This is a genomic window from Zobellella maritima, assembly GCF_003075035.1.
Classification (GTDB): Bacteria; Pseudomonadota; Gammaproteobacteria; order Enterobacterales; family Aeromonadaceae; genus Oceanimonas; species Oceanimonas maritima.
The window spans coordinates 114193-165333 of record NZ_QCZE01000004.1 but is presented as its reverse complement, the minus strand read 5'-3'; the positions used below and the strand labels follow the sequence as shown (position 1 = coordinate 165333).

The 51141-nt window shown below is 56.0% G+C and carries 49 protein-coding genes, 1 rRNA gene and 1 pseudogene (1 of these 51 only partly in view); 35 read left to right on the top strand and 16 right to left on the bottom strand.

Annotated elements, in window-relative coordinates:
* Window positions 1-10: 10 nt before the first annotated feature.
* The 10 genes from rrf (at window position 11) to hemB (ending at window position 7068) form a co-directional block, all read left to right on the top strand.
* A 5S ribosomal RNA gene (rrf, locus tag DCS96_RS16075) occupies window positions 11-125 on the top strand.
* A 238-nt stretch (window positions 126-363) separates the two neighbouring features.
* Window positions 364-750: a fluoride efflux transporter CrcB gene (gene crcB / locus DCS96_RS16070; protein ID WP_116475414.1), complete on the top strand. Its 387-nt coding sequence runs from the start codon at window positions 364-366 to the stop codon at window positions 748-750.
* Between the two features lie 56 nt (window positions 751-806).
* Window positions 807-1559 carry a bifunctional demethylmenaquinone methyltransferase/2-methoxy-6-polyprenyl-1,4-benzoquinol methylase UbiE gene (gene ubiE / locus DCS96_RS16065; protein WP_116475413.1) on the top strand — a complete coding sequence of 251 codons (753 nt, stop codon included), beginning with the start codon at window positions 807-809 and terminating at the stop codon, window positions 1557-1559.
* Window positions 1559-2176 carry a ubiquinone biosynthesis accessory factor UbiJ gene (locus DCS96_RS16060; RefSeq protein ID WP_116475412.1) on the top strand — a complete coding sequence of 206 codons (618 nt, stop codon included), beginning with the start codon at window positions 1559-1561 and terminating at the stop codon, window positions 2174-2176. The genes ubiE and DCS96_RS16060 overlap by 1 nt, the downstream gene beginning before the upstream one ends.
* Window positions 2176-3816: a ubiquinone biosynthesis regulatory protein kinase UbiB gene (gene ubiB, locus DCS96_RS16055; RefSeq protein WP_116475411.1), complete on the top strand. Its 1641-nt coding sequence runs from the start codon at window positions 2176-2178 to the stop codon at window positions 3814-3816. Before DCS96_RS16060 ends, ubiB begins: the two co-directional genes overlap by 1 nt.
* Before the next feature lie 81 nt (window positions 3817-3897).
* The gene (tatA, locus tag DCS96_RS16050; RefSeq protein ID WP_116475410.1) at window positions 3898-4152 is read left to right on the top strand and encodes a Sec-independent protein translocase subunit TatA; all 255 of its coding nucleotides are present in this window, start codon (window positions 3898-3900) and stop codon (window positions 4150-4152) included.
* 2 nt (window positions 4153-4154) lie between these two features.
* Window positions 4155-4517, top strand: coding sequence for a Sec-independent protein translocase protein TatB (gene tatB, locus DCS96_RS16045; protein WP_116475409.1), 363 nt, complete (start codon window positions 4155-4157; stop codon window positions 4515-4517).
* On the top strand, window positions 4518-5267 hold the full coding sequence (gene tatC, locus DCS96_RS16040) for a twin-arginine translocase subunit TatC (RefSeq protein ID WP_116475408.1): 750 nt from the start codon (window positions 4518-4520) through the stop codon (window positions 5265-5267).
* Window positions 5264-6043 (top strand): TatD family hydrolase, encoded by a 780-nt coding sequence (locus DCS96_RS16035; RefSeq protein WP_116475407.1) that lies wholly within the window; start codon window positions 5264-5266, stop codon window positions 6041-6043. Before tatC ends, DCS96_RS16035 begins: the two co-directional genes overlap by 4 nt.
* A gap of 8 nt (window positions 6044-6051) precedes the next feature.
* Window positions 6052-7068 (top strand): porphobilinogen synthase, encoded by a 1017-nt coding sequence (gene hemB / locus DCS96_RS16030; protein WP_116475406.1) that lies wholly within the window; start codon window positions 6052-6054, stop codon window positions 7066-7068.
* Between the two features lie 22 nt (window positions 7069-7090).
* Here the strand turns inward: hemB and gppA are convergent, their stop codons facing one another.
* Both gppA and rhlB read right to left on the bottom strand, forming a co-directional pair.
* On the bottom strand, window positions 7091-8584 hold the full coding sequence (gene gppA, locus DCS96_RS16025) for a guanosine-5'-triphosphate,3'-diphosphate diphosphatase (RefSeq protein WP_116475405.1): 1494 nt from the start codon (window positions 8582-8584) through the stop codon (window positions 7091-7093).
* Window positions 8585-8589: 5 nt separating this feature from the next.
* A complete protein-coding gene (rhlB, locus tag DCS96_RS16020) occupies window positions 8590-9897 on the bottom strand; it encodes an ATP-dependent RNA helicase RhlB (RefSeq protein ID WP_116475404.1) in 1308 nt (435 codons plus the stop codon).
* A 114-nt stretch (window positions 9898-10011) separates the two neighbouring features.
* On the opposite strand from rhlB, the gene trxA reads away from it, so the two are divergent.
* The 4 genes from trxA to fre all read left to right on the top strand — a co-directional run bounded on the left by trxA (window position 10012) and on the right by fre (window position 14110).
* On the top strand, window positions 10012-10338 hold the full coding sequence (gene trxA / locus DCS96_RS16015; protein WP_116475403.1) for a thioredoxin TrxA: 327 nt from the start codon (window positions 10012-10014) through the stop codon (window positions 10336-10338).
* Window positions 10339-10532: 194 nt separating this feature from the next.
* On the top strand, window positions 10533-11798 hold the full coding sequence (gene rho / locus DCS96_RS16010; RefSeq protein ID WP_116475402.1) for a transcription termination factor Rho: 1266 nt from the start codon (window positions 10533-10535) through the stop codon (window positions 11796-11798).
* 111 nt (window positions 11799-11909) lie between these two features.
* Window positions 11910-13409 carry a 4-hydroxy-3-polyprenylbenzoate decarboxylase gene (gene ubiD / locus DCS96_RS16005; RefSeq protein WP_116475401.1) on the top strand — a complete coding sequence of 500 codons (1500 nt, stop codon included), beginning with the start codon at window positions 11910-11912 and terminating at the stop codon, window positions 13407-13409.
* Between the two features lie 2 nt (window positions 13410-13411).
* A complete protein-coding gene (gene fre / locus DCS96_RS16000; protein WP_116475400.1) occupies window positions 13412-14110 on the top strand; it encodes an NAD(P)H-flavin reductase in 699 nt (232 codons plus the stop codon).
* Window positions 14111-14140: 30 nt separating this feature from the next.
* Here fre and DCS96_RS15995 read toward each other — a convergent pair whose 3' ends face one another.
* A complete protein-coding gene (locus DCS96_RS15995) occupies window positions 14141-14320 on the bottom strand; it encodes an acetyltransferase (protein ID WP_116475399.1) in 180 nt (59 codons plus the stop codon).
* Entirely contained in the window at window positions 14307-14573 is a 267-nt protein-coding gene (gene ubiK, locus DCS96_RS15990) for a ubiquinone biosynthesis accessory factor UbiK (RefSeq protein WP_116475398.1), read from the bottom strand. The genes DCS96_RS15995 and ubiK overlap by 14 nt, the downstream gene beginning before the upstream one ends.
* A gap of 120 nt (window positions 14574-14693) precedes the next feature.
* Between ubiK and DCS96_RS15985 the strand changes: the two genes are divergently transcribed.
* Entirely contained in the window at window positions 14694-15740 is a 1047-nt protein-coding gene (locus DCS96_RS15985; protein WP_116475397.1) for a potassium channel family protein, read from the top strand.
* Window positions 15741-15895: 155 nt separating this feature from the next.
* Here the strand turns inward: DCS96_RS15985 and DCS96_RS15980 are convergent, their stop codons facing one another.
* Complete coding sequence (locus DCS96_RS15980; RefSeq protein WP_116475396.1) at window positions 15896-16828, bottom strand: LysR substrate-binding domain-containing protein; 933 nt, start codon at window positions 16826-16828, stop codon at window positions 15896-15898.
* Window positions 16829-16938: 110 nt separating this feature from the next.
* Between DCS96_RS15980 and DCS96_RS15975 the strand changes: the two genes are divergently transcribed.
* The 6 genes from DCS96_RS15975 to DCS96_RS15950 all read left to right on the top strand — a co-directional run bounded on the left by DCS96_RS15975 (window position 16939) and on the right by DCS96_RS15950 (window position 23714).
* Entirely contained in the window at window positions 16939-18270 is a 1332-nt protein-coding gene (locus DCS96_RS15975; protein ID WP_116475395.1) for an NAD(P)/FAD-dependent oxidoreductase, read from the top strand.
* A 12-nt stretch (window positions 18271-18282) separates the two neighbouring features.
* A complete protein-coding gene (locus tag DCS96_RS15970; RefSeq protein ID WP_116475394.1) occupies window positions 18283-19149 on the top strand; it encodes a dihydrodipicolinate synthase family protein in 867 nt (288 codons plus the stop codon).
* An 82-nt stretch (window positions 19150-19231) separates the two neighbouring features.
* On the top strand, window positions 19232-20263 hold the full coding sequence (dctP, locus tag DCS96_RS15965; RefSeq protein ID WP_198650109.1) for a TRAP transporter substrate-binding protein DctP: 1032 nt from the start codon (window positions 19232-19234) through the stop codon (window positions 20261-20263).
* A 69-nt stretch (window positions 20264-20332) separates the two neighbouring features.
* A complete protein-coding gene (locus DCS96_RS15960; RefSeq protein ID WP_116475392.1) occupies window positions 20333-20875 on the top strand; it encodes a TRAP transporter small permease in 543 nt (180 codons plus the stop codon).
* A gap of 17 nt (window positions 20876-20892) precedes the next feature.
* Window positions 20893-22191 (top strand): TRAP transporter large permease, encoded by a 1299-nt coding sequence (locus DCS96_RS15955; protein ID WP_116475391.1) that lies wholly within the window; start codon window positions 20893-20895, stop codon window positions 22189-22191.
* Window positions 22192-22211: 20 nt separating this feature from the next.
* Window positions 22212-23714 carry an aldehyde dehydrogenase gene (locus tag DCS96_RS15950; RefSeq protein WP_116475390.1) on the top strand — a complete coding sequence of 501 codons (1503 nt, stop codon included), beginning with the start codon at window positions 22212-22214 and terminating at the stop codon, window positions 23712-23714.
* Window positions 23715-23768: 54 nt separating this feature from the next.
* Here DCS96_RS15950 and ilvY read toward each other — a convergent pair whose 3' ends face one another.
* The gene (ilvY, locus tag DCS96_RS15945) at window positions 23769-24653 is read right to left on the bottom strand and encodes an HTH-type transcriptional activator IlvY (protein ID WP_116475389.1); all 885 of its coding nucleotides are present in this window, start codon (window positions 24651-24653) and stop codon (window positions 23769-23771) included.
* A gap of 136 nt (window positions 24654-24789) precedes the next feature.
* Between ilvY and ilvC the strand changes: the two genes are divergently transcribed.
* Together ilvC and tcdA are read left to right on the top strand one after the other, a co-directional pair.
* On the top strand, window positions 24790-26277 hold the full coding sequence (gene ilvC, locus DCS96_RS15940) for a ketol-acid reductoisomerase (RefSeq protein WP_116475388.1): 1488 nt from the start codon (window positions 24790-24792) through the stop codon (window positions 26275-26277).
* 1116 nt (window positions 26278-27393) lie between these two features.
* Window positions 27394-28170, top strand: a complete 777-nt coding sequence (gene tcdA / locus DCS96_RS15920; protein ID WP_116475385.1) for a tRNA cyclic N6-threonylcarbamoyladenosine(37) synthase TcdA — start codon at window positions 27394-27396, stop codon at window positions 28168-28170.
* A gap of 405 nt (window positions 28171-28575) precedes the next feature.
* Here the strand turns inward: tcdA and ribBA are convergent, their stop codons facing one another.
* From ribBA to DCS96_RS15895, 5 genes are all read right to left on the bottom strand, one after another.
* Window positions 28576-29685 carry a bifunctional 3,4-dihydroxy-2-butanone-4-phosphate synthase/GTP cyclohydrolase II gene (ribBA, locus tag DCS96_RS15915; RefSeq protein WP_116475384.1) on the bottom strand — a complete coding sequence of 370 codons (1110 nt, stop codon included), beginning with the start codon at window positions 29683-29685 and terminating at the stop codon, window positions 28576-28578.
* A 175-nt stretch (window positions 29686-29860) separates the two neighbouring features.
* Window positions 29861-30589 carry a GntR family transcriptional regulator gene (locus DCS96_RS15910; RefSeq protein ID WP_116475383.1) on the bottom strand — a complete coding sequence of 243 codons (729 nt, stop codon included), beginning with the start codon at window positions 30587-30589 and terminating at the stop codon, window positions 29861-29863.
* A gap of 77 nt (window positions 30590-30666) precedes the next feature.
* The gene (locus tag DCS96_RS15905; protein ID WP_116475382.1) at window positions 30667-30954 is read right to left on the bottom strand and encodes a DUF1330 domain-containing protein; all 288 of its coding nucleotides are present in this window, start codon (window positions 30952-30954) and stop codon (window positions 30667-30669) included.
* A gap of 52 nt (window positions 30955-31006) precedes the next feature.
* Window positions 31007-32041 carry an LLM class flavin-dependent oxidoreductase gene (locus DCS96_RS15900; RefSeq protein WP_116475381.1) on the bottom strand — a complete coding sequence of 345 codons (1035 nt, stop codon included), beginning with the start codon at window positions 32039-32041 and terminating at the stop codon, window positions 31007-31009.
* 68 nt (window positions 32042-32109) lie between these two features.
* Window positions 32110-33723, bottom strand: coding sequence for a BCCT family transporter (locus DCS96_RS15895; RefSeq protein WP_116475380.1), 1614 nt, complete (start codon window positions 33721-33723; stop codon window positions 32110-32112).
* 386 nt (window positions 33724-34109) lie between these two features.
* Between DCS96_RS15895 and DCS96_RS15890 the strand changes: the two genes are divergently transcribed.
* Genes DCS96_RS15890 through DCS96_RS15860 form a run of 7 tightly spaced genes read left to right on the top strand, consistent with a single transcriptional unit; the run spans window position 34110 to window position 40077 of the window.
* Entirely contained in the window at window positions 34110-34787 is a 678-nt protein-coding gene (locus DCS96_RS15890) for an amino acid synthesis family protein (protein WP_232818300.1), read from the top strand.
* Window positions 34788-34796: 9 nt separating this feature from the next.
* On the top strand, window positions 34797-35627 hold the full coding sequence (locus DCS96_RS15885) for an alpha/beta fold hydrolase (RefSeq protein ID WP_198650108.1): 831 nt from the start codon (window positions 34797-34799) through the stop codon (window positions 35625-35627).
* Window positions 35617-37095, top strand: coding sequence for an aldehyde dehydrogenase (locus DCS96_RS15880; RefSeq protein ID WP_116475378.1), 1479 nt, complete (start codon window positions 35617-35619; stop codon window positions 37093-37095). Before DCS96_RS15885 ends, DCS96_RS15880 begins: the two co-directional genes overlap by 11 nt.
* A 12-nt stretch (window positions 37096-37107) precedes the next feature.
* A complete protein-coding gene (locus DCS96_RS15875) occupies window positions 37108-37596 on the top strand; it encodes a flavin reductase family protein (RefSeq protein WP_116475377.1) in 489 nt (162 codons plus the stop codon).
* A gap of 23 nt (window positions 37597-37619) precedes the next feature.
* A complete protein-coding gene (locus DCS96_RS15870; protein WP_116475376.1) occupies window positions 37620-39071 on the top strand; it encodes an NAD-dependent succinate-semialdehyde dehydrogenase in 1452 nt (483 codons plus the stop codon).
* A gap of 31 nt (window positions 39072-39102) precedes the next feature.
* Window positions 39103-39480, top strand: coding sequence for a carboxymuconolactone decarboxylase family protein (locus DCS96_RS15865; protein ID WP_116475375.1), 378 nt, complete (start codon window positions 39103-39105; stop codon window positions 39478-39480).
* A gap of 30 nt (window positions 39481-39510) precedes the next feature.
* Window positions 39511-40077, top strand: a complete 567-nt coding sequence (locus tag DCS96_RS15860) for an NUDIX hydrolase (protein ID WP_116475374.1) — start codon at window positions 39511-39513, stop codon at window positions 40075-40077.
* Window positions 40078-40186: 109 nt separating this feature from the next.
* Here the strand turns inward: DCS96_RS15860 and DCS96_RS15855 are convergent.
* The 3 genes and pseudogenes from DCS96_RS15855 to DCS96_RS15845 all read right to left on the bottom strand — a co-directional run.
* Window positions 40187-40428: pseudogene (locus tag DCS96_RS15855) on the bottom strand (integrase core domain-containing protein); the annotation flags it as partial.
* A gap of 223 nt (window positions 40429-40651) precedes the next feature.
* Window positions 40652-41071 (bottom strand): SufE family protein, encoded by a 420-nt coding sequence (locus DCS96_RS15850; RefSeq protein ID WP_116475373.1) that lies wholly within the window; start codon window positions 41069-41071, stop codon window positions 40652-40654.
* A complete protein-coding gene (locus DCS96_RS15845) occupies window positions 41071-42291 on the bottom strand; it encodes an aminotransferase class V-fold PLP-dependent enzyme (protein WP_116475372.1) in 1221 nt (406 codons plus the stop codon). The genes DCS96_RS15850 and DCS96_RS15845 overlap by 1 nt, the downstream gene beginning before the upstream one ends.
* A gap of 126 nt (window positions 42292-42417) precedes the next feature.
* Here DCS96_RS15845 and rep point away from each other — a divergent pair, with 126 nt between their 5' ends.
* On the top strand, window positions 42418-44433 hold the full coding sequence (rep, locus tag DCS96_RS15840) for a DNA helicase Rep (protein ID WP_116475371.1): 2016 nt from the start codon (window positions 42418-42420) through the stop codon (window positions 44431-44433).
* Between the two features lie 214 nt (window positions 44434-44647).
* On the opposite strand, the gene DCS96_RS15835 is transcribed toward rep, so the two are convergent.
* Complete coding sequence (locus DCS96_RS15835) at window positions 44648-45025, bottom strand: c-type cytochrome (RefSeq protein ID WP_408646015.1); 378 nt, start codon at window positions 45023-45025, stop codon at window positions 44648-44650.
* A gap of 285 nt (window positions 45026-45310) precedes the next feature.
* Between DCS96_RS15835 and DCS96_RS15830 the strand changes: the two genes are divergently transcribed.
* On the top strand, window positions 45311-45847 hold the full coding sequence (locus tag DCS96_RS15830) for a MarR family winged helix-turn-helix transcriptional regulator (protein WP_232818299.1): 537 nt from the start codon (window positions 45311-45313) through the stop codon (window positions 45845-45847).
* A 122-nt stretch (window positions 45848-45969) separates the two neighbouring features.
* Window positions 45970-46590, top strand: coding sequence for a glutathione S-transferase family protein (locus DCS96_RS15825; protein WP_116475370.1), 621 nt, complete (start codon window positions 45970-45972; stop codon window positions 46588-46590).
* 16 nt (window positions 46591-46606) lie between these two features.
* On the opposite strand, the gene DCS96_RS15820 is transcribed toward DCS96_RS15825, so the two are convergent.
* Window positions 46607-47506 carry a DMT family transporter gene (locus tag DCS96_RS15820; protein ID WP_116475369.1) on the bottom strand — a complete coding sequence of 300 codons (900 nt, stop codon included), beginning with the start codon at window positions 47504-47506 and terminating at the stop codon, window positions 46607-46609.
* Between the two features lie 125 nt (window positions 47507-47631).
* On the opposite strand from DCS96_RS15820, the gene sbcD reads away from it, so the two are divergent.
* Together sbcD and DCS96_RS18995 are read left to right on the top strand one after the other, a co-directional pair.
* Window positions 47632-48843 carry an exonuclease subunit SbcD gene (sbcD, locus tag DCS96_RS15815; protein WP_116475368.1) on the top strand — a complete coding sequence of 404 codons (1212 nt, stop codon included), beginning with the start codon at window positions 47632-47634 and terminating at the stop codon, window positions 48841-48843.
* Window positions 48840-51141 carry the 5' portion of an AAA family ATPase gene (locus DCS96_RS18995; RefSeq protein WP_116475367.1) on the top strand. 1109 nt of this gene lie beyond the right edge of the window, so only the first 2302 of its 3411 coding nucleotides appear in the window; it begins with the start codon at window positions 48840-48842; its stop codon lies beyond the right edge, outside the window. Before sbcD ends, DCS96_RS18995 begins: the two co-directional genes overlap by 4 nt.

Here is a 51141-nt window from a genome sequence, read left to right as displayed (position 1 = left end):
CCAGTTTATGCCTGGCGGCGATAGCGTTGTGGTCCCACCTGATCCCATGCCGAACTCAGAAGTGAAACGCACCCGCGCCGATGATAGTGTGGCAGCTGCCATGTGAAAGTAGGTCACTGCCAGGCACCCAATAGAAAAGCCCGATACTGTTGTATCGGGCTTTTTTTCGTTTCGGCGGCCGGTATCTTGCACATGACAAAGGCCATGCCTTGAAAGCCGGCGAGCGAGCCGTTCCCGAGTCATGCCGGGCAGCCCATCGAACAGCCCTTCACCGATGTGAAGGGCTTTTTGCGTTTGGTACCTTTTTGACGCTTATCTGCCTACAATGGCGGCTCTTCTCTTTCTTTTCGTCGGGCGAACGGTATGCAAACCCTGCTATTTATTGGGATGGGCGGCGCCATGGGGGCCATCTTGCGTTTTAGTGTGACCGAGCTGATGGCCCGGCTGCTGGGGCGTGGGTTTCCGTATGGCACACTTACGGTCAATTTGACCGGATCACTGTTGATGGGAATCATGTTTGTGCTGGTACAGCACAGCATCGTCAGTCCTCACTCCTGGCGCCCCTTTGTGATGGTCGGCATGTTGGGGGCCCTGACCACTTTTTCTTCCTTCTCGATGGACACAGTATTGTTGCTGGAGCAGGGTAACCTGCTCAAGGCCCTGTTGAACGTTTCCCTTAATGTACTCTGTTGTATTATGTTTGCCTATTTGGGTATGCAGCTCACCAATAACATGCTGGCTTCCCGTTAGCCCCGCCTGGTGATTTGCAGTACACTAGCCCTTTCATTTTTCAGGTGTGGTAAGGCATGTCAGAGCAGCAAAAAGCGACCCACTTTGGCTATAAAACAGTGGATGCCGAGCAAAAAGAGCAGATGGTGGCCAGTGTATTTCATTCGGTGGCAGCCAAATACGATGTGATGAATGATCTGATGTCGTTCGGCATTCACCGGTTATGGAAACGCTTCACCATTGACTGCTCCGGTGTCCGCAAGGGCCAGAAGGTACTGGATCTGGCCGGCGGAACCGGTGATCTGACCGCCAAATTTTCCCGTATCGTGGGCGAGAGCGGGCAGGTGGTACTGGCCGATATTAATGATTCCATGCTTAAGGTCGGCCGGGACAAGCTGCGCAACAAGGGATTGGGCAACAATATCGCCTATGTACAGGCCAATGCCGAGCATCTGCCATTCCCCGACAACTACTTCGATGTGATCACCATTGCCTTTGGTCTGCGAAACGTAACCAACAAGGATCGGGCGCTGGCTTCCATGTTTCGGGTGCTGAAGCCTGGTGGGCGGCTGCTGGTGCTGGAGTTTTCCAAACCCCAGCACGAGGTGATGAGCAAGCTCTATGATTTCTACTCCTTCAACATATTGCCGAAGATGGGCTCCCTGGTTGTCAGCGACAGTGACAGCTATCAGTACCTGGCCGAATCCATCCGCATGCATCCGGATCAGGACACCCTGAAGGCCATGATGGAGGAGGTTGGTTTCGAGCAGACCGAATATTTCAACCTGACCGATGGTATAGTGGCACTGCATCGCGGGTTTAAATTCTGATGGCCAGCCTGCTGATTCCCGTGGTTACCGGAACCCTGGAAGCCGGTTTCAACCGCTTTTTGCAACTGGCTCCCGAGCGGCTGAAAAAAGTCCAGCCGTTGGCGGGCAAGGTGCTGCAATTGACGGTTACCAGTCTGGGTTCCTGTTACCTGCTGTTCTCCAAGGACAGGCTGGATGTCATGCAGAACTACGAAGGCCAGCCCGACAGCCACCTGACCTTGTCGCTCGACGCCCTGGGGCTACTCAAGGATAAGGGGTTATTGATGCAATACATCCGCGAGGGACGCATCGATTTGGAAGGCGACCCCCAGTTGTGGCAGGATTTTTCGACCTTGCTCAAGGATCCGCTACTCGATATGGAAGATATCCTGGCCGGCTATACCGGCGATGTGATGGCTCACTTGCTGTGCCGTCACGGGCGGGAGTTGTCTGTCGGTATGCACAACCGGTTGACGGCGGCGAGTCGGCATCTCGGTGACTATGTGCTGGAAGAAGCCAGGCTGGCGGTTGGCCCCCTGGAACTGGCCGACTTTTGTGATCAGGTGACCGAGCTGGATAAACAACTGTTGCGCCTGCAGGGACGCCTGGCGGCACTGACAGATAAGGTAGACCATTAATGAGAAAGCTGCGGGAGCTGCTGCGACTCTACAAGATCGGCAAAACCATCTTCACCTATGGCCTGGACGAGCTGATACCTACCCGGTTACAGGTATGGCCTGCCCGCTGGGCCCGTAAAAGTATCTTCTGGCTGAAAAACCAGCATCCTGACCTGTCCCGCGGTAAACGTATTCGGCTGGCGCTGGAGTCGTTGGGCCCGGTGTTTATCAAATTTGGCCAGATGCTGTCGACCCGCCGGGATCTGCTGCCGCCGGATATTGCCGAAGAACTGGCCCTGCTGCAGGACAGGGTGCCTTCGTTTGATGGCCGCCTGGCTCGCAAGCAGATCGAAAGCAGCCTGAACGCCAGGATAGAGACGCTATTCGATCAGTTTGACGAAGTGCCCCTGGCGTCGGCTTCCATTGCCCAGGTGCATACCGCCCGCCTCAAGACCGGTCAGGAAATCGTCATCAAGGTGATCCGACCGGGTATCGAGCGGGTGATCACGGCGGATGTCAGTCTGATGCATTCCATGGCCAGCCTGATTGCCCGGCTGGTGCCCGAGCGCAGCAGCCGCCTGCGGCCGGTGGAGGTGGTCGAGGAGTACCGCAAGACCTTGTTTGATGAGCTGAATCTGTTGCGGGAAGCGGCCAATGCCATTCAGCTCAGACGGAACTTCGAAGGGGCCCGGACCCTGTATGTGCCGGAAGTTTATCCCAGCTACTGTCATGAAAATGTACTGGTGATGGAGCGAATATATGGTATCCCGGTATCGGACATCGAGGCGCTTGAGGCCAACGGCACCGACATGAAGCTGCTGGCGGAGCGGGGGGTCGAGGTGTTCTTTACCCAGGTGTTCCGTGACAGTTTCTTCCACGCGGATATGCATCCGGGTAATATCTTTGTCTCCTATGAGCACCCGCAGGATCCCCAGTGGATTGGGATCGACTGCGGTATTGTCGGTACCCTCAACCGGGACGATAAACGCTATCTGGCGGAAAATTTCCTGGCTTTCTTCAACCGGGATTATCGCAAGGTGGCCGAGCTGCATGTGGAGTCGGGCTGGGTACCGGCGGATACCAAGGTGGAGGAATTCGAGTCGGCGATCCGCACCGTGCTGGAACCGATCTTTGAAAAGCCCTTGTCGGAAATTTCGTTCGGCCATGTATTGCTCAACCTGTTCAATACCGCCCGGCGATTCAATATGGCGGTGCAACCGCAGCTGGTGTTGCTGCAGAAGACGTTGCTCTATGTAGAGGGGGTCGGCCGCCAGCTGTATCCCCAGCTGGATTTGTGGAAAACCGCCAAGCCGTTCCTGGAAGACTGGATGCAGCAGCAGGTGGGCTACAAGGCAGTGATCAATGCGGTGCGGGGGAATGCGCCTTTCTGGGCCGAGAAGCTGCCGGATCTGCCGGAGCTGATATACGACTCCCTGCGTCAGGCGAAGCTGCATAATCGCCATCTGCAGGGTCTTTACGATCAGTTTTCCCGGCATAACAAGAACCAGGGGCAGGGCAACTTCCTGTTGGTGATGGGCGCCAGCCTGTTGCTTGGCAGCATACTGCTGCTGGGAATGGAGCAAACCTCCTGGGCGGTGACTGGTTTGGGGACCACTTTGGTAGTATGGTTGCTGGGATGGAGCCGGGTCAGCGCACGCTAGTTTGATCTGGTTCGGGGTTGTCTGTCGGCAGCCGGGTTAATGTATCTTGGTCATTCATTTTCTATATAGGATGAAGTTGTTATGGGTGGAATCAGTATTTGGCAATTGCTTATCGTCGTCCTGATCGTGGTGCTGCTGTTCGGTACCAAGAAGCTGCGGGGAATGGGAGCCGATCTGGGCTCGGCGGTAAAAGGCTTCAAGAAGGCGATGTCCGATGATGATCAGGGCAAGAAAGATGCTGATTTCGAGCAGCAACAGTTAGCCGATAAAAAAGAGCAGGGTGAGTCGCTGAATCAGAAAGAGCAGGATAAAGCCAAAGATAAAGATCAGGTGTAATCATGTTCGATATCGGTTTTTGGGAGCTGATCGTGATTGCCGTGATCGGGCTGCTGGTGCTTGGGCCCGAGCGTTTGCCGGTGGCCATCAGAACGGTATCTCGTTTGTTCAAAACGGTGCGTGATACCGCCAATGCGGTTAAAACCGAACTTGCCCAGGAACTAAAAGTGGAAGAGCTGCATCGGGACCTGAAAAAGGCCGAACAGCTGGGAATGAAGGATCTCAGCCCCGAGCTCCAGGAGTCCATCGATAAGCTGAAAGAAGCTGCCGAGTCGGTTAATCGGCCCTACGAAAAGCCAGCCGGCAGCGAACAGAGAATCAGTCCCCCTGCGAACGCATCGATCGAGCCTCAGGATAAGTCCTAAATGAGTCAAGCACAGCAACCCCTTATCAGCCATCTTGTCGAGCTGAGAAGCCGCCTATTACGTGCATTTGCCGCCATCCTGGCAGTGTTCCTGGCATTGGTTTATTTTGCCAATGACATCTATACCATACTGGCCGAACCGCTGCTGAGCCAGCTGCCGGAAGGGGCCAGCATGATCGCCACCGGGGTGGCGACCCCCTTCCTGACACCGCTCAAGCTGACGTTGATAGTGTCATTCTTCTTCGCGATTCCCTATGTCCTGTACCAGGTGTGGGCCTTTATTGCCCCGGGTCTCTATAAGCATGAAAAACGCCTGATCGCCCCTCTGGTATTTTCCAGTGCCCTGTTGTTTTATGCCGGGGCTGCATTTGCGTATTTCGTGGTGTTTCCGCTGGCCTTCGGATTTTTCACCAAGATGGCGCCGGAAGGAGTGACCATCGCCACGGATATTGCCAGCTACCTGGATTTTGTGTTGGGACTGTTCGTGGCCTTCGGCATCGCCTTTGAAATTCCCATTGCCACCATACTGCTGTGCTGGACAGGAGTGACGAGCCCCAAGGAGCTGTCCGGCAAACGCCCTTACGTGATCGTGGTGGTGTTTATTGTCGGCATGCTGCTGACGCCACCGGACGTGATTTCCCAGACCCTGCTGGCCATTCCCATGTGGTTGCTGTTCGAGGTAGGGGTGTTCTTTTCCCGCTTTTATGTACGCAAGGAAGACGCCGAAGCACAGCAGGATCAGGAGCCATGATCGATATCGGCGTCAACCTGACCAGCAGCCAGTTTGATAAAGACCGGGATGCGGTATTGGACCGTGCCAGGAATGCGGGGCTGGAGGCGCTGGTGCTGACCGGCACCAGCCTGCCTGAGAGCCGTGCGGTGGCGGAGCTGGCCGCGAAACAGCCGGGATTCTGCTACGCCACCGCCGGTATCCATCCCCATGATGCCAAACTATTTGATGAACACAGCCTGGCGGAGCTGACAGCCCTGGCCGGCCTGCCCCAGGTGGTGGCCATCGGTGAGTGCGGTCTCGACTACAACCGGGATTTTTCACCGCGCCCGCAGCAAGATGCGGTATTTGAGGCCCAGCTGGCATTGGCTGCCGAGCTTAATATGCCGGTGTTTATGCATTGCCGCGATGCCCACTCCCGCTTCCTTGAAATCCTGTCTCCCTGGCGAGACAAGTTGCCGGCTGCCGTACTGCACTGTTTCACCGGTACCGAGGCAGAGCTGGCCGACTGCCTGTCGCTGGATCTGCACATCGGCATTACCGGCTGGATTTGCGATGAGCGCCGTGGCCAGGATCTGCAGCGGCTGGTCGGGCGGATCCCCGCCGATCGGCTGATGATAGAAACAGACAGTCCGTACCTGATCCCCCGGGATCTCTCACCCAAGCCATCCTCACGGCGCAATGAGCCGGCCTATCTGGAGCATATCGCCCGGCGGGTGGCTGCCTGCCGTGGCGAGCAACCCGATGCCCTGATCGCCGCCGTGAGCGTGACCAGCCGCGCCTTTTTTGGACTTTAGGAGGAATAATGACCCAGCAAGTATTTGGTGGCTTTCCCGGACGTCGCCTGCGCCGTCTGCGCAGAGATGACTTCAGCCGTCGCCTGGTTCGGGAGAACAACCTGACCGTCGACGACTTGATTTATCCGGTGTTTGTGCTGCCGGGCAATCAGCGTCGCGAGGCGGTGCCGTCCATGCCGGGGGTCGAGCGACTGTCGATCGATCTGCTGCTGGAAGAGGCTGCCCAGCTGGTCAAGCTGGGTGTGCCTTTGCTCGCCCTGTTCCCCGTGGTGCCGTCCGAACAGAAATCACTGATGGCGGAAGAAGCCTACAATTCGGATGGTCTGGCCCAGGAAGCGGTGCGCGCCCTGAAAGAACAGTTTCCCGAACTGGGCGTGATGACCGATGTGGCGCTGGATCCCTTTACCACCCACGGCCAGGACGGCATTATCGACGAAGACGGCTATGTGCTGAACGACATTACCACAGAAGTGCTGGTCAAGCAGGCGCTCAGCCATGCGCAGGCAGGTGCCGATATAGTGGCCCCTTCGGACATGATGGATGGCCGCATCGGTGCCATTCGCCGGGCGCTGGAAGAGGCGGGCCATATCAACACCCAGATCATGGCCTATTCCGCCAAGTATGCCTCCAATTATTATGGGCCGTTCCGGGACGCGGTCGGTTCAGCCGGCAACCTGAAGGGTGGCAACAAGGCGACCTATCAGATGGATCCGGCCAACGGTGACGAGGCCCTTCAGGAAGTGGCGCTGGATATCCAGGAAGGAGCCGACAGTGTCATGGTCAAGCCGGGTATGCCTTATCTGGACGTGGTGCGCCGGGTCAAGCAACAGTTCGGAGTGCCGACCTTTGCCTATCAGGTGAGTGGTGAATACGCCATGCATATGGCGGCGATTCAGAACGGCTGGCTGAAAGAGCGGGAAACCGTGATGGAGTCCCTGTTGTGCTTCAAGCGCGCCGGTGCCGATGGCATCCTTACCTATTTCGCCAAGCAAGTCGCCATCTGGCTGAACGAAGACAAGAAGTAAAAAAGGCGCCGCGGCGCCTTTTTTATTGCTGTTCCCGGATAACCAGCGGCCAGCCCAGTTCGGTCTGGCGACGAGCTTCCTGAGCCAGCTCACTGGCCCGCAGGTGGTGATGCCGGTTCCAGCTGGCGGGCAGGCTGAGGGTCAGCGTCTTGCCGTTGGTGGTGAGCTGAAATGCGGGCACGGTGCCGCGGGTGCGGCGCAGGCAGAGGATAATGGCCAGCCGCAGCAGGCGGGCCAGCTGTAATGCCTGCTCAAACCCGAGGGCGCTTTGTTGTCGCAGCGGCTCCAGCTTGAACTCATCCCGTTGATTGAGCAGCAGGGCCGCCAGCAGCTGTTTCTGGGCATGGGTAAAACCGGGCAAGTCGATGTGACTTATGATATAGGCGGCATGGGCCGGTGCCTGTTTATATTCGATGCACAAGCCCAGCTCGTAGAGCATGGCTGCCCAGCGGAGTATGGGATTGGCAGTCACCGGATCCAGTGCCAGCGGTTGTGCTACCTGCTGCAACGCCCGTAGTGCCGTGTTTCTGACCCTTTCAGCCTGCTCCCGATCCAGTTGGTAGCGGGCGATCAGGCTGTCGGCGGTGCGTTCCTGGGCATCGCATTCCTGCCGCTTGCCCAACATGCCATAGATCAGGCCTTCCCGCAGGGCGCCACCGGCCAGCACCATGGATTCGATCGCCAGGGTATCAAACAGGGCGATTAAAATAGCCAGGCCGGAGGGAAATACCGGGATGCGCTCGGGCTGTAAGCCGGGCAGCTGCAGTCGTTCCATGCTGCCGCAGGCGATGGCCTGTCGTTGCAGATGTCGCAGCTTGTCGAGGGTGATACATTCATTCTCGCCCTGGCCGATCATGATTTCCTGAATCGCCTGCACGGTACCGGAAGCACCGATACAGCCCTGCCAGCCCAGCTTGAGATAGGCGGCGGCGACCGGGGCCAGTTCCCGCTGGGCGGCGCCGATCGCCTGATTAAAGTTGTGTTCGTTGAGCCTGTTATCGGAAAAATGCCGGTTCAGCCAGGTGACACAGCCCATATGCAGGCTGTTCAGCAGCTGAGGGCAGGCGTCCTGGCCAATAATCAGCTCGGTGCTGGCGCCGCCGATGTCGATTACCAGCCGTTTACCCAGGCCGGACGAGGTCCAGGCAACGCCCTCATAGATGGTGGCGGCTTCTTCTTCACCGGAAATGATCTGGATGGGATGGCCCAGGATGGCCTGAGCCCGCTCGAGAAAGATGTCTATGTTGGTGGCCAGGCGCAGGGTGGCGGTACCGACGATGCGGATATTGTTGGTCGGTACATCCTGTAGTTGCTCCGCGAACAGTCGCAGGCAGTCCCATCCTCGCTCCATGGCTGGCCGATCCAGGCTGCCATCCGGGTTCAGACCGGCAGCCAGGCGCACCTTGCGTTTGACCTTGGCCAGGGTGCGGCAGGCCCCCGCAACTTCCTGTACCACCAACATATGAAAGCTGTTCGAGCCCAGATCGATGGCCGCATACAGGGCGGAGGTCGTCACTTTGCTTAACCTCGGTTTTGCGGACGACGACGGCGATTGTTGCTGCCGCGACGGGGTGCACCGCCTTGTCCCTGTCGTTCACGGGAGCCCCGGTTCATCGCAGCCCTGTGATGATGAATGCGTTTGGGCGGGGTAACATCATCCAGTAGGGCATTGCTGTCATACTTGCTGACCGGTATCTCGTGCTCGATGTAGGCTTCGACGGCCGGCAGGTTGAACACATATTCCTCACAGGCGAAGCTGATGGAATGACCACTGGCACCGGCACGACCGGTTCGGCCGATACGGTGTACATAGTCTTCCGCGTCGTCGGGGAGATCGTAGTTGAAGACATGGGTGACATCGGGGATATGCAGGCCGCGGGCCGCCACATCGGTGGCCACCAGTATGTCGAGGGCGCCACTGGTGAAGTCTTCCAGGATCTTCAGCCGCTTCTTCTGGGGCACATCGCCGGTCAGCAGGCCGACCCTGTGATTGTCGTGGTGCAGCCAGGCGTAGACTTCTTCACAGCTGTGCTTGGTGTTGGCAAAAACAATGGCTTTATCGGGCCACTCTTCTTCCATCAGGGTCAGCAACAGCAGCATCTTGTCTTCTTGCGACGGATAGAACAGTTCTTCCTGGATGCGGATGCCGGTCTTGCGTTCCGGTTCTATCTGCACATGCTCGGGACTGTTCATATGCTCATAGGCCAGCTCCTGTACCCGCAGTGACAGGGTGGCGGAAAACAGCATGTTCTGGCGGTGTTCGGCACTTGGCATACGGCGGAACAGAAAGCGGATGTCCTTGATAAAGCCCAGATCGAACATGCGATCCGCTTCATCCAGCACCACCACCTGGATGGCATCCAGGCTGAACACCTTCTGCTTGAAGAAGTCGATGATGCGGCCCGTGGTGCCGATCAGGATATCCACCCCGGCTTCGAGTACCTGCACCTGTTTTTCGTAGCCTTCGCCACCGTAGGCCAGGCCCAGCTTCAGGCCTGTGCTGGCGCTGAGGGTGTCGGCATCGTTATAGATCTGCACCGCCAGCTCTCGGGTCGGCGCCATGATGATGGCCCTGGGTTGATTGATCTGGCGTTGTTCGGGAGCCGGGGTAAGCAACAGACGGTTAAAGGTGGCGGCGAGAAAGGCGATGGTTTTGCCTGTGCCGGTCTGGGCCTGCCCGGCAATGTCCTTGCCCGCGAGTAGATGAGGGAGTGCAAGCGCCTGAATAGGCGTGCAGTGATGAAATCCTTTTGCCTCCAGTCCGGCCTGAACACGCGGGTCCAGGTCAAGCTGGGCAAATTTTACGTCGGTTAGGTGTGTTTTGCTCATAGCGGTCAGAATATCAGGTTAGACTTGCAATAATAAACAGGATCATTTGAAATAGGGCAACTAAATTGCCCTGACGTTTTGTGTCCGGGGTCAAACTACTGACTGGAGTTGGAGATGAGTGACAAAATTGTTCAGCTGACCGATGCCAGCTTCGACGCTGATGTAGTCAAAGCAGATGGTCCGGTTCTGGTGGATTTCTGGGCTGAATGGTGTGGTCCTTGCAAGATGATCGCCCCTATCCTGGACGAAGTGGCTAATGAGTACCAAGGCAAGGTGACCGTAGCCAAGCTGAATATCGACCAGAATGCAGACACTCCGCCCAAATTCGGTATCCGTGGTATTCCCACCCTGTTGCTGTTTAAGAATGGTGAAGTGGCTGCTACCAAGGTTGGCGCCCTGTCCAAGACCCAACTGAAAGAGTTCCTGGACGCGAACCTGTAATACATACAAGGGGTGCGCAAAGCACCCCTTGTGGTTTTTTTTGCTAGACGCTCCTCTCTTTTGGTGCTAGCTTATTGGTCGTTTGCTAGCCTGTTTGTGCCCCAGGGCTCTCCTAATTCAAGAATCTATTTCAAGAATCAATCCAGCAGATTTTTCTGTCCGTTTAACATCCTGGTTGATAGAAACTCACCACTATGAATCTTACTGAACTCAAGAATACCCCCGTATCTGAGCTGATAAAGCTTGGGGAAAACATGGGCCTGGAAAACCTTGCCCGTCTGCGTAAGCAAGACATCATCTTTGCTATCCTCAAAGCCCATGCCAAAAGTGGTGAAGATATCTTCGGTGATGGCGTGCTGGAAATTTTGCAGGACGGCTTCGGCTTTCTGCGCAGCGCTGATTCATCTTATCTGGCCGGTCCCGACGATATCTATGTTTCTCCCAGCCAGATCCGCCGTTTCAACCTGCGCACCGGCGATACCATTTCCGGCAAGATCCGCCCGCCGAAAGAAGGTGAGCGTTATTTTGCCCTGCTGAAGATCAGCGAGGTGAATTACGATCGCCCGGAAAACTCCCGCAACAAGATACTGTTCGAAAACCTGACGCCGTTGCATGCCAACGAGCGGATGAAGATGGAGCGGGGTAACGGCTCTACCGAAGACATTACCGCCCGGGTGCTGGATCTGGCCTCGCCCATCGGCAAGGGCCAGCGGGGACTTATCGTGGCGCCGCCAAAGGCGGGTAAAACCATGCTGTTGCAGAACATCGCCCAGAGCATCGCCTATAACCACCCTGAATGTGTGCTGATCGTGCTGTTGATCGACGAGCGTCCGGAAGAAGTTACCGAGATGCAGCGTATGGTCAAGGGAGAAGTCATTGCCTCAACCTTCGACGAACCGGCCGCCCGCCACGTACAGGTCGCCGATATGGTCATCGAGAAGGCCAAGCGTCTGGTAGAACACAAGAAAGACGTGGTGATCCTGCTCGACTCCATCACCCGTCTGGCTCGCGCCTACAACACGGTAGTGCCGTCTTCCGGCAAGGTGCTGACCGGTGGTGTGGATGCCAACGCCCTGCACAGACCCAAGCGCTTCTTTGGTGCGGCCCGTAATGTAGAGGAAGGCGGCAGCCTGAGCATCATTGCCACCGCCCTGGTGGAAACCGGCTCCAAGATGGATGACGTTATCTACGAAGAGTTCAAGGGTACCGGCAACATGGAACTGCACCTGTCGCGCAAGATCGCCGAGAAGCGGGTCTATCCGGCCATCGATATCCCCCGTTCAGGCACCCGTCGGGAAGAGTTGCTCACCACCCCGGACGAACTGCAGAAAATGTGGATACTGCGCAAGATAGTGCACCCCATGGGTGAGATCGACGGCATCGAGTTCCTGATCGACAAGCTGGCGATGAGCAAGACCAATGACGAGTTCTTCGACGCCATGAAGCGGCAACAGAAGTAATCGTCAGCAACTGAAAAAACCGCGGCTCGTCCGCGGTTTTTTGTGGGCGATACAAGCCTTCCCGAACCGGGTATAATCTCCACGCCACTCGATACACCTCGGAACAACCCAATGAAATATAAGGATTTACGAGATTTTATCGCGCAACTGGAAGCCCAGGGCGAGTTAAAGCGCATCCGCCATGAAATCGATCCCTATCTGGAAATGACCGAGATCTGCGATCGGACCCTCAAGGCCGGCGGCCCTGCGCTGCTGTTTGAAAACCCCAAGGGATTCGACATGCCGGTGCTGGGCAACCTGTTTGGCACCCCCCGGCGAGTGGCCATGGGCATGGGCCAGCAGGATGTGGAGGCGTTGCGCGAAGTGGGTCGCTGGCTTTCCTACCTTAAAGAGCCGGAACCGCCCAAGGGCCTGAAAGAGTTGATGGAAAAACTGCCTATCTTCAAGCAGGTGCTCAATATGCCGGTCAAGCGGCTGAAGAAGGCGCCCTGTCAGGAGGTGATCCTGGAAGGCGAGCAGGTCGACCTGACTCGGATCCCGATCCAGCACTGTTGGCCCGGCGATGCGGCACCGCTGATCACCTGGGGTCTGACCATCACCCGCGGGCCTTACAAGAAGCGCCAGAACCTGGGCATCTACCGTCAGCAGCTGCTGGGCAGGAACAAGGTCATTATGCGCTGGCTCAGCCACAGGGGCGGCGCCCTCGACCTGCGCGAATGGCAGGAGGCCCACCCCGGTGAACCCTTCCCGGTGACGGTGGCGCTGGGCGCGGATCCGGCCACTATCCTGGGAGCGGTAACGCCGGTGCCGGACACCTTGTCTGAGTACGCCTTCGCCGGCCTGCTACGCGGCAGCCGCACCGAAGTGGTCAAGTGTATCGGCAACGAGCTTGAGGTGCCGGCCAGTGCCGAAATCGTGCTGGAAGGCCATATCTATCCCGGCGAGATGGCGCCGGAAGGTCCCTATGGCGATCATACCGGCTATTACAACGAGATCGATGAATTCCCGGTATTTACCGTGGAACGTATTACCCGTCGTCATGATGCCATCTATCATTCTACTTATACGGGCCGTCCGCCCGATGAGCCGGCGGTGCTGGGTGTGGCTCTGAACGAAGTGTTCGTGCCCATATTGCAGAAGCAGTTTCCCGAGATAGTCGACTTCTACCTGCCGCCCGAGGGATGCTCCTATCGGATGGCGGTGGTGACCATCAAAAAACGCTATCCGGGTCATGCCAAACGTGTCATGCTGGGCGTTTGGTCGTTTTTACGGCAGTTTATGTATACCAAGTTTGTCATTGTGTGTGACGATGATATCAATGCCAGAGACTGGAAAGATGTGATCTGGGCCATTACGACCCGAATGGACCCGGCACGCGATACCACATTGATCGAAAACACACCCATAGACTATCTGGATTTTGCCTCGCCGGTCTCCGGCCTGGGTTCCAAGATGGGACTGGACGCCACCAATAAATGGCCGGGAGAAACCGACCGGGAGTGGGGGCTGCCGATCACGATGACGGATGCGGTCAAACAAAGGGTCGATGCGCTCTGGGATAAACTGGATATCCTGAGCGACGGTGCTGAACAGAGTGAAATCAAAGGATAGTCATGCAGAAAGTGAATTGTAATCTGGAAGCCTTGGAAGAACTGGCGGATTCCATCTGGTATGTGCGCCTGAAACCGGCACAGCAGGTGGACTTTTATCCTGGACAGTATCTGCTGGTGGTAATGGCCGATGATGACAAGCGGCCGTTTTCCATCGCCAATATGCCTAATGGTGACGGCACCATAGAAATGCATATCGGTGCCACCCCCGATAACAGCTATGCCATGCAGGTACTCAACCGCATCCGGGACCAGGGCCATATCGATTTGCAGCTGCCCGCCGGCAAGGCCTATTTACGCGCCAAGTCCCGCCACCCGGTGATCCTGATGGCCGGCGGTACCGGCTACGCCTACACCCGTTCCATACTGCAGCAGATGCTGGCCGACGGCCTGCACAGGCCGGTGTTTCTATACTGGGGTGTGCGTTTTGAAGAGCAGTTGTATGCGGACAAGGAACTCCAGCACTGGGTGGCCGAGCATAAAGAACTGACCTATGTGCCCGTGGTGCAGAATGCCGGTGATCAATGGCAGGGACAGACCGGTCTGGTGCATGAGGCGATCATGGCCGATTTCCCCAGCCTGACCGGCTATGATATCTATGTGGCGGGTCGTTTTGAGATGGCCGGTGTGGCGCGGGAGGCCTTTAAAGAGAAAGGGGTCGAAGCCGACCACCTGTTTGGTGACGCCTACGAGTTTATTTAAACCAGGCCAGGAATAGGGCATGGGTGTTCCCTATTCCTGTTCTCCCGCCTGGTTGGGCAGCCGGTTCAGATCCAGGGTGCGGACGGCATCCATGGCCAGTTCGAAGCGGCCTTGTTGGCACAGGCCCAGCAGGCCTCCCTCTTCATAGGCGGTCAGGGCCGCATGCAGGCAGGCCTGACGTACCTGCTCGGCTAACTCAGAGTTGTTCATCCTGGCTGTCGGTCAACCTGCGCTCGAGCAGCGCCAGCTTGGCTTCCATTTCGTTCAGCTTTTCCCGGGTGCGCAGCAGCACCTTGGTCTGAACGTCGAATTCTTCCCGGGTCACCATATCCAGCTTGCCCAGCTGTGCCTGCAGCACGGTACGAATGCGCTTTTCCGCTTCTTCACCCATATTCTTCAGCCCGCTGGGCAGGCTATTTTGGATTTGTTTGGCGATGTCTTCCAGTTTCTTCGGGTCTAGCATGCTTGTCTCCTTGGCTATTGGTTGCATTTTACCCCTATTTGCCGGCTACGGGCAGGTCAGACTTTTCATTTTGGCACGAAACAAGTAGCTTTAGGTGACCAAGCTCCAAATGAGATAGCCATGTTTCATCTGCTCGCCCGTCTGCTTCGTCGCCTGACCCGTCGCCTCAGCTGGCAAAACCTGATGGTGCTGCTGCTGCTGCAGGGGGGAGGCAGCTGGCTGTTGCTTCACCTGGCTGGGGAGACGGAGCTGGCGGCGCCGTCGGTTTTTTTCTATTACAATGCCGTGGTGATCAGCACCGTCGGCTTTGGCGACTATTCGCCGGTGACCGACGCGGGCCGCTGGGCAGTGGCCCTGTACCAGATCCCCTTCGGCCTGCTGGTGTTCGGCAGTTTTATTGGTAAATTGACCCAGACACTGGTCACCTGGGTAAGGAGAGGTATGTCAGGCAAGGCGGACTATTCACATTTTTCCGGCCATACGCTGTTGTTCGGCTGGAACGGTATGCAGACCGAACGTATCGTCGATTTGCTGCTGGCCGACAGTGCCAGCCGCGAACAGGAAATACTGCTGTGCGTGACCCAGGATATGGAGCATCCCTTTCCCGAGCGTGACCAGGTCAAATTTGCCCACCTGCAGTCCTTTACCAATCCCGAGGAACTGGCGCGGGTGGGGCTGGCTCGGGCCGGCCGCATTTTGGTGGACGGGGAAGATGACGACCAGACCCTGACCACCTCGCTGGCGCTGTCGGCCAAGGCGGCCCCGGAGGCGCACTTGTGCGCCTGGTTTACCGAGGCCAGCAAGGCGGAATTGTTGCGCCTGCATTGCCCCAATGTGGAGGTGTCCAGCTCCAAGGAGGCGGAAATCCTGGTCCGCTCGCTGCAGGACCCGGGCGCCAGCCTGATCCAGGAGCAGATTTTCTCCACACTGCTGGGCCCGACTCTGTACCGCATCCAGGTGCCGCAGAGTGCGGGGGCGCTGACCTATGGCAACCTGCTGAGTCGTTTCAAGCAACAGCACAATGCCACCCTGCTGGGCACCTCCAGCCAGGCCAGCGGCCAGGATATCACCCTGAACCCGGCAGCGGAGGCCCCGGTTCATGGCGGCTGTTTCCTCTACTACATTTGTCCGGAGCGGTTGCAGAGTACGGATATCAGCTGGGAGTAGTGCCTGAGGCTGCGATGGTTGTCCCGAGACTATTAAATGTATTAGCTCTGATTTGATCTGATACTCATTCGGTAGAGCCGATCCTTTTGTTCTCCTTGTACTCCGGAAGCTGAAATGGACACCTCTTGTGTAACCGGCGTCGCGATGTGTAGTGGTCAACTAACCCTGGACAGTTTAATTTGTGAAATTAGCCAGCTTTTGAACTGCTTTACCTCGGAGGTGTCCTTGAGCTCCTCCCTCACGATGAGGTAGTGTTTACGATCCTTGAGGACATAACTGTCTGATATGGGACGTATTAAACGGTTTTGTTCAAGGTCATGACTCACTAGGTGCGCCCACCCTAAAGCAACTCCCATATGCTTCCGGGCTGCATCCATAACCAGCGGGAAGTGGTTAAAGCTCATAACAGTGTTATGTGCTCGGTTCTCTATACCATTCGCTTGAAACCAACGTTCCCAGTTAATAGGTGTCCACCTTTTATATTTCCAATGGTTCCGGTTCAGCTCCAACAAAGGGACCTGAAATAGGCCGTCGATGCTTTTTAGTTCGGGGTGCTGAGCGAGAAACTCAGGTGTACAAACTGGAAAAGTTTCTTCCTCAAACAATGGGGTCGCATCAAAGCCTGGCGTTTCTTCATGACCCAAGGTTATAGCAATATCAAAAGCATCGTGAAGTTTCGGGCTGGCCTCGCAGGTCATCAAGTGCAGCTGAATGTCAGGATAGCAGTCCCGCAAGTTCTGCATTCGCGGCATCAGCCATAGAGTCGAAAAAGTGATGGTGCTGGCAATTGTGAGATAACCACGCTTCTGTTTTACAAACACCTCATGGGAGGCGGCAGCAATGCAGTCCAGTGCCTGAGAGGTAGCCTGAAACAGGATCCTCCCCTCTGAAGTGAGCTCCACTTTTCGAGTTTTCCGAAGAAAAAGTGGCGTACCGTAATACTCCTCCAATACCTGAATCTGGCGACTTATGGCCGATTGGGTTACGAAGAGCTCCTCCGCTGCCTGTTTGAAACTGGAGTGCCGCGCTGCCGCTTCGAATACCCGCAATGCATTCAGAGGTGGAAGTGTTTTTTTGTTGCTATGCATCGCAAAATCTCAAGTGTTACTTTCAAATTGATCGTTTGTCCACATTTGTAAAAATTTGGATACTCCTCACCTCAAGACAATAACATCAGGCTTACGGAGCCAGCAACAGAATGGTCAACACCCAACGAGTCAGGCTTCTGCCTGCCGATGACAATCGATGCGCTTGGTACGAGAGTTTACCTAAACGCATGTCTGCAAAGCTGCTGAGAGGTATCGAGCAGTTTGATATCGCGGTGGTAGGGGCTGGCTATACCGGGCTGGCGGCAGCCCGCCGTCTGGGGGAGCTTCTTCCACATAAGCGAATTGCTCTGCTAGAGGCGCAAGAGGTCGGCATTGGTGCCGCCGGTCGCAGTTCCGGTTTTGCTATCGATCTGGCCCATGATATGCGGTCCAAAAGTTTTGTCGATGGCTTGGAGGAAACTAGCCGACAAACTCGCATTAACCGAGCCGGTCTGGCTTATTTGAAAGAAGGCGTTCTCAACTCAGATTACGACAGTAGTGATTGGGAAGAGCTCGGTAAGATCCACGCCGCAGCGACCTTAGCCGGAGAAGCGAAGCTGCAAGGCTTCTCTAAGGTGCTGGATAGTCTGAAGGAACCCTATCACTGGTTGTCCGCTGATGAGATGTGTTCAATTACCGGCTCTGATTACTACCGAAGAGGCATACATACACCAGGGGCGGTCTTGGTACAGCCAGCGGCCATGGTCCAACATCTCGCGGACAGCCTGCCGGACAATGTCACCCTGTATGAAAATAGCCCGGTGAAAGAGGTGCTGTACAACCAGCCGATCTGCCTGCGCAGTGACAAAGGTGAGGTAAGGGCAAGTCAGTTGATACTGGCCAACAACGGATATGCCCAGTACCTGGGGTTCTATCAGCACCATCTTATCCCTTTTATGACTTACGGCAGCATGACCCGGGTACTCACTGACGAAGAGCTAAAGCGGCTGGGTGGAGATAACAGCTGGGGGATCATACCGGCTGATGCCTTTGGCTCTTCGCTGCGAAAAACTCTCGATAATCGGTTGCTGGTGCGTCATACCTACAGCTATGCCGACCAATTCCGCGCCAGCCCTCGAATGCTGAAACGGATGCATGATGAGCATCGCCAGTCCTTCGAACGCCGTTTCCCTATGCTCTCCAATGTCGACTTTGAATACACCTGGGGTGGTGCTCTCTGCCTGTCACGTAATGGTGCGCCGGTGTTTGGCCAGCTGCAGGAGAATATCTACGGTGCTTTCTGCATGAATGGCGTCGGCATTACCAAAGGGACCATTATGGGCAAGCTAATCGCCGAACACCTGGCTGGTCAGCGCTCCGAACTGGGAGACCTGTTGCTGAGCTACCCAAGACCGAACCTTGTTCCGCCTGGCTTCATCCTGAAGCTAGGTGTCACCCTAGACCTTGCTAGACGATCTATTGGCGTCGGCCTGGAAAAATAAGAGGAGTAAATAATGGCTGACTTAAGTGGAATCTACATCGCGACCTGCACTCCCTTTGCAGCAGATGAAAATTTTGACGAGGGCGCATTTAAGGCACATTTGGACAGCCTGATTGAAGCCGGTGCGGACGGCATCGTGTTTTGCGGTGGCACCGGGGAATTTGCTTTCCTGAGCAACGAAGAACGCCGACATATTATCGAGGTGGGGACTCGTCATGTGCAGGGCCGTGCTGGAATAATCGTGAACACCTCCGCCATTCGAGAAAGTGACGGTATTAACTGGGCGCGGCATGCACAGGACTTGGGAGCCGATGCGGTAATGGTATTACCCCCTTACTTCGAAGGTCCCGGTGAGAGTGGTGTCATGCGTTTCTATGAAGCAATAAATAACGCCATCGAGACCGAGATAATGCTTTACAACATTCCCGTTCACAGTGGCTTTGACATTGATGCACAGCTCTATCGTCGCTTGCTGGAATTGGACAATGTCGGCTCTATCAAGGACAGCACTGGAGATCTGGTTCGTCAGCTGGAGCTGCTGGAAGTGGGTGGAAAGGTGTTTAACGGTTGCGATCCGCTGGCCTTCTACGCCATGTCGGCCGGCGTCACCGGTTGTATATGGGGTGGAGCCAATGCAATGGCGGCTGAGTGTGCCCGGTTGTGGAGCCTGGTTCAAGCAGGAGATCTGCATGAAGCCCGCGCGCTCTGGAAGAAGATGGAACCACTCAACCTCTACTTCTGGCTCAACGAATACAACTCTTCGGTAAAGCGGGCAACCAACCTGCGCAGCACCTCGGTAGGTGAGTGCCGTATGCCCGTGCTGCCGCCTACCGATGAAGCCGTTGACGAAATCCGCCAGCGTCTAGCACTGCTGGACTGAATGATCCGAACAGTCGGGCATTAGGCTGCTGACCCACATCTGTTCGGTTGATATAAAAGTAATGTAAAACAATGAGGTAGATATGGAAATCTTAAAGAAAATGAAGTTCGGCATTCGTGCAATAACTCTTGTGGTCTGCGCTGGTGCGGCAGTATTGTCAACTCAGACAATGGCCAGTAACGACTCCTTCAAGCTTCGCCTGGCGACCGTTGAAGGCGATAAGTCATCGCCGATCGGCAAATCGATGGAGCTGTGGGCCGATCTGATTAAGGAGAAGTCTGGTGGCCGCATCAAGACCAATATCTACTATCAGGGAGAGCTGGGGAGTCAGCAGGAGATGTTCGACCAGCTGGTGAAGGGTAACATCGATATGATGATCACCTGGCCGCAGACTTCCTACGACCAACGCCTGGGTATCAATAACCTGCCTTACCTGGTGCTGGACTGGGAAAATGCCCTGAAAGCTTACGGTAAGGATGGCTGGCTCCGGAAGGCAATTGATCCAATCTACAACGAAGTCGGTCTGAAGTACTTCGGCCCTTATCCGGAAGGTTTTGGCGGCATCGCCACCAAGGATGTGCAGGCCTCGACTATTGAGGAGGCCAGAGGCATCAAGATTCGCTCCCAAACCTTCTTCCCTCTGCCGCAAACTGTCAATGCTCTGGGTTACCAGGCAATTCCAATCGATTGGAACGAGGTCTACACCTCGCTGCAGACGGGGGTCGTTGATGGTGATGGCAGCAACGTCATCTACTGGGACTATGAGTACTTCGGTGATCTGTTGACCCACTATACCCATACCAAGCACAACTTCTCTGCTGCTGCTTTGATTATGAGCCAGGAGTCTTGGGGAAAATTGGATGAAGAGGATCGCCGAATCATTGAAAGCGCAGCGGAAGTGGTGATCACCAAACAGTTCGAGAATGGGCGAGCTGAGGAAGAAAAATGGATTGCCAAAGCACAGGAAGGAGGCATGAAATATATCGATTTACAGGGTACACAGCTGAATGATTTAGTCAGTCGAGTGCGTGAGGAAATCTGGCCCCAAGCGGAGAAAAGCTTCGGTCCTGAGGTCATGGAGACTATCCGCACCAACGCTCTTCTACCTCAGTAATCCCAAGCTTAACAGTGAGCGGTTACCCTACCGCCCGCTGTTTTATGATTCCTGTAACAGGAGAATCCTATGTCCAAGCTACTTGCTTTGATAGCGAGCATCGACGTTGTGTTGGTTTTCCTGATCAAGCCTGTTTTGGGGCTTATCAGTGCCGCTATCGCGTTTATGCTGGCGCTGGGTATCTTTACCCGTGCGGTGCTGGATGCGCCGCTGTTTGGCCTTGAAGAGCTGATTCTGATGATGGCCATGTGGATCTACATGTTGGGCGCAGTCCTTGCCTCCCGCGAACGCTCCCATCTGAGTGCTGATTTTGTTCAGGTTGTCTGCAGTCATCCGAAAACGATCCAGGTTATGCGTTTGCTAGCGACTCTTATCTCGTTGCTGATGGCTGTGATGTTTGTCACCTGGAGCTATGACCTGCTCCAGTGGGGAATTAATAAGGGCCAGACTACTCCTGTCTTTCAGCTGCCCTGGTATCTCTCCCAGAGTAGCCTGTTTGTTGCAGCACTGCTGTTCTGCTTCTACCTGATACGGGATCTCTTGGAGGACTTAAACGCCCTGCTGCATTCGGGTACGTTGCTACATCCCGTGATATCAGACGACAACTGTTAGATTTTCAGGGAATTATTATGGGCGCTTTATTCGCAATACTTGCGGTGGTGGCACTGATGATGATCGGTGTACCGGTTGTTTTCTCCTTCGCTGCCATGACCTTTATTCTCTCTATTGTCTATGACGTTGAGATATCGTCTCTAATGACCACCGGCTTCTGGTCGGTCAACTCTACGGTCCTGCTGGCGTTGCCACTGTTCGTAATGACCGGCTACCTGATGCAGGCGGGAGGCATGGCGGCCCGGCTGGTGCATTTTGTTGAAGCGCTGGTGGGGCGTTCCCGCAGCGGTATGGGGTCCTCAATGGTGGTGGCCTGTGGCATCTTTGGTGCCATCTCCGGCACTGCCTCCGCGGCAGTTGCCTCCATTGGCACTATCATGATCGACCCCATGGAAAAGCACGGCTATAAGCGCGAGTACACCAGCGCGCTGTTGGGAATCTCCTCTCTGCTAGGCCTCCTGATTCCGCCAAGTATCACCATGATCCTCTATGCCGTCGTGACCCGCCAGTCGGTAACGGCCTGCTTTCTGGCCACCATCGGTCCCGGAATACTGTTGATCCTGGTACTCTGCCTGATGAACTGGATCAAGATGCGCCTGCAGCCGGATCAACCCAACGAGGTACTGAGCTTCCGCCAACGTGTGGTGGAGGTGAATAACAATATCTGGAAAGCCTTCCCGGCCCTGATGCTTCCGGTGATCATCCTTGGGGGTATTTATGGCGGCATCTTTACCCCGACAGAAGCAGCTGCGGTGGCAGTGGCCTATGCCATCCCCGTAGGGCTGTTTGTCTATCGCGAACTGGACCTGAAAAAGACCATTCGTTGCCTGGTTGATGCAGCAACAACCACAGGCGTGATTATGGTGATTCTGGTCTTCTCTTTTGTGTCCAGCCGTATCTTCACTTTTGAGCGCGTGCCTCAGGAACTGACCGAACTGCTGATGAACATATTTCAAGACAAGCTGCTGATCCTACTGGTGGTAAATATCTTCCTCATACTGCTAGGCATGATTATGGATGACGTCAGCGTCGTGGCGATTATCAGTCCGTTACTACTACCAGTGATGGAAAGCATCGGTGTTGATCCGATTCATTTCGCGGCGATTGTGGGCACCAGCGTGGTGATCGGCTGCAATAGCCCGCCAATGGCTCCAATACTCTTCATGACTTGCCGTGTCGGAAAGGTGGGAATGTCGCAGGTTATGCGCCCAGCATTGGGCTTCATGGCCTTCGCAGCCTTGCCAGTGATGCTGGTTACTACCTATTGGTCGCCGCTGGCTCTCTACCTGCCGCGAGTGATGGGTTATCTCGACTAAAACAAAAGCAGGAATTTACTATGTCTGAAGCTATTACCCAACAGCAGTGCCAAAACATGTTGGCTAATCTGGAGTTACCAACCCGAGCCTTTATCAATGGCAGGTATGTGGATGCACTGTCAGGTAAAACCTTTACCACTCTAAACCCGGCCACCGGAAAGTCACTTGCACAGATCGCCAGCTGTGCAGCGGATGATATCGACAGTGCAGTGCAAGCTGGCCGAAGCGCTTTCGAAGCGGGTGTTTGGTCTAAGATGGCCCCGGCCGACCGTAAGAAAGTGATGTGCCGCTGGGCGGATCTCATTGAGGAAAATTTGATGGAGCTGGCCATCATCGAATCAATCGAGTCCGGAAAGCCGGTGGGCGAATGTTATGCCGTGGATCTGCCGGAGACCGCTAATGCCATCCGCTTTCACGCAGAATCTGCGGACAAGTTGTTTGATCAGGTAACTCCGACCGGCAGAAATACGCTGAGCCTAGTGACTCGCGAGCCAGCCGGAGTGGTTGGCGTAGTACTACCCTGGAACTTCCCTGTACTAATGGCGGGCTGGAAGCTGGGGCCAGCATTAATCACCGGTAATAGCGTGATAGCCAAACCGGCCAAACTGACATCGATGAGTACCTTGTTTATGGCTGAGTTAGCCCACCAGGCGGGGCTGCCTGCAGGTGTTCTTAACGTTGTTCCTGGTTCTGGTGCCAGTGCCGGTGGTGCTATTGGCCTACATCCGGATATCGACGTAGTAGCCTTTACCGGCTCGACAGAAGTTGGTCGTATGTTTCTGGAATATTCCGCTCGCAGCAACCTGAAAGAGGTGGTACTTGAGTGCGGCGGTAAAAACCCGCAGATTGTCATGCCGGATATAGCCGATCTGGATGCAGTCGCAGAGCAAATCGTAGCCTCTGCATTCTGGAATATGGGTGAAAACTGTTCCGCAGGTTCCCGGCTGCTCGTACACAGCTCAATTAAGGAGCAATTGCTGGAGAAAATGTTGCAACGGCTGGATCAATGGAAGACCGGAAATCCGCTCAACCCGGAAAATCAGCTTGGTGCGCTGATCGATGAAGGCCATATGAACAAGGTATTGAGCTATATCGACAAAGCGAAGCAGGAAGGTTGTCGCTTGGTGGCCGGTGGTGAGCGGCTGTTCCCGGAGAGCGGAGGTTACTTCGTTGCGCCGACCATCTTCGATAACGTGACTAACGATCAGACTATTGCTCAGGAGGAAGTTTTTGGTCCTGTCCTAGCCGTAATCACGTTCGACACCGAAGACGAAGCGGTGCAGATCGCCAATGATACCTGCTATGGACTAGCTGCATCGCTCTATAGCAACGATCTGAATGTCGCGCATAGGGTATCAGCGGCAATCCGGGCTGGCACAGTATCGGTGAACTGCTTCTCAGAAGGAGATATGACTACTCCATTTGGTGGCTACAAACTGTCAGGATTTGGTGGGCGGGACAAGTCCGTGTTTGCTCACGATCAGTACTGCCAGCTGAAAACCACCTGGATCCAGCTAAAGTAATCTCCAACCGCTTGCCAACTATAGTGGCCAAGTAATATTGGCCACTACGCTCTACTACGACGGCGCCAGCGCTGTCTGCTGGAAGGCGCGGATCAGCGGATCGTCGAGCCGTTTCTTCAGCAGGCAGACTCCCACCTCGATGGACTTGAGTGCCGGGCTGGGCGACAGCACCCGCACCTTGTCGCCCATGGGACTGTGATCGATGACCACCCTGGGCACCACACCGATACCGAACCCCAGCGCCACCATGCCGATAATCGCCTCGTTGCCGGCCACTTCGGCGTAGATATTGGGGCTGATACCCTTGGCCTTGAACCACTGGTTGGCCCGCTTGCGGGCCACCCCGTGCTCGGAAACAATCACCGGCAGCCGGCGCCAGTCCAGCGGGCGCTGTTCCAGCAGTTCGCTGACCGGCCCGGCCGAGGTGGGGGCAATAAATACCATGGGCACTGTCTGCAGGTTGATGAAGTGCACCTTGGCGGGCAGGGCGTCCGGGCGGGCAGCGATGGCCAGCTCTGATTCGTCATCCAGTATTTTGTCGATGGCCAGCGCCGGGTCGCCGGTTTCCAGACGGATTTCCAGCCGGGGGTAACGGCTGCGGAAACGCTCCAGGATGCCCGGTAGCAGAAAATAGCTGGCGGTCACCGAGCAGAACACGCGCAGTCGGCCCTGCAGGCTGTCATCGCCGTGTTTCAGCTCTTCCTTCAGGATCTGCCAGTCGGCCAGCCAGCCTTGGGCAAACTGCTGCAGGCGGGCACCGGCCGGAGTCAGGGTAACGGTCCGATTGTCACGGATCAGCAGCTCACAGCCGACATCCTGCTCCAGCCGCTGTATCGCCCGGCTGAGGGTGGAGGGGCTCACCGCCATGGCATCGGCGGTGTGACCGAAGTGCAGGCTCTGGCTTAAATGGACAAACAGTTCGAGGTGGCGAAAATCCATTAACGTTTCACAAAATGAAAGACTCTATTCCGAATATATCATTTCAAGCAATGAAAAGCCTGGGGTATAGTGTTTGGGTCGTCACCGCCAGGCGGTGCAGAAATTCAAATTAAACGGATTAATTGGAGCAAAGGTCATGGCTACTAACTATTTCAACACCCTGAATCTGCGTCAGCAGCTCGAGCAGCTCGGCAAGTGCCGTTTTATGAACCGTGCCGAGTTTGCCGACGGTTGTAACTACCTGAAAGGCAAGAAGGTGGTTATCGTTGGGTGTGGCGCCCAGGGTCTGAACCAGGGCCTGAACATGCGTGACTCCGGTCTGGACGTATCCTATGCCCTGCGCGCCGAAGCGATTAAAGAAAAGCGCAAGTCTTTCCAGCAGGCCACCGAAAACGGCTTTAACGTGGGTACCTACGAAGAGTTGATCCCCACCGCCGATCTGGTGATGAACCTGACCCCGGACAAGCAGCACACCTCTGCCGTTAATGCCGTTATGCCGCTGATGAAAGAAGGCGCCGCCCTGGGTTACTCTCATGGCTTCAACATCGTTGAAGAAGGCATGCAGATCCGCAAGGACATCACCGTCGTGATGGTTGCGCCCAAGTGCCCGGGTACCGAAGTACGCGAAGAATACAAGCGTGGTTTCGGTGTTCCTACCCTGATCGCCGTCCACCCGGAAAACGATCCTCAGGGTGAAGGCCTGGCCATCGCCAAGGCCTGGGCTTCCGCCACCGGCGGCGACCGTGCCGGTGTACTGGAGTCCTCTTTCGTTGCCGAAGTGAAATCCGACCTGATGGGCGAGCAGACCATCCTGTGTGGCATGCTGCAAGCCGGTGCCATCGTCTGTCACGAGAAGATGGTTGCCGAAGGCATCGACGCCGGTTATGCCGGCAAGCTGATCCAGTTCGGCTGGGAAACCATCACCGAAGCCCTCAAGCAGGGCGGCATCACCAACATGATGGACCGTCTGTCCAACCCGGCCAAGATCAAGGCGTTCGACCTGGCCGAAGAGCTGAAAGAGCTGATGCGTCCGCTGTTCAACAAGCACATGGATGACATCATTGAAGGCAACTTCTCTGCCGGCATGATGGCCGACTGGGCCAACGACGACAAGAACCTGTTCACCTGGCGTGAAGAAACCGGCCAGACCGGCTTTGAACAGTATCCGGCTACCGATGTTGTCATCGACGAGCAGGAATACTTCGATAACGGCATCCTGCTGGTGGCCATGGTCAAGGCTGGTGTTGAGCTGGCCTTCGAAGCCATGACTGCCTCCGGTATCATCGACGAGTCTGCCTACTACGAGTCACTGCACGAGCTGCCGCTGATCGCCAACACCGTAGCCCGCAAGCGCCTGTACGAAATGAACGTGGTTATCTCCGATACCGCCGAGTACGGTAACTATCTGTTTGCCAACGCCGCCGTACCGCTGCTGCGCGAGCAGTTCATGCCGAAAGTCGGCACCGACGTGATTGGCAAGACCATCAAGGTTGAGTCCAACTCCGTTGATAACCGTCGCCTGATCGACGTGAACGAAGCCATTCGCAACCACCCGGTTGAGGCCATCGGCAAGACCCTGCGTTCCTACATGACCGACATGAAAAACATCGCCGTCGGTGGTTAATAGCTAATAATAAACAGAGCTGTAATAACAGGGAGGCGCAAGCCTCCCTTTTTGTTTGCCCAGCGAAGCTGGCAAACCCGTCAGGTTGAAAGAAACTTGAATCACCCCGAATGAGGGAAAGATAATCCGAATGGCAAGGGCGCTGCTGGCCAACGGCAGGGTCTGAAGGAAGCCATAGGAAGTCAGAGGCACACAACGCAAGTGAACCTGATTCGGCGTGACAGGTGGGTAAGCGTGCAAAATAACGCAAAGCCCGATACTCAGTCAGACCTGTTGCGTGCTTGAGGGTGGCGTCTCTGGCAGGGAGCCAGTGCAGTAGCTGGGGAAGGCTGGCATCAGCTCCGGCGACAAGTCGGAAGCACAGACGCCAGGTGAGAGCCGAGGTCTGTGTTGGTGCGAGGTGGCAGATGAATCCGTAGTAGTGAGTAAGGTCCGGCCTGGGAAGCCCAGTAATGGTGTGGAGGAGAAAACCGGACTGACCATCAGCATGGCGTCTGATGGAGCAGCGGCGTGTCAAAAGCCGTCGGTGTTGCGAAGGGAGGAAGCGTACTTTAAGTCTGTGATGAGCAGATGTTTTTTTTTCAGTGGTACACAAGCCGACTTGCTATCGGGGTATTCCGGACCGGTTCACTGCGGAAGCAGCGTACTGGGGCGAGAAACCGTACAGGGGAGTAGTTTCGGCTCACTTTAGTACATTGCCATTGCGCCAGAAGGCCAAGGCGCAGGTTGCTCAGTATTCAGCTCAAGTTGTGGAAGAAGCCGTCACGGGTGCACCGCCGGCTGAAACAGCGGGGATACAGGCCGCCGTTCCGGTACATCCGCATGGCGAGTTGGTGAAATGCCCGAAGCCCGCTGGCCAGTTATGCGATGCAAAACCGATGGTTCAACGAGCGGGGTCTGGTTAATCTTGAAGAGGTCAGGACAGGGTATGTGTTCAGCCCATAGGCTGAATGTAAGTATGCATGAGCCGTATACGAGATCCGTACGTACGGTTCTGATAGAGGGATGAGGCGGCAACGGCTCACCCTACTCGTTGTTGTGAAGGGACTGGGGATTTGGGTGCTCCAGTCCCCGTTACTACTGATATAATGCCCGCTCAATCAAGGGGAGTGGTCAATGAGTTTTGACGAGCGTTTCGGGGGCATCGCCCGCCTGTACGGGGCAGAGGCCCTGGCCCGGTTTGCGGCGGCCCATGTGTGTGTGATCGGTATCGGTGGTGTGGGCAGCTGGGCGGCTGAAGCCCTGGCCCGCTCCGGCGTCGGCGCCATCACCCTGATCGACATGGACGATATCTGCATCACCAATACCAACCGCCAGATCCATGCCCTCAACAACCAGATTGGTCAGGAAAAGACCCTGGCCATGGCCGAGCGCATTGCGCTCATCAATCCCGACTGCCGGGTGAGGGTGGTCGATGACTTTATCAGCTCGGATAACCTGGCCGAGCACTTACTGGCAGAGTTCGATTATGTGTTGGATGCCATCGATTCGGTCAAGGCCAAGGTGGCTCTGATTGCCTATTGCAAGCGCAACAAGATACCTGTGATTAGCGCCGGAGGTGCCGGGGGGCAGACAGATCCGAGCCAGATCCGGATTGCCGATCTCAGCAAGACCATCCAGGACCCCCTGGCCGCCAAGGTGCGTGGCGATCTGCGCCGTTTCCATCACTTCAGCAAGAATCCCAAGCGCAAGTTCGGCGTGGACTGTGTGTTCTCCACAGAACAGCCCCGTTATCCGGACGGTGCCGGGGGGATCTGCAGCACCAAGAAGGAATCGGACGGCACCATGAAGATGGACTGTGCCTCCGGTTTCGGCGCCATCACCCATATCACCGCCACCTTCGGCTTCTTTATGGTCAGCCGGATATTGGGCAAACTGGCACAAAAGGGTTAGCAGCCATCAACGTCAGCAAAAACCAGTTGTTAAGAGGTAGCTTGACGCTGACAGCTATATTCAATCCGGCAAGCGGATACCCGCTTATTTACAATAACGGCCGGAAGGCGCTATGTACTGTCCTTACTGTCACGCAACCGAAACCAAGGGCAATCGACACCTGCTTCATCGGGGAAGGATTACAGTGCGCCGGGGCTGGCTGACGTGCTGCTAGTTGCGCTGGGCCGACGCCAGATAAATTGCTTGCGGATCGAGGCAGAAGCCTGACTTTACGGTGCTCTTTTCCGCGCCGCACTGGTGGATAAGCCGGTATAACATTAGGCGATCAAGCTAATCAGCTACAGCATTTGTGGCCTGTTCGACAGCCCTTGCTGACGGCCATGGAGCAGGTGTAGACACAGTTCGTCAATCCGTCACATAGCTCACGATTTCAAGCCCGAAGCCCGATAAGGCATGGTAATGCTTTGGCGTGCTCATCAGGCGCATCTTGCCAACGCCCATTGCCCTTAATATCTGTGAGCCGATACCCACATCGCGCGAAGGACCATACTTCTTGACTAGCTCAGGATGTTCGCCTTTATCTATGGCTTCGAACATTCTAAGACGCCGTAGCAAGCTTCTGCTCGTATCATTTTTACTGACCAGCACCAGCAAGCCGCCTTCGGAAGCAATCCTAATCATGCTCTGCTCCAGAGTCCATATCCTTGGAAAAGGTCTCTGCCCCATCAGTTCGTCGGCCAGGGTATCGTACAGATGTACACGCACCAGAGTGGGCTCGGTAGCCTTAATCTCGCCTTTTTTTAGGGCGAAATGCACTTGATCGTCGATGGTATCACGGAAGGTGACCAGTTCGAATGTACCAAAATCGGTTGGCCAGTGGCATTGTGCCAACTGCTCTATGGTGGTTTCGTTCTGGTTACGGTATTCGATCAGATCGGCGATGGTGCCGAGCTTGATGTCGTGCTCTTTTGCAAAAACTTCCAAGTCTGGACGACGAGCCATGGTACCGTCTTCATTGAGGATCTCGACGATCACAGATGAGGGCTCCAGTCCAGCCAGCCGGGCCAGATCACAACCGGCTTCGGTATGGCCGGCACGGGTTAGGACGCCTCCGTTCTGGGCCTTGAGCGGAAAAATGTGCCCCGGCTGCACCAGATCGCTCGGCTTGGCGTCCTTGGCCACCGCTGCCTGTACAGTACGGGCCCGGTCGGCGGCGGAAATGCCGGTGGTCACTCCTTCGGCGGCCTCAATTGACACGGTAAAGGCGGTGGAGTACTGCTCGGTGTTATGGCTGACCATCTGGGGAATATTCAGCTGGCGGCAACGGGCATCGGTCAAGGTCAGACAAATCAGTCCCCGGCCGTACTTTGCCATGAAATTGATGTCTTCCGGGCGCACATGTTCGGCGGCCATAATCAGATCACCTTCGTTTTCCCGGTCTTCATCATCCATCAGAATGACCATTTTTCCCTGACGGATATCTTCGATGATTTCCTGGGTACTGCTTAAAGCCATGGGGTTCTCCATTGTTATCCAACTCAACCGTTATTGCACAAAATCACTCTTGAGGCTGGTATCGCCTGTTTGTGGCCTGCCGATTCCTGCCTCGGAAATGGAGGAAGGGAAACAGTAATTGCCTCAACTGAACCTCGGCTTTAAGATAGGAATAGTAGAGCCTAAAGCGAGGTATTTATCGGAGGTCTGAAATGGCCTCAAATATGCTGGGTACTGGCTGGCCTTCCTTTTCTGCCATGGCTTTGAGTGCGACTTCAGAGGCGTTTTTTACGTGAATAATGCACGCCTGGTGAGCGGCGACAAGATCGCGCTCTTTGATGGCTTTGACGATGGCATTCATTTCTTCGATACTGGCCTGATACCTGTCTTTCTGGGAAACGGAGGTCGCCCTGAGCAGGTTGATTCTGGCTTGCAACTGCTTGAGTGACTGGGCCGCCGTGCGGTTGCCACAGCCTTCGAACAGCAGGTTATAGAAGTCATTGACACTTTCAACTATGTTCGGCAAATCGCTGTCGCTCAGACGGCGTGTCAGCAGGTTTAACATGGCTTCCAGCTGAGCAATTTGTTTATCACTGGCGTTGATACAGTACAGCTGCACGATCAGGGACTCCAGGCTGGCCCTGACTTCGTAGATTTCTTTTGCGTCTTCCAGGGTGATTTTGGCAACGATGGGGCCTTTGTTGGCAAGGTACTCGACCAGGCCTTCTGACTCCAGATGTCGGAGCGCTTCTCGTACCGAAGTACGGCTCACTCCCAGTAGTTCGCACAGATCGCGCTCTACCAGCCGGTCGCCAGGCAGCAGCTGAAAATTCAGAATGGCCTTACGGAGAGTTGTCAGGACCTTTTCCCTGAGCGTGATGTTCTGGCGCTCTATTTTTATGGTATCGAGTGGCTGTCTGAGCATCCTTTTCCCTCTTGTGTCTGGTGGGTGTTAGTCTTTCCTCGGTAAAGGCTCATCGCGATATTGCAGGTTTCTGGCTGTCAGAGACCTTCCACGATGACAACCTGTGCCTGGGCTGCATCGGCACGGTATTTGATTGCCTGCTGGTAAGCCTCGGAATAATAACAGCTTAAAGCATCCTGGTAAGAAGGAAACTCGATTACAACATGGCGATCCCGGCCCGGCTGCCCCTCAAGAACCTGGGCCTTACCGCCCCGGGCGAGTAGCTTGGCTCCGAAAGCCGCTAAAATGCCGGGAGCCAGCTCAGTATAAGCCTGGTAGGCGTCGGGATTGCTAACGGTCACATGGGCGATCCAATAGCCTTTCATACGGACTCCTGTAAGGGTAGCAAGGTCCCTTCCCGGAGAAGGGACCGGGGGATTACTGGAACGCGGGCAGTACATCCCGGATGAAGAGGGAGAGGGACTGCTTCTTTTCCTCTATGGAAAGGCTGTTGTCGATCCAAAAACTGTACTGGTCGATCCCGATTTCTTCATAGTATTTGAGGCGAGCTATCACTTCCTCCGGGGTACCTATTACCAGGTTCTTTGCCAGCGCTTCCTTGGCGAGGAAGGGCAGTTCGTCCACTGCATCTTCTGCCAGCGGCGCAACAAATCCATTTACCGGGGTCTGATCGTTCTTTGCCCAAGCGAAAAAGTTCAGGTACCAGTTTTGTAATGCGTTAATACCAATGTCCGCAGACTGGCCGGTTGCGTGTACGTGGGTGTGGCGCAGTAGCATGATGCGGGGACGCTCAACCTGGGGGTTGTTGCTGACGGCACCTTCAAACTTGTTCATCAAATCAGCTACTTCTGCATCGCCTTTCATCAAGGGTGTGACCATCACATTACAGCCGTTGGCGATGGCAAAGTTGTGCGAATCTGGATCTCGTGCCGCGACCCACATGGGAACCTTGCTTTGTTCCGGCTTGGGTACCGCAGTGGAGGTAGGGAAGGAGTACAGTTCACCCTGATGGGCGTAGTCACCCTGCCACAGTTTCTGCACAGCAGGAACAATTTCACGCAGGTGTTTGCCGCCATCGGAGGCCGACAGGCCGTTGGCCATGCGGTCGAATTCACACTGATAGGCGCCTCGGGCAATGCCTACCTCCAGACGGCCATTAGACATGATATCTATCATGGCCGACTCGCTGGCAAGTTTGATAGGGTGCCAGAAAGGAGCCACAAAAGTACCTGCACCAAGGCGGATGGAATGGGTCTTGTCCGCCAAATAGGCCAGGTAGCTCAAGGGGTTGGGAGCAATGGTAAACTCCATGGCATGGTGCTCACCAATCCAGGCCGTTTCAAAGCCGCCTTCTTCGGCCATCTGTACCAGCTCTACCAGTTCTTGCAGAGATTCTTTATGGCTCTTGTCCTGGTTATATCTTTCCATATGCAGGAACAGGGAAAATTTCATACTGTCTGTCCTTATTAAAGCTAAGTGATAAATAGTGCTTTAAGAGAAGGTGGCCTGGCCACCTTCATTTACTTGGCTGTGGCGGCCACTTCGGCTACTTCATATTGTTCGGTAATGTACTGACTATCGGGGCTTTCTTGATAGCTGGAGTCATTATTCAGGTCTTTAGCCAGGCAATAACACATGATGGCAATTATCACGGCCAGCGGAGCAGCAGCAGCGATAGAGGCGGCCTGTAGCCCACCCAGCCCGCCAGCCAGTAACAATATTGCGGCAACAGAGGCCAGCCCCATGCCCCAGATGATCCGCATTTTCACCGGAGGGTGCTCGGAGCCCATCGCGAGAATAGTGCACATGACCAGGGTCGCAGAGTCTGCAGAGGTGACAAACCAGGACACTATCATCAGCGTTGCCAGAGCTGCCATAGACCAGGTGGCCCAGTCGACCTGAAGGGCCTCGATGGTGGCGTAGAGAGCCATGGTCAGGTTTTCGTTCACAACTTCGGTCAGGCCGCCATTGCCATAGATTTCGATATAGTTGGCGGTGCCACCCATGATGGTAATCCAGGTAAATGCGCCCAGGGTGCTGGCCAGAATGCCGCCGACCATAAACTGGCGGATGGTACGACCACGGGAAATACGAGCAACAAACAGACCGACATAAGGGCCCCAGGACAGCCACCATCCCCAATAGAAAATGGTCCACCAGCCTTGCCACTGTCCTTCCGGATTGGGATCAACCCACAGTGACATGGGGACAAAGTGGGCCAGATAATCACCTATGTTGGTGAGGAAAAGGCCAGCCAGATAGGCGGTGGGGCCAGCTATCAGAAAGAAGGCGAACAGGATGCAGCTCAGTTTGATATTCCACTCACTCAGCAGGCGGATACCTTTCTGCAGTCCGGAGACGGCAGACAGCGTTGCGATAGAGCCTATAACGGCAATCAGAATCAGCTGGTTGGTTGAGCTGATTTCCATGCCAAACAGGTAGTTCAGGCCGGCGTTCATTTGAGAAACGCCCAGTCCCAGGGTGGTTGCGGTACCGAACAAGGTACTGAATATGGCCAGCAGATCGACGGCATGCCCAAGCGGTCCGTAGATACGATCACCCAATATGGGGTAAAAGGCAGAGCGGATAGTCAGGGGAAGACCTTTGCGGTAACAAAAGTAGGCGAGGATCAGGGCAACCACAATATAGATGCTCCAGGCACTCATTCCCCAGTGGAACAGGGTAATGCGCATGCCAACCTGGGCTGCTTCAGCGGTGTCAGGGGCAATGCCCGCCATTTCGATAAAGGGATTGCCCTGAAGGTAATTAATTGGCTCGGCAATACTCCAGAACATAAGTCCCGTGCCGACAGCGGCGCTGAAAAGCATCGAAAACCAGGTGAAATTATTGAACTCAGGGCGATCTGAGTCCTTTCCCAGCCGGACATTTCCGAAACGGCTGAATGAAACCCAGATGGCAAAAATGAAGATAGCACTGACGATGCCGATGTAAAACCAGCTCAGTTCAGACTGTAGCCAGCTTTTAATCGATGTATAGACAGTGTTGGCCAGCTCGATATTGGTCACCGAGAAAAGCAAAAACAGGGCCACCATGACGAGTGCAGATATCGTCATGGTGGGGTTCACTCCTTTCAGCCATCCTTGCTGCGTTACCAGCTTATGTTTGGGACTCATAGCAGGATTACTCCATATATGTTTAAAGTTGCGTACGCCAAGGTGCAGATGCTTGCATGCTTGGGTCAATGGAGGGTTCCTCCCCTCCATCGTGGTATACCATAACACCGTAATCTGGTGTTTCAAGTGTGTGACATTTTGAGGATGGTAGTGATGTTTTTTATTTTTATGTTTTAAATCAATTGATTATTGTTGTTTTTGGTGTGTCGAGGGGGGAGGCTGTTTATGGTTTTTTTAATTAAATTGTGATCATTGTTATGTTTTTTAACTTTTAATGAAAGACTTTTTGAACTGCTGATTATTTTTAACTTGTTGTTTTATAGGTTTTTTTTAGTAAGTGGTGAGATGTTGTGAGGGTTTTTGACAAAAGTGTATTATGGTATACCATGTGTTTATCTCGTTCGGCATGGCCCGGTCTTGAGGAACTGCCGACAGTAACTGGCTCCAACATCCAACAAAAGGACATGAAAATGGCGTTCAAGCTCAGGAAGATTGTTACACACATTGAAGAAGCTCATGTTGAGGGTGGCAAGGCACTGGACAAGCCCATCACCATGGCGGCCGTTGCCGCTGTCATTGAAAATCCCTGGCACGGCCGCGGATACGTCGAAAACCTGCGCCCTGAGATTATTGATGGCTGTTCCGAACTGGGGGCTCTGATCGTAGAAAAATTGATCGCCGTCATGGGCGGGGGAGATCGCATCGAGGCATATGGTAAGGCTGCCGTAGTAGGGATGGAGGGAGAGGTCGAACACGCCTCAGCCGTTATCCATACCCTGCGTTTTGGTAACCACTACCGTGATGCGGTCAATGCCAAAAGCTACCTGAGCTTTACCAACAAGCGCGGCGCTGGCGGTACCTCCATCCAGATTCCAATGATGCACAAGGATGATGAAGGCCTGCGCTCTCATTACATTACCCTGGAAATGAGCATTGAAGATGCTCCTGCGGCCAATGAACTGGTCATTGTACTGGGCGCCAGCGATGGCGGGCGGGCTCATCCCCGCATTGGTAATCGTTATCTCGATCTGCAAGAGCTCGAAGCCGAAAAAGCAAAAGGCTAAGGAGTCAGGATGAAGTCCATGAAGCTCACCGATGGAACCAGCTACAGCATGGTGGGAACAGGGCCATTACTGGTGCTGATTCACGGTGTTGGTCTTAGCAAGGAAATGTGGGGTGGGCAGATAGCCGGTCTCGCGGAATACTTTTGTGTGATCACCTACGACATGCTGGGGCACGGGGACAGCCCTGATCCCGGTAACGATGCCACCCTGGAAGACTATGCCGAGCAGCTGAACCGGTTGCTTGACGAACTCGATATTCAAGAGCCGGTCAACCTGGTGGGCTTCTCTATGGGTGGCCTGATTGCCCGGGCCTTTGCCCTGAAACACGCACCGCGGTTGTCCCGTATGGTGATACTCAACAGTGTGTTCAACCGAAATGAAGAGCAGCGTCTCGGCGTTGTAGAGCGCAGCCTGGAGGTGGAAAAGCTCGGTCCGGGAGCCAATGTCGATGGCGCCCTGGAGCGTTGGTTCAGCAAAGAATATCAGGCTGCCAATTCGGCCCAGATTGCGCATTTTCGCAAGCAAATAATAGAGAATCGTCTTCAGGGTTACCTGACGACTTACCAGCTGTTTGGGCTGAATGACAACTATGGCGCTGATCGGTTGGCCAATATCCGTATCCCCGTCCTCGTTGCAACCGGTGAGCTGGATGTGGGCTCAACGCCAACAATGGCGCAAGAGCTGGCCGAGCTGCTGCCCTTTGGCAGGGCATGTGTGTTGCCAAATCAACGTCATATGATGCCTGTTGAATCCCCTGTGCTGGTAAACGAAATGTTGCTGTCTTTTCTGCATGAAGACAGTGAAGTGACTTATTTAAAGGAGGTCTCAAATGGTGCCTGAACACTTTCAGATGTATATCAATGGCTGTTGGGTTGATGCAGAGGATCAGGCTTTGTTTGAGAGCCTCAATCCGGCATCCGGCCAAGCCTGGGCAACCTTTCCCAACGCCGGTGTAAGTGATGTGAACCTGGCCGTGGCTGCAGCCAAAGCCGCTTTTGAAGATGGCTTGTGGAGAAACACCACGGCCAGCCAGAGGGGCAAGCTGCTGCGCAGGATTGGTGATTTGATCACCGAAAATACCGAACAGCTGGCCCAGTTGGAAAGCCGGGACAATGGCAAGCTGATCAGGGAAACCCGGGCTCAGGTGGCCTATCTTCCCGAGTTTTTCTATTACACTGCCGGTCTGGCCGACAAGCTGGAAGGTGAAACGCTGTCTCTTGATAAGCAGGATCTGTTCGGGTACACAGTACGTGAGCCGCTGGGTGTCGTTGCGGGCATTATTCCGTGGAACTCGCCGCTTTACCTCACCGCCATCAAGCTGGCTCCAGCCCTGGCTGCGGGCAATACTATAGTGCTCAAGCCCTCCGAACATGCCTCAGCCAGTATCATCATGCTGGCCAGACTTATCGAACAGGCTGGTATTCCTGCTGGTGTGGTCAATGTCATTACCGGTTTCGGCATGCCCTGTGGTGATGCGCTGACCAGGCACCCTGATGTACGAAAAGTTGCCTTTACTGGTGGCGGTGCGAGTGCCAAACATGTGGTGCGCAATACGGCGGAAAACTTCGCTCAGCTGTCTCTGGAGCTGGGTGGCAAGTCCCCGAATATTATTTTTAGTGATGCGGATCTGGACAGCGCCGTCAACGGTGCTATCGCCGGCATTTTTGCGGCCACCGGCCAAAGCTGCGTTGCGGGATCCCGCTTGCTGGTGCAGGAAGACATCTGTGAAGAGTTCTTGCAGCGTCTGGTCGACAGGGTATCCAAAATTCGTATTGGTGATCCTGCCAAACCGGAAACAGAAATGGGGCCGATGGCAACCCAAGCGCAGCTTGGTGTGGTCGAGCATTTTGTTGCCCGGGCCAAAGAAGAAAATGGTGAATTGCTCTACGGCGGTAATCGTCTGAACCTGAATGACGGCTGGTATCACGAGCCGACCATTTTCAGATGCCAAAGCCATCAGGATACCCTGATGCAGGAGGAGGTGTTCGGTCCGGTGGCAGCGGTCATGACCTTTAGTGACGAGGCGGAAGCGCTCACGTTGGCCAATGACAGCCAATATGGCCTGGCAGCCGGTGTGTGGACCCGGGATCTGGCCAGGGCTCACCGCATGGTCAAGGGGATCCGCTCCGGTATTGTCTGGGTTAACACCTATCGTGCCGTGTCGGCTGCGGCGCCTATCGGCGGCTTCAATCAAAGCGGTTACGGGCGTGAAAGCGGTGTGCATTCGGTACTGGAATACACCCAGCTCAAAAGCGTCTGGATCAATACGTCATCGGCTCCCATGCCAGATCCCTTTATCATGCGTTAATGCGAGGCCATTATGATTGACAGCCAACTCTACAAGTCCATTCTTGGTCAGTTCCCCAGCGGTGTGACCGTGGTGACCACATACGATGATCAAGGTAAGGTAACAGGCTTTACCGCCAGTGCATTCAGCGCCTTGTCCATGGATCCTGCCTTGGTACTGGTATGCCCCAGTTATACCTCAGATACCTATCCGATGATTCGTGACAGCCGCAAGTTTGCCATTCATATCCTCAGTGATCAGCAACAGGCCATCGCCTATCAGTTTGCCAAAAAGGGTGTGGACAAGAGCGAAGGGTTAAACATACGAAAAAGTGAGCTTGGCCTACCGGTTATCGATGGGGCCATGGCTGTGCTGGAGTGTCAGCTGTGGCAGGAATACGAAGGCGGCGATCACGCTATTCTGGTTGGTCAGGTACTGGCTGCCAATCTGGCTGATACCGATGCTGTCAGCCCCTTGCTTTATGCCCGCAGCAAGATGGCTGCTTTGCCTGAGTTAGTTTGAAGCCTGGTAGAGAGAGAACTGAGATGGATTTGAAGCGCAAGGAATTGTTTCTGCAGCAGGCCTATATCAACGGTCAGTGGTGTGATGCCCAGGATAATGGCCAGGCATTGATCACGGACCCGGCTACTGGGAAAAATATCGGTACTGTGCCGGTCATGGGCGAAGATGAAGCGCTGTCTGCAGTTGAAGCAGCCGAACAGGCGCTGGCCGGGTGGAGGCGGAAAACCGCCAAGGAAAGATCCCTGGTACTGCGCCGCTGGTTTGAGCTTATCCGCGAGAATGCCGAAGACCTAGCGACCATACTGACAGGAGAGCAGGGCAAGCCCTACGCTGAAGCCCTGGGGGAAATACAGTATGCCGCCAGCTTCATCGACTGGTTTGCTGAAGAGGCTAAGCGCTGTTACGGCGATATGGTGCCCAGTCACAAGGAAGGGGCCCGGATCCTGGTATCCCGGGAACCCATCGGCGTGGTGGCGGCCATTACACCCTGGAATTTTCCTGCTGCCATGATCACCCGCAAATGCGGGCCGGCCTTTGCGGCCGGCTGTACTATGGTGCTGAAACCCGCCCCGGACACCCCCTTTACCGCCCTGGCACTGGCCAAGCTAGCCGAGGAAGCGGGACTGCCGGCAGGGGTGCTGAACGTGGTGACCGGTGATGCGGTCGCCATTGGCAAGGTATTGACCGGCGACAAACGCGTTCGCAAGATTTCTTTTACCGGCTCAACCCAGGTGGGCAAGCTGCTGATGTCGCAATCGGCCGCTAGCGTTAAGAAGCTTTCGCTCGAGCTGGGCGGCAACGCGCCTTTCATCGTGTGTGAAGATGCCGATATCGAAGCGGCGGTTGAAGGAGCCATGGTAGCCAAATTCCGCAATGCAGGGCAAACCTGCGTGTGCGTTAACCGCTTCCTGGTACATGAAGCGGTGCATGACGAGTTTGTTCGTCGGTTGAGTGAGCGTGTCGCCCAGCTGAAGCTGGGGAATGGCTTTGATGCGGGCGTGACTCTGGGGCCGCTAATCAACCAGGCTGCGGTACGCAAGGTGGAAAGCCATGTACAGGATGCACTCGGCAAGGGCGCTAGGTTGGTACTGGGAGACCAGTCCTTCTCTGGCGAAGGCAACTTTATTGCTCCGGTGCTGCTTACCGAAGTGACCACAGAGATGAAAGTGGCCAAGGAAGAAACATTTGGCCCCCTGGCCGCGATTTTCAAATTTCGCGACGATCAAGAAGCGCTCGACATGGCCAATGATACCGACTCGGGGCTGGCGGCCTATCTCTACACCCGTTCTCTGCAGCGGGCGTGGAACATGGGTGAAGGCCTGGAATATGGTATGGTGGGGATCAATGAAGGTCTGATTTCCACAGAAGTGGCTCCTTTTGGTGGAATCAAGGAGTCGGGCCTTGGTCGTGAAGGTGGACGACAGGGCATAGATGATTATCTGGAACACAAATACATGCTGATGGGTGGCCTGTAAGGCCGCTCACCGGGTTGCTGAGGGAATAAAGATGACTGATAAATTCGAAAAGGGCCTGGGGATTCGCAAGCAGGTGCTGGGAGATGAATATGTAAACCGGTCGCTGGAGAGTGCTGATGATTTCAGCATGCCACTTCAGAAGCTGGTAACTGAATATTGCTGGGGTGAAATCTGGGGAAGAGAAACCCTGGACCTTAAAACCCGCAGCATTATTAACCTGTCGATGATCACGGCGCTGAACCGTCCTCATGAGCTGAAACTACATGTCCGTGGAGCGCTCAATAATGGATTAAGCCGGGAAGAAATTCGTGAAGTGCTGTTACAGGCTGCCATTTATTGCGGTGTGCCTGCGGCGATTGATGCCTTCCGGGTTGCCCGGGAAGTGTTTGATGAGGTTGATGCTGGCTAATGCCACGCATCGGTGAGGGTGAAAATCAAGATGAACCAGCCAATTCGTTATTGCCCCCAGTGCGGGTCCGGTGATATCAGCCTGAAAGTTCCAGGTGGCGATCACGTGAGCAGGCAGGTTTGCGGCGGATGTGGTTATATTCATTACCGTAATCCCACGGTTATCGCCGGCTGTCTCATCGAGCGTGATGGTAAGTACCTTTTCTGCCGCCGAGCCATTGAGCCGATGAAAGGAAAGTGGTCCTTCCCCGCCGGGTTCATGGAGAATGGAGAAACCGCAGAAGAGGCCGCTGTTCGGGAGGTGCTGGAGGAAACGGGCGCCAAGGTCGAGATCCTCGGGCCTTACTCCATCTTCAGCGTTCCTCACATGAATCAGGTTTATATTATCTATCGAGCTACTTTGATTGATTTTGTTGCTGAGGCCGGGCCGGAAAGCGACAAAGTTGTATTTATAGGTGAAGAAGATATTCCGTGGGATGATATTACTTATCCAGCCATCATCCAGATTACGAGTCGTTATCTGGAAGAGAAGGGGAAGGGCAAGTTTGGTCTCTATACCGGTAGTTACATTACAGGGGCGGTACATCAATTTTCCTGAAATAGAAAGTGATGGTAAGGGGGGGGCTCAAGTTACATACTTTACTGACAATTTAGCTGTAGTAATTCAGACAGGATCTGACAGTTACCGACTTTTCTTTCTGTGTTTGTCAGATCTCAGCCCCCAGATATTTTTCACGCCAGACTGATTTGCCATCTAGCAGCGTTGCCATCGGTGTCCGGCCACAGCACACTTTTCCTTGATGGGTTCGTTCATGGTTGTAGTACTCCAGCCAGATATCCAGATCTTGTTGCAGTTCCTCAAGCTGTAGACCCTCTTTCTGAAGGTCACTTGGTTGAACTCCTGTAATATCGTCTTGTGGAAGCACTCACAGATACCATTGGTTTGGGGGAACGGGTTTGCTTATAGAACCCTGACTTCTGTCTCGAAATGCTGCGTCATTTGTATCAGTGATTTAATTGTTTGATCAGGCAGTTATCCTGACGAAAGTCGCCGTAACTCGGTCAGGATCTTCCCGCAAAATGATACCTGGCCAAGCCCGGCATGACGGAGGTTAAAATACAGTGATGTTTTCAGCCGTTGAGTTTAGAGCCGATCTTTAATGAAACGGGTATCAGCCGGCCACCGTTCGCTGAATGGCCTCTACCACCGCCCGCAGACCGTTGCCCCGAGAAGGGCTCAAGTGCTGCAGCAGCTGCAGTTCGGCGAAATAAGCCTCCATATCGAAGGCCTGGATCTGCGCGGACGTCTTGTTGCTGAGCGCGGCCAGCACCACCGCCATCAGGCCCTTGACGATGCGGGCATCCGAATCGCAGTGAAATTGCCAGACGCCCTGGTCATCCTGTTCACTCACCAGCCAGGCCTGGCTTTCGCAGCCATGGATGGCGTTCGCCTCGATCCTGTGCTCGGCGGGCAGAGCAGGCAACTGCTTGGCCAGGCTGATTAGCGTCTTGTATCTGGTCTCCCAGCCGTGGGCGGCCTGTAGCAGGCTGCGGATTTCGGTGTCGGTAATGGTGTGGCCGAATGGCTGCATCAGAAGAACTCCCGGGCTTTGTTGATACCGGCCAGCAGGGCCGCTATTTCTTCATGGGTGTTGTAGAAGGCCACCGAGGCACGAATGGTGCCTTGCTCCAGCCCGAGGGAACTCATCAGCGGCATGGCGCAATGATGGCCGGTGCGCAGGGCGATACCCTGCATATCCAGCAGGGTCGACAGATCCTGGGGATGCACCTCGTCCATTACGAAGGACACAGCCCCGATCCGCACATCGGGCCGGCCGATGATGCGTACCCCGGGGATGGCGTCGAGGCCTGTGGTCAGGGCCTCCAGCAAACTGTGTTCATGTTGGGCCAGGGCTGGGCGATTGAGGCCGGTCAGGTAATCCACCGCGGCACCCAGGGCGATGGCACCGGCGATATTGGGGGTGCCGGCTTCGAACTTGAAGGGCAGGCGGTTGAAATGGGTTTGCTCGAAGCTGACCTGGCTCACCATTTCGCCACCGGTCTGCCAGGGTGGCATCCGCTCGAGCAGCTCTTTCCTGCCGTAGAGGCAGCCGATGCCGGTGGGGGCGAACATCTTGTGGCCGGAAAAGGCATAGAAGTCGCAGTCCAGCTCCTGAACATCCACCGGCAGGTGGCCCATGGCCTGGGCGCCGTCCACCAGGGTCACCGCCCCCACGGCCCTGGCCATGGCGATCAGCTGCCCGACCGGATTGACCACGCCCAGCGCATTGGACACCTGGCTGACGGCCAGCAGCCGGGTACGGGTGCTGATCAGCTGCTCGGCGGCCAGCACATCCAGATCCCCGGAGGGGGTGAGCGGGATGACCCGTATAACGGCGCCGGTGGCCGCCGCCACTTGCTGCCAGGGCACTATGTTGGCGTGATGCTCCAGGGTCGTCAGCAGGATTTCATCGCCCGCCTTGAGCTCATGCATGCCCAGGCTGTAGGCCACCAGGTTGATGGCTTCGGTGGTGCCCTTGGTCCAGATAAGCTGTTCGGGGGAGGGCGCGTTGATGAAATGCTGCAGCTTGATACGCGCTGCCTCGAAGGCCCGGGTGGCCTGGGCGCTCAGGGCGTGGGAGGCGCGATGCACATTGGCGTTGGTATCCCGGTAGTAGTGATTGAGGGCATCGAGCACCGGCTGGGGCTTCTGGGTGGTGGCGGCATTATCCAGATAGACCAGCGGATGGCCGTTGACGATCTGGGCCAGGGTGGGGAAGTCGCGTCTGAGGGTGTTGATGTCCGGTGCCATGTCTATGTTTGTTGGAGGATCACTACCCGGGATCATGGGCCAAAGCGATGGGGATGACAAGACGCCCTTCACCCCTCCGCCCCCAGCCGGTAGAATGAGCAGCCCTGTTCAGCTGTCGGAATACCTATGAAACTCAATCCACACCAAGACGAAGCCGTGCGTTATATTGGCGGACCCTGCCTGGTGCTGGCCGGCGCCGGCAGCGGCAAGACCCGGGTAATCACCAACAAGATCGCCTATCTGGTGCGTCAGTGTGATTACAAGGCCCGCCATATCGCTGCCGTTACCTTTACCAACAAGGCGGCGCGGGAAATGAAGGAGAGGGTGGCGCAAACCCTGGGTAAGGGCGAGGCCCGGGGACTGATGGTGTCCACCTTCCATACCCTGGGGCTGGATATTATCCGTCGGGAGCACAAGACCCTGGGCCTCAAGGCCGGTTTTTCGCTGTTCGATGACCAGGATCAGCTGGCGTTGATCAAGGAGCTGACCGAGCAGCAGCTGGATGGGGATAAAGACAAGATTTCCCGCCTGCTCGGCACCATCTCCAACTGGAAGAATGATCTGGTGCTGCCGGCGCGGGCGGCCCGGCTGGCCACCGATCCCGAAACCGTACTGTTTGCCCAGTGCTACGAGCGCTATCAGCGGCAGATGAAGGCCTACAATGCCCTGGATTTCGACGATCTGATCCTGATGCCCACCCTGCTGCTCAAGACCAACAGCGAGGTGCGGGCCTTCTGGCAGAACAAGATCCGTTACCTGCTGGTGGACGAATACCAGGATACCAACACCAGCCAGTACGAGCTGGTCAAGCTGATTGCCGGAGAGCGGGCCCGCTTTACCGTGGTCGGCGACGATGATCAGTCGATCTATTCCTGGCGGGGCGCCAAGCCCCAGAACCTGGTATTGCTGCAGTCGGATTATCCCAACCTGAGGGTGGTCAAGCTGGAGCAGAACTACCGTTCACGCGGGCGTATCCTGCAGTGCGCCAATATCCTGATTGCCAACAACCCCCATGTGTTCGAGAAGCAGCTGTTTTCCGAACTGGACTACGAGGCCCCGGTACGGGTGCTGACCGCCAAGCACGAAGAACACGAGGCGGAGCGGGTGGTGGCCGAGATCATGGGCCACAAGTTTATGAACGGCACCCGCTTCGGTGATTATGCCATCCTCTACCGGGGCAACCATCAGTCGCGGATCCTGGAAAAGACGCTGATGACCAACCGCATTCCCTACAAGATCAGCGGTGGGACCTCGTTTTTCTCCCGCGCCGAAATCAAGGACATCATGGCCTATCTGCGGCTGCTGGTGAACCCGGATGATGACAATGCCTTCCTGCGGGTGGTCAATACCCCGCGGCGGGAAATCGGCCCCACCACCCTGGAAAAGCTGGGAACCTATGCCAACAACCGGGGCAAGAGCCTGTTCGCCGCCAGCTTCGAGCTGGGGCTGGAACAGTCTCTGACCGGTCGCGGCCTGGTCGCGGTGCGTGCCTTCAGCGACTGGCTGGTACGGGTCGGTGACCAGGCCCTGCGCGGCAATGCGGTCGAGGCGGTGCGCGATATGGTCAAGGATATCAACTACGAAGAATGGCTCTATGAGAGCTCGCCCAGCCCCAGGGCCGCCGAGATGCGCATGCAAAATGTCTCGACCCTGTTCAAATGGGTCAGCCAGATGCTGGAAGGCTCGGAGCTGGACGAGCCCATGACCCTGGCCCAGGTGGTGACCCGCCTGACCCTGCGGGACATGATGGAGCGGGGTGAAGACGAAGACGACGGCGAGCAGGTGCAGCTGATGACCCTGCATTCCTCCAAGGGCCTGGAGTTCCCCTATGTGTTTATGGTGGGTATGGAAGAAGGCCTGCTGCCGCACCAGAGCAGCATAGACGAAGACAATATCGAGGAAGAGCGACGGCTGGCCTATGTGGGCATCACCCGCGCCCAGCAGGAGCTGACCTTTACCCTGTGCCGGGAGCGGCGCCAGTTTGGCGAGCAGATCCGGCCCGAACCCAGCCGTTTTTTGCTGGAGCTGCCTCAGCAGGATCTGGACTGGGAGCATAACCGGCAGAAGCCGAGCGAGGGCGAGCGGATGCAGAAGGGGCAGGCCAGCATTGCCAACCTGCGGGCCATGTTCGGCAAGAAATAAAGCGATAAGCCATCAGCTGTAAGTAGCCTGAGTGATCTGCAGCAAAAGAGACAGACTGAAAGTCAACGTCGATAGTCGGGTTGCGCAACCATTCAAAACCACTCTGGTTTGACTTACAGCTTATCGCTGACCACTTAAAGCTTACAGCTATGGTTAGGGCAACAAAAAAGCCGCAAGCATGCGGCTTTTTACCAATACTGCCAGAAAGCGCTCGTTAGATAGCGTCAATCATGTAGTCGACTGCGTTGGCAATTTCTTCATCGGAGCAATTGCCACAGGCGCCCCGCGGCGGCATGGCGTTGAAGCCATTCAGCGCATGGCTCACCAGCGTTTCGCGACCTTTTTCTACACGAGGACCCCAGGCAGCGGCGTCACCCTTGATAGGAGCGCCGGCGGCACCGGTGGCGTGGCAGGCGGAACAGGCGGCATTGAACACGGCTTCGCCACTGCGCGGCTCGGCAGGTTCGCCACTGTTGCCGGCGGCGGCAGTATCGATAATGCCTTCCAGGTCGGCGGCAGTGTAGACACTGCCGACCGGCTTGGTGCGCTCGGCAATGGCTTCGGATGACATATCATTGGCGGCGTAGGCCATACCACTCAAAGAGGCAGCGGCAACGCCGGCAAGCAACAGATTTCTTAACAGGCTCACCTTATTATTCTCCCAGTTGGCTTCATTTTTTCCGTAAAACCCGGCGAGTATACCCCAAGTATCGGGGGCATTAAATGGCCCAGGTAAAGAGCCAGGCACCACTTTCAGCCATCCTGGCCTTGGGAGCCGGTCAGGATTTAACAGGCCGGAAGACTTGACCCTTTATGCTATTATGACGACTCTCTTTAAATAAAAGTTGTTGCCAGCAGTACGGAGCAAACAATACCAATGAATGACAACAGCAAGGCGCTGAATGAGCGGCCGGATAGCCCGCAGGTAATGGATCAGATCGATCGTATCGTTACCCTGTGGAAGCGCGCCCGCCCGGATCTGGATTTTAAAAGTACGGAAGTCATCGGTCGTCTGGTGCGGATGGAGTATTTTATCACCCGTCGGGTGTTGCTGGACCTGGCCCGTTATGATCTGAACGTGGGCGAGTTTGATGTGCTGGCTGCACTCAGGCGCCACCCTCCCTATTTTCAGCTGTCACCCAACCAGCTGCAGGCCATGGTATTGATTTCATCCGGTGCACTTACCAACCGTATCAACCGCCTGGAAAGTCGCGGCCTGGTTACCCGGGCCCAGGCTGATCATGACAGGCGTGGGGTGATTGTCACCCTCACCGAAGACGGATTCAAGGTGGTGGAAGAAGCGGTCAGGTTTCATCTGGCGGCAGAAGCCGAGCTGGCCGGGGCCTTGAGCGGTGAAGAGCAAGAGCAGCTTTCTGCCCTGCTTAAAAAAATGTTGTTGCTGGTCGAAGAATGAGCGCCGCCGGCTCCTCTATGGGTCGCCTTTTCCCCCTTTCCTGCTGATACTAAAAACAGGCTGCCTGTTTTACGGACTTGCCCATGACATCATGGCGGCCTTTTCCCCAAGGAGGTCAGGCAATGAAGCTTTATTACAAGTCCGGCTCCAGCTCGCTGGCCCCTCATATAGTGCTGGCCTGGCTGGGGCAGCCCTACGAACTGGAAAAGGCCAATACCCGGGATCCGGAGTTTCTTAAAATCAATTACATGGCAGCGGTGCCAGTGCTGATCACCGAGGATATGGGGGCGCTTTACCAGACCACGGCCATCCTGCGTTATCTGGCGCGGCTGCCCGAAGGGGAGTTTCTGGGCCCTGGAACGGATCCGGTGTTGCAATACCAGTGTGATTACTGGCTGAGTTTCTTCTGCTCGGACGTGTTCGGGGCCTTTGTGCCCTATTTCGCCCCGAGAAAATACACCAGGGATCGCAGCTATGCGGCTCAGGATGCCATCAAGGCCGCCGTGCCCGAACGGGTAGACCGGCTGTTGAAGCGGATGGACAACCACCTGGCCAGTCGCACCTACTATATGGACGAGCACAAAAGCATTATCGACGCCTACGGCTTTACCATGGCGTTCTGGGCGACCCTGGTGATGCCCAATGGACTGGAGCCCTATCCCCATTTGGCGCGGCATTTCCAGGACATGAAAGAAGATCCCGGGGTGCGCCGGGCGCTGGAGGAAGAGGGTCTGCAGTTTTAGGGAAGCGAAATACCCCTTAGTGCCGTGACACTATCATGGCTGTGCCAATCACGGTTGCCAGGGCTCCCAGCCAGGCGCCATTGGCGGGTCGTCGCTTCATCACCAGCCAGAGTAACGGCAGCACCAGTACCGGGCTGACCGAACTGAGCATGGCGACCATGCCCACTTCTCCGTAACGGAGGGCCAGCAATATCAGGGTCATGCCTACCCCCATCGCCAGAAAGGCATTCAACGCCACCATGCAGAACACCGGCCAGTTGATGCGGCGCAGGGGTTTGGCGAGCGAGAGCCCGCACCAAAGTAGTATCAGGTGGGCGAGAAAAGCCACCGTCATGCGGACGGCGGAGGCGGATACCGGATCCACCGAACCCTCCATGGTGGGTTTGACCATCAGGGTCGCCACCGACTGACACAGGGCCGACAACAGCCCCAGGCCGATGCCCGGCCAGGTGCTGCCGCTGTCCTGTTCCCAGGCGTGGGTCTCGTTGCTGCGCTTACCCATGAAGATGGCGGTCATTACCCCGCCGACCAGCAGGAAACAGCCGAACAGAGTCCAACCTGCAATTATCTCATCGAAAATAAGATAAGCCAGCAGGGCGGAAAACAGCGCATGGGTGGCAAACAGCACACCGGCCCGGCGGGGGCCGAGCCGGTTCATGGCGGCAAACAGCGCGGTATCGCCGATAAAAATGCCGATCAGCCCAGAAATCGCCATAATCGTTATGGAATCAGGGGTGAGTGTCGCCCAACCGCCGGTTACCAGGGCAGCCAGCCAGAGCATCAGGCTGACGCAGAACATGCGCCAGCGGGAAAAGGCGAAGGCCCCCAGGTGGCGGGCAGCATTGGCCGACAGCAGGCTGGCCACCGCCCAGCAGGCAGCGGCGGCCAGGGCAAGGTAATCATATGAAAAGGGCATGTATCACGACAAATCAGCGGGAAAGGCTCAGTCTAGCAAGTTTTATCACGCCGCCAAGGGAGATTTGCCAGCCATCGGCTTAGCGGGTTTAATAGCGGGCACCGCCGTCATCAACAAGAGTCACCATGCGCATACTGCACACCTCCGACTGGCATCTGGGCCAGCACTTCATGGGCAAAACCCGTTTCGATGAACACAAGGCCTTCCTGCATTGGCTGGTCGGGCAGGTGATGGCCCATGGGGTGGATGTGGTGCTGGTGGCGGGAGACGTATTCGATACCGGTACACCGCCCAGCTATGCGCGCGAGCTTTATAACGGCTTTATTGTCGAGCTGCAGCAAACCGGTGCCCAGCTGGTGATACTGGGCGGGAATCATGACTCGGTGGCCATGTTGAATGAATCCCGCAGCCTGTTGGGATGCCTGAATGTACAGGTGATACCGGGCCTGCAGGACCACATGGATCATCAGGTGCTGGTGCTGTCGGACAAAAACGGCCGGCCAGGTGCGGTATTGTGTGCCGTGCCCTTCATTCGGGCGCGTGAGGTGATGGCCAGCGAAGCCGGACAAAGCGCTGCCGACAAGCAGCAGGCCCTGCAACAGGCCATTGCCAGCCATTATCAACAACTGTTCGAGCGGGCGGAACAACAGCGCCGGCAGCTGGGGCTGCCGTTGCCCATTGTTGCCACCGGACACCTTACCACTGTGGGGGCCAGCAGCAGCGACTCGGTACGGGAAATCTATATCGGCACCCTGGAGGCCTTTCCCGCCAGCGCCTTTCCCCCGGCCGATTATATTGCCCTGGGTCATATCCACCGGCCGCAGAAGGTGGGCGGTCATGACCACATTCGTTACTGCGGTTCGCCCATCGCACTGAGCTTCGATGAGGTTGGGCAGCAGAAAGAGGTGCTGCTGGTCGAGGCGAACGGTGAGGGATTGCGGACGGTGACACCCTTGCCGGTACCGACCTTTCAACCGCTGGCGCGATTGCGGGGTAATCTGGACGAGCTGGCGGCAGAGATGAAGAAGGTATCGGACAACAGCGCAGTGCCGGTGTGGCTGGAAGTCACTGTGACCGGTGATGATTATCTGAGCGATCTGCAACCCAGGGTGCAGCAGCTGGCCGAGGGTTTGCCGCTGGACATCCTGCTGGTGCGCCGGCAGCAAACCCGGAGCGGGGACGGGCTGACGGCAGAGCGGGGCCTGACCCTGAGCGAGCTGACACCGGTGGAGGTATTCGAGCAACGGCTGGCGTCCGAACCCCTGGAGGCGGAACGGCAGCAAGCATTGAACACGCTCTATCATCAGCTGCTGGTGCAGATGGAGGAAGATGCATGAAGATCCTCAGCCTGCGCCTGAAAAACCTGAACTCCCTGAAAGGGGAGTGGAAAATCGACTTTACCGGCACCCCCTTCCGGGACAACGGCCTGTTCGCCATTACCGGCCCCACCGGCGCCGGCAAGACCACCCTGCTCGATGCCATCTGTCTGGCGCTCTATCACGAAACGCCACGCATCAAGACGGTGTCGGCCGCCGGCAACGAGCTGATGACCCGCCATACCGCCGACTGCCTGGCGGAGGTGGAGTTCGAAGTCAAGGGCGAAGGCTACCGCGCCTTCTGGAGTCAGCGCCGGGCCCGAGACAAGGTCGACGGCAAGCTGCAGGCGCCGAGGGTGGAGCTGGCCCGGCTGGACGGGACCATTCTGGCCGAGAAAGTCGGCGACAAGCTGAAGCTGACCGAAGCCTTGAGCGGGCTGGATTTTGGCCGTTTTACCAAATCCATGTTGCTGGCCCAGGGCGGTTTTGCTGCCTTCCTGCACGCCAATGCCAATGAACGGGCCGAGCTGCTGGAAGAGCTGACCGGCACCGATATCTACGCCCAGATATCAAGGCAGGTGTTCGAACAGACCCGGGAGCGCAAGGCGGAACTGGCACAGCGTGAGGCCAGGGCGGAAGGGGTGACGTTGCTGAGTGAAGAAGAACGTCGGCAGATAGTAGAAGAAGAAATCGGATTAGGGCAGGAGCTGACGGCGCGACAGCAAGAACTGCGGCAGGCCCGGGCGGCATGGCAGCGCCGGCAGGCATGGGATCGGTGCGAACAGCAGTTGGCCGGCGCCCGGCAGGAACGGCAACAGGCAGAAACGGCGCTGGCGCAGGCCGCCCCCCTACAGACGCGGCTGGATGCCGCTGGGCCTGCATCTCGGTTGAAGCCCGTCTGGCAGCAAGTGCAGCAAAGCGAAGCGCGTTTTAAAATACTGACCGCCCAGCTGGAGAGCCGTCAGAGCACCCTGAGTACCTTGGCGACGGAGCGTAACCAGTGCAGTTGGCAAGGCGTGTCGCTTGCGCGTCAGCATCACCAGGCCTTGTTGGCGCAGGACCAAGAGCTTGAGCAGGAGCAGCAACGACTGGCTCGGGCCATGGTCGCCAACCCGGCAGGTGAACAGCTGGGCGAGCAACTGGCGGGCTGGCGCGCCACCGTGGAGCAGCTGGCCCGGTTACAGCAACAGGGGAAGGGGCTGCAGGAGCGGCTGCAGAGCAATGACAAGCAGCAACAACAGACCGGGGCCGAGATCCGGCGACTAACACAACAACTGGGGGAGTCGGAGCAGGCCCGAAAGCAGGCGGAGCAGCAATACCGGCAACAACAGCAGGCGTTGGAGCAGCTGCTGGGAAATGACACCGAAGCCACGATGAAGGCCCGGCTGCAGCAGCTGCGTCGTGAGCTGCCCGCCTGGCAAGCCCTGCAACAGGGAGCCGACTGGTTACAGGATCAGCAGAACGAGTTGCAGCAGGAGCAGCAAAAGCTGGTCCGGCTTGAGACCGAGTGGATACAGGGCGAACAACAGCTGGCGCAAGTCCGCGAGCGGTATCGTCAGCTTAAGGAGCAGGTGCATGACAAAGCCCGGTTGCTGGAGCAGGAAAAGTTGATCCGTTCTCTTGAACAGCACAGGGAACAGTTGCAGCCCGGACAGGCCTGCCCCCTCTGTGGCAGCGAATCTCACCCGGCCATCGAAGCCTATCAGGCGCTGGATGACAGTACCGCCGAGGCGCTGGCCCAAAAGCAGACCGAACTGGAGGTCATGGAGCAGCAGGGCCAGCGGCTGAGTGGTCTGCAGGGGGAGCGCAAGTCGGCACAGGAGCAAACCCGGCAGCGAGTACAAAGTCTGACCGGGGCCATTGAGCAGCAGATGAGACGGCAAAACGAGACCCTGCAATCGCTGATATTGTCGGGATCCGACTGGGTAGAGCAACTGAGTGAGCGCCGGCAACAGCTGGCCCGGCTGGAGCAGCAAAGCGAACGGCTGGAGGCGGCCAAAACCGTGCTTAACGGGGTGGAGCAGGCAAGGCAGGCGGCCAGTAATCAGGTTGGTGAGTGTACGCATCAGCAACAGCTGCTGGAGCTGCAGCAGCAAAACCTGCAGCGTGAGCGGCAGCAGTTGGATAACGAGCTGCAGGTTGCCCGGCAACAGGTTGCGGAGCTGGAGCAGAAACTGATGACCGCCCTGGGTGAGCAGGGCCGGGGCCGGCCAGACGACTGGCACCTTTGGCTACAGCACACCGAACAGCAATGGCACCACTGGCAGCAGCAGCAACAACAGCAACGGCAGCTGGAGCAACGGCGTCAGCAACTGGCTA

Excerpts from the sequence above, each read along its gene's own strand:
- crcB (WP_116475414.1), top strand. The coding sequence starts at position 364 with ATGCAAACCCTGCTATTTATTGGGATGGGCGGCGCCATGGGGGCCATC.
- ubiE (WP_116475413.1), top strand. The coding sequence starts at position 807 with ATGTCAGAGCAGCAAAAAGCGACCCACTTTGGCTATAAAACAGTGGAT.
- DCS96_RS16060 (WP_116475412.1), top strand. The coding sequence starts at position 1,559 with ATGGCCAGCCTGCTGATTCCCGTGGTTACCGGAACCCTGGAAGCCGGT.
- ubiB (WP_116475411.1), top strand. The coding sequence starts at position 2,176 with ATGAGAAAGCTGCGGGAGCTGCTGCGACTCTACAAGATCGGCAAAACC.
- tatA (WP_116475410.1), top strand. The coding sequence starts at position 3,898 with ATGGGTGGAATCAGTATTTGGCAATTGCTTATCGTCGTCCTGATCGTG.
- tatB (WP_116475409.1), top strand. The coding sequence starts at position 4,155 with ATGTTCGATATCGGTTTTTGGGAGCTGATCGTGATTGCCGTGATCGGG.
- tatC (WP_116475408.1), top strand. The coding sequence starts at position 4,518 with ATGAGTCAAGCACAGCAACCCCTTATCAGCCATCTTGTCGAGCTGAGA.
- DCS96_RS16035 (WP_116475407.1), top strand. The coding sequence starts at position 5,264 with ATGATCGATATCGGCGTCAACCTGACCAGCAGCCAGTTTGATAAAGAC.
- hemB (WP_116475406.1), top strand. The coding sequence starts at position 6,052 with ATGACCCAGCAAGTATTTGGTGGCTTTCCCGGACGTCGCCTGCGCCGT.
- rhlB (WP_116475404.1), bottom strand. The coding sequence starts at position 9,897 with ATGAGCAAAACACACCTAACCGACGTAAAATTTGCCCAGCTTGACCTG.
- trxA (WP_116475403.1), top strand. The coding sequence starts at position 10,012 with ATGAGTGACAAAATTGTTCAGCTGACCGATGCCAGCTTCGACGCTGAT.
- rho (WP_116475402.1), top strand. The coding sequence starts at position 10,533 with ATGAATCTTACTGAACTCAAGAATACCCCCGTATCTGAGCTGATAAAG.
- ubiD (WP_116475401.1), top strand. The coding sequence starts at position 11,910 with ATGAAATATAAGGATTTACGAGATTTTATCGCGCAACTGGAAGCCCAG.
- fre (WP_116475400.1), top strand. The coding sequence starts at position 13,412 with ATGCAGAAAGTGAATTGTAATCTGGAAGCCTTGGAAGAACTGGCGGAT.
- DCS96_RS15995 (WP_116475399.1), bottom strand. The coding sequence starts at position 14,320 with ATGAACAACTCTGAGTTAGCCGAGCAGGTACGTCAGGCCTGCCTGCAT.
- ubiK (WP_116475398.1), bottom strand. The coding sequence starts at position 14,573 with ATGCTAGACCCGAAGAAACTGGAAGACATCGCCAAACAAATCCAAAAT.
- DCS96_RS15985 (WP_116475397.1), top strand. The coding sequence starts at position 14,694 with ATGTTTCATCTGCTCGCCCGTCTGCTTCGTCGCCTGACCCGTCGCCTC.
- DCS96_RS15980 (WP_116475396.1), bottom strand. The coding sequence starts at position 16,828 with ATGCATAGCAACAAAAAAACACTTCCACCTCTGAATGCATTGCGGGTA.
- DCS96_RS15975 (WP_116475395.1), top strand. The coding sequence starts at position 16,939 with ATGGTCAACACCCAACGAGTCAGGCTTCTGCCTGCCGATGACAATCGA.
- DCS96_RS15970 (WP_116475394.1), top strand. The coding sequence starts at position 18,283 with ATGGCTGACTTAAGTGGAATCTACATCGCGACCTGCACTCCCTTTGCA.
- dctP (WP_198650109.1), top strand. The coding sequence starts at position 19,232 with ATGGAAATCTTAAAGAAAATGAAGTTCGGCATTCGTGCAATAACTCTT.
- DCS96_RS15960 (WP_116475392.1), top strand. The coding sequence starts at position 20,333 with ATGTCCAAGCTACTTGCTTTGATAGCGAGCATCGACGTTGTGTTGGTT.
- DCS96_RS15955 (WP_116475391.1), top strand. The coding sequence starts at position 20,893 with ATGGGCGCTTTATTCGCAATACTTGCGGTGGTGGCACTGATGATGATC.
- DCS96_RS15950 (WP_116475390.1), top strand. The coding sequence starts at position 22,212 with ATGTCTGAAGCTATTACCCAACAGCAGTGCCAAAACATGTTGGCTAAT.
- ilvY (WP_116475389.1), bottom strand. The coding sequence starts at position 24,653 with ATGGATTTTCGCCACCTCGAACTGTTTGTCCATTTAAGCCAGAGCCTG.
- ilvC (WP_116475388.1), top strand. The coding sequence starts at position 24,790 with ATGGCTACTAACTATTTCAACACCCTGAATCTGCGTCAGCAGCTCGAG.
- tcdA (WP_116475385.1), top strand. The coding sequence starts at position 27,394 with ATGAGTTTTGACGAGCGTTTCGGGGGCATCGCCCGCCTGTACGGGGCA.
- ribBA (WP_116475384.1), bottom strand. The coding sequence starts at position 29,685 with ATGGCTTTAAGCAGTACCCAGGAAATCATCGAAGATATCCGTCAGGGA.
- DCS96_RS15910 (WP_116475383.1), bottom strand. The coding sequence starts at position 30,589 with ATGCTCAGACAGCCACTCGATACCATAAAAATAGAGCGCCAGAACATC.
- DCS96_RS15905 (WP_116475382.1), bottom strand. The coding sequence starts at position 30,954 with ATGAAAGGCTATTGGATCGCCCATGTGACCGTTAGCAATCCCGACGCC.
- DCS96_RS15900 (WP_116475381.1), bottom strand. The coding sequence starts at position 32,041 with ATGAAATTTTCCCTGTTCCTGCATATGGAAAGATATAACCAGGACAAG.
- DCS96_RS15895 (WP_116475380.1), bottom strand. The coding sequence starts at position 33,723 with ATGAGTCCCAAACATAAGCTGGTAACGCAGCAAGGATGGCTGAAAGGA.
- DCS96_RS15890 (WP_232818300.1), top strand. The coding sequence starts at position 34,110 with ATGTGTTTATCTCGTTCGGCATGGCCCGGTCTTGAGGAACTGCCGACA.
- DCS96_RS15885 (WP_198650108.1), top strand. The coding sequence starts at position 34,797 with ATGAAGTCCATGAAGCTCACCGATGGAACCAGCTACAGCATGGTGGGA.
- DCS96_RS15880 (WP_116475378.1), top strand. The coding sequence starts at position 35,617 with ATGGTGCCTGAACACTTTCAGATGTATATCAATGGCTGTTGGGTTGAT.
- DCS96_RS15875 (WP_116475377.1), top strand. The coding sequence starts at position 37,108 with ATGATTGACAGCCAACTCTACAAGTCCATTCTTGGTCAGTTCCCCAGC.
- DCS96_RS15870 (WP_116475376.1), top strand. The coding sequence starts at position 37,620 with ATGGATTTGAAGCGCAAGGAATTGTTTCTGCAGCAGGCCTATATCAAC.
- DCS96_RS15865 (WP_116475375.1), top strand. The coding sequence starts at position 39,103 with ATGACTGATAAATTCGAAAAGGGCCTGGGGATTCGCAAGCAGGTGCTG.
- DCS96_RS15860 (WP_116475374.1), top strand. The coding sequence starts at position 39,511 with ATGAACCAGCCAATTCGTTATTGCCCCCAGTGCGGGTCCGGTGATATC.
- DCS96_RS15850 (WP_116475373.1), bottom strand. The coding sequence starts at position 41,071 with ATGCAGCCATTCGGCCACACCATTACCGACACCGAAATCCGCAGCCTG.
- DCS96_RS15845 (WP_116475372.1), bottom strand. The coding sequence starts at position 42,291 with ATGGCACCGGACATCAACACCCTCAGACGCGACTTCCCCACCCTGGCC.
- rep (WP_116475371.1), top strand. The coding sequence starts at position 42,418 with ATGAAACTCAATCCACACCAAGACGAAGCCGTGCGTTATATTGGCGGA.
- DCS96_RS15835 (WP_408646015.1), bottom strand. The coding sequence starts at position 45,025 with ATGGCCTACGCCGCCAATGATATGTCATCCGAAGCCATTGCCGAGCGC.
- DCS96_RS15830 (WP_232818299.1), top strand. The coding sequence starts at position 45,311 with ATGAATGACAACAGCAAGGCGCTGAATGAGCGGCCGGATAGCCCGCAG.
- DCS96_RS15825 (WP_116475370.1), top strand. The coding sequence starts at position 45,970 with ATGAAGCTTTATTACAAGTCCGGCTCCAGCTCGCTGGCCCCTCATATA.
- DCS96_RS15820 (WP_116475369.1), bottom strand. The coding sequence starts at position 47,506 with ATGCCCTTTTCATATGATTACCTTGCCCTGGCCGCCGCTGCCTGCTGG.
- sbcD (WP_116475368.1), top strand. The coding sequence starts at position 47,632 with ATGCGCATACTGCACACCTCCGACTGGCATCTGGGCCAGCACTTCATG.